This is a genomic window from Roseococcus thiosulfatophilus (assembly GCF_017311575.1).
GTDB lineage: Bacteria > Pseudomonadota > Alphaproteobacteria > Acetobacterales > Acetobacteraceae > Roseococcus > Roseococcus thiosulfatophilus.
Map to the genome: position 1 here is coordinate 55,141 of NZ_JAFFQY010000008.1, position 45,505 is coordinate 100,645.

Genomic DNA, 45,505 nt, shown 5'->3' on the forward strand with positions numbered 1-45,505 from the left:
ACTGAAGCGCGACGTGATGGCGCTGATGACGGTCAGCCAGCCCTGGTGGCCGGCCGACTACGGCCATTACGGCCCCTTCTTCATCCGCATGGCCTGGCACGCCGCCGGCACCTACCGCACCGGCGATGGCCGGGGCGGCGCGGGCAATGGCGCGCACCGCTTCGCGCCCGAGAATTCCTGGCCCGACAACGCCAACCTCGACAAGGCGCGGCGCCTGCTGTGGCCCGTGAAGCAGAAGTACGGCAACAAGATTTCCTGGGCCGACCTCTTCGTCTTCACCGGCAATTGCGCGATCGAGTCCATGGGCCTGAAGCCCTTCGGCTTCGCCGGTGGCCGCGTGGACATCTGGGAGCCCGAGGAGGACATCTACTGGGGCACCGAGGACACTTGGCTGGGCGACAAGCGCTACTCCGGCGACCGTGAGCTGGAGAACCCGCTCGCCGCCGTGCAGATGGGCCTGATCTACGTGAACCCGGAAGGCCCGAACGGCCAGCCCGACCCCCTCGCCTCCGGCCGCGACATCCGCGAGACCTTCGCGCGCATGGCCATGAACGACGAGGAGACGGTGGCCCTGGTGGCCGGCGGCCACACCTTCGGCAAGTGCCACGGCGCGGGCGACGCCGCGCTGGTGGGCCGCGAGCCCGAGGCCGCGCCGATCGAGCTGCAGGGCCTGGGCTGGCTCAGCAGCCATGGCAGCGGCATGGGCGTGGACACCATCACCAGCGGCATCGAGGGCGCCTGGACCCCTGAGCCGACGAAGTGGGACAATGGCTACTTCGACATGCTGCTGGGCTTCGAGTGGGAGCTGCACAAGTCGCCCGCCGGCGCCTGGCAGTGGCACCCGACCGACAAGGCCGCCTGGACGCTGGTGCGCGACGCGCATGACCCCACGAAGCGCCACCCGCCCATGATGACCACGGCCGACATGGCCATGAAGATGGACCCCGAGTACCGCAAGATCTCGGAGCGCTTCCACAAGAACCCCGACCAGTTCGCCGATGCCTTCGCCCGCGCGTGGTTCAAGCTGACCCACCGCGACATGGGGCCGAAGGTGCGTTACCTCGGCTCCATGGTGCCCGCCGAGGACCTGATCTGGCAGGACCCCGTGCCGGCCGTGGACCACGCGCTGGTGGACGCGGCCGACATCGCGGCACTCAAGGCGGAAATCCTGGCCTCGGGCCTGACCACGCAGCAGCTGGTGGCCACCGCCTGGGCCTCGGCCTCGACCTTCCGTGGCTCGGACAAGCGGGGCGGCGCCAATGGCGCGCGCATCCGCCTCGCGCCCCAGAAGGACTGGGAGGCCAACAACCCCGCGCAGCTTTCGATGGTGCTGGGCAAGCTGGAGGCCATCCAGGCCGGCTTCAACGCCAAGGCCGCCGGCGGCAAGAAGGTCTCGCTCGCGGATCTGATCGTGCTGGGCGGCTGCGCGGCGGTGGAGCAGGCGGCGAAGGCCGCGGGGGTCGCAGTGGAGGTGCCCTTCGCCCCCGGCCGCACCGACGCCACGCAGGAGCAGACCGACGTGGACAGCTTCGCGCCGCTGGAGCCGGAGGCCGATGGCTTCCGCAACTACCAGAAGCGCGACTTCACCGTCGCCCCCGAGGAGATGCTGGTGGACAAGGCCCAGCTTCTCACCCTGACCGCGCCCGAGATGACGGTGCTGGTGGGCGGGCTGCGCGCGCTGGACGCCAATGCGGGCGGTTCGCGCCACGGCGTCTTCACCCAGCGGCCGGGCGTGCTGACGAACGACTTCTTCGTCAACCTGCTCGACATGAACACCGCCTGGGCGCCCTCGGCCGACAATCCCGGCACCTATGTGGGCCGTGACCGCGCGAGCGGTGCCACGAAGTGGACGGGCACGCGGGTGGACCTGGTCTTCGGCTCCAACTCGCAGCTGCGTGCCCTGGCCGAGGTCTATGGCCAGTCCGACGCGCAGGCGAAGTTCGTGAAGGACTTCGTGGCGGCCTGGACCAAGGTGATGAACCTGGACCGCTTCGACCTGGCCTGAGGCCAGGACCTCGGCCGGGCCCGCATGGGCCCGGCCTCCCGCGCGGGCGCTGACACGGCTTCGTCACTTTGCGCCCGCGCCCGCCCGACGCAAATTGGGCGGATGGAGATCAACGACTATCCCCTTCGCCTTGCCCTCGCCCTGCTGCTGGGTGCCGCCATCGGTGCCGAGCGCCAGTGGCGGCAGCGCATGGCGGGGCTTCGCACCAATGCGCTGGTGGCGCTCGGCGCCTGCTGCTTCACCGTCTTCGGCCTGGTGACGCCCGGCGATGCCAGCCCGACGCGCGTCGCCGCGCAGGTGGTGACGGGAATCGGCTTCCTGGGCGCGGGCGTCATCATGCGCGAGGGGCTGAACATCCGCGGCCTGAACACGGCCGCCACCCTCTGGTGCGCGGCGGCGGTGGGCGTGTTCTGCGGGGCGGGCGCCTATCTGCTGGCCCTGGCCGCGACCGGCCTCATCATCGGCGCCAATCTCGGATTGCGCCCCCTGGTGCGGCTGATCGACCGGCAACCGGATGCGGGGTCGGAGGTGGAGCACGCCTATCGCATCAGCGTCACCTGCAAGGCGTCCAAGGAGGCGCATATCCGCGCTTTGCTGGTCCAGGCCATCGCGGGTGGCGAGGTGCGGCTGCGCCGACTGGACAGCGAGGACCTGGCCGACCCCGCCAGCACGGCCGAACGCGTGGTGATCACCGCCGAGCTCGCCTCCAGCGGGCGGGCCGAGGCGCTGCTCGAGGCGATCGTGGGACGGCTCAGCCTGGAAGGCTCGGTCACCCGCGCGGGCTGGGCGGAGGCGGGCGGAGGCACGCAGGCCCATTAGGGCGGGTTTCGGCACGCCTGGTGATTGCGCCTCGACGCACCCCGCGCGGCCCGCCCCCGCAACGCTGACGCTTCCCGCGCGTTTCCTGTCCTTCACGCGGGAGGGACATCCATGGCCATGCCACACAGCGACCGGTTCTTCGTGTCACGGGGGTGGCGCGTCGTGCACCTGTTGCTGTTGCTGCTGGTGGGGCTGCTGGGCCTGGCCCAGGCGGGGCTGGGCGGCTGGCTGGTCGCGGTCGGCGGCACGCCCCTGCATCTCTCCTGTGGGCTGCTGCTGGTGGGCGCCGCCGTGGTGGGATGGCTGCGGCCGGGCCGCTTCGAGGCCTTGGCCATGCTGCTGGCCTTCGGCGTGGCACTCGCCTGGGCACTGGTCGAGATCGCGGGCAAGGGCTGGATGCCGGCCTGGGGCTTCGACCTGGCGGGCCGCGTGGGCATCGTCTTCGCCCTGCTGGCCCTGGCCTTCGCCGCCTCCATCCTGGCGCGCATCCCGCGCTCGGGCCTGGCCGTGGGCGGGGCGGCAGGCGTGGGCATCCTGGCCAGCGCGGGCCTCGTCGCCTTCTTCTGGGAACGGCCAATGGAGCCCGCCACCGGCGCGGCATTGGCCTCGCAAACGGTCCCGGCCGGCGGCAACGACGCATCCGAATGGCGTGCCCATGCGGGTTCGCATCTGGGCCAGGGTTACTCCCCCGCCGCGCAGGTGACGCCCGCCAACGTCTCGCGCCTGCGCGAGGTCTGGCGCCACCGCACGCGCGACCTGCCGCCCAATGACCGCGTCTACTACTCCTCGCAGAACACCCCGCTGAAGGTCGGCGACGGCCTCTATGTGTGCAGCGCCAGCGGGCAGGTCTTCGCCCTCGACCCCGCCACGGGGGAGGAGCGGTGGCACTTCGACCCGCGGACCTCGCCCGCCGTCATGGAAAGCCTGTTCAGCGTGGCCTGCCGCGCGGTGGGCCATCACGGGACGCCGGGTGCGGAGGCCTGTGGCGAGCGCATCTTCTCCACCACCGCCGATGGCCGCATGTTCGCCCTCGATGCGCGCACCGGCACACCCTGTGCCGATTTCGGCCAGAACGGCGTCGTGGACCTGACGGCGGGCATGGGCATCCGGGAGCCGGGCTTCGCCTCCAACACCTCCGGCCCCGCCGTGGTGGGCGATGTCATCATCATCGGCCAGCAGGTCAGCGACAACCAGCGCCGCGACGCGCCCTCCGGCGTGGTGCGCGCCTATGACGCACGCAGCGGCGCGCTGCTCTGGGCCTGGGACGCGCACCGGCCGGACGCGCAGGCGCCGCTGGCGCCCGGTGAAATCTTCCCCCGCGGCACGCCCAATGTCTGGACGCTGATCACGGCCGATGAACAGCTGGGCCTGGTCTTCCTCGGCACCGGCAATTCCGGCGCCGACCATTGGGGCGGCAACCGCACCGCCGAGGAGGACCGCTTCACCTCCGCCGTCGTCGCCGTGGAACTGGCCACCGGCGCGACGCGCTGGTCCTTCGCCACCGTGGACCATGACCTCTGGGACTATGACATCGGCGCCCAGCCCGTGGTGATGGACCTCGAGATCGAGGGTGCCATGCGCCGCGTGGTGGTGCAGGGCACCAAGACCGGCTCGCTCTTCGTCTTCGACGCCGCGACCGGGGAGGCGCTGCGGCCCATCGAGCGCCGCCCCTCCCCCCAAGGCCCGCTGCTGACCGGTGAGCGCATCTCGCCCGACCAGCCGCATTCGGTGTTCTACCCCAACTTCGCCGGCCACCCCGGCCCGGTGCCGGAAGTGATCGACGCGCGCCACACCTTCGGCGTGACACCGCTCGATGCCGCCTGGTGCCGCATCCAGTTCCACCAGATGCGCTATGAGGGGATCTTCACGCCGCCCACCGCCGAGGGGCGCGGCATGCTGCTCTTCCCCGGCACCATCGGCGGCATCAACTGGGGCGGGCTGGGCGTGGACCAGGGCCGGGGCATCGTCATCACCAACCACAGCCGCCTGCCCAACCAGGTGCTGATGATCCCGCAGGCCCAGGTGACGGACCTGCCCGTGGGCGATGGCGGCGCGCGGCCGGACCAGGAGACGGCGCCCCAGGCCGGCACCCCCTATGGCGTGCGCCGGCCCATGTGGCTCTCGCCGCTCGATGTGCCCTGCATCGCGCCGCCCTGGGGCTACCTGGCGGCGACGGACATGGAAAGCGGGCGCCTGCTGTGGTCGCAGCCGCTGGGCACGGGCTTCGACACCGGCCCGCTGCTGATGCCCACCTTCCTGCGCATCCCGACCGGCACGCCCAATATCGGCGGGCCACTGGTGACGGCCACGGGCCTCACCTTCATCGCCGCCGCGCAGGATGACTGGCTGCGCGCCTTCGAGACCGAGACGGGCCGCCTGCTGTGGTCCGGCCGCCTGCCCGCGGGCGGCCAGGCCAGCCCCATGACCTACATGCATCAGGGGCGGCAATACGTGGCCATCGGCGCGGCGGGCCACCAGCGGCTGGAAACCCGCACGGGCGACTATCTGGTGGTCTTTGCCCTGGAGGAGTGATGCGAAAGGCTCGCCCGCACCATGCGGGCGAACCCCATCCTCGCGTGCCGGCGATAAAGGGCGGATCGGCCCCGATCCGCGCCAGTGAAAGGAGGGGGCCTCAGCCCCCCTGCTTCAGCAGCCAGACGGAGAACAGCCCATCCGCATCGCCCCAATGCCGCTCCGCGCTCCAGCCGGCTTCGGCGCAGAGGGCGGTGAAGCGTTCGGGGCGGTATTTGTGGCTGTTCTCGGTGTGGATGGTCTCGCCGGCGGCGAAGCGCAGCCGCCGCCCCGCCATCCGCACCAGCTGCGGCCGGAGCGAGACGAGGTGCATCTCGATCCGCTCCTTCTCCGCGTTCCAGCGCGCCTCGTGCCGGAAGGCTTTGAGGTCGAACTCCGCCCCCAGCTCCCGGTTCAGCCGCGCCAGAAGGTTCATGTTGAAGGCGGCCGTGACGCCCGCCGCGTCGTCATAGGCGGCTTCCAGCACGGCTTGGTCCTTCACCCGGTCGGCGCCGATCAGCAGCCTGGAACCTGGGCCCAGGATGCGCCCCGCCATCCGCAGAAAATCCCGCGCCGCCTCGGGCGTGAAATTGCCGATGGTGGAGCCCGGGAAGAAGCCCAGCAGCGGCGTGCCGCGCGGCAGGCGCGGCAAGGGGAAGGGCCGGGTGAAATCCGCGACGACGGGCAGCACCGTCAGGCCCGGATGCGCGGCCGCCACGCGCGCCGCGCCTTCCTCCAGCCATTCGGGCGCGATGTCCACGGGCACATAGGCGGCGGGGCGGTCCATCGCGTCCAGCAATAGCCCCACCTTCTCCGCGCTGCCCGAGCCGAACTCGACCACCGCGGCGCCGGGCCCCGCGAGCGCGGCCGCCTCCGACGCGCAGCCGCGCAGGATCGCGGTCTCGGTGCGCGTGGGGTAGTATTCGGGCAGGCGGATGATCTCCTCGAAGAGCCGCGCGCCCTCGGCGTCATAGAGCCATTTGCAGGGCAGCGTCTTGCGCTCGGCGGTCAGGCCCGCCACGGCATCGGCCAGCAGGGCGGCGCGTTGCGCGCGGGCCTCGGCCTCCGGGTCGTACCGGTTCTCGGCGCGGCTCATGGCACGTCCTTCGCGAGGCGCAGCCCCGTGAACTGCCATCGCGCCCCGGGCGGGAAGAAGTTGCGGTAAGTGGGCCGCGAATGGCCGGGCGGGGTGGCGCGGGAGCCGCCGCGCAGCACCATCTGGCCGATCATGAACTTGCCATTGTATTCGCCGACGGCGCCGGCCCAGGGGCGAAAGCCGGGATAGGGGCGATAGGCGCTGCCGGTCCATTGCCAGACATGGCCCTCGGCCGCGAGGAAGCCCGGAAGGGCGCTGGACGCCTCCCATTCCTGCTCAGTCGGCAGGCGGCAGCCGGCCCAGCGGGCATAGGCGTCCGCCTCATACCAGCTGATGTGACGGACGGGCGCGTCGGGATGGAGCGCGCCAAGCCCCGCCGGCGTGAAGCCCAGCCAGGTGCCATCGCGCTGCAGCCAGTGTTCCGGCGCCTGCCAGCCCTGGGCCTCGCATTCGGCCCAGCCCTCGGACATCCAGAGCGAGGCGGTGCGATAGCCGCCATCCTCCACGAACTCCAGCCATTCGGCATTGGAGACGGGCCGGTCCGCGATGGCGAAGGGCTCGAGAAAGACGCGGTGGCGCGGCCCTTCATTGTCGAACGCGAAGCCCTCGCCGTCATGGCCCACGGCCACCACGCCCGAGGGCCCATCCAGCCAGCGCAGCATGGCGGGCGGCGGCGTCGCCTCGCGCCAGGCGGGGTCCATGGCGGGGTGCAGCGGGTTCTGCGCCAGCAGGTGCAGCGCATCGGTCAGCAGCAATTCCTGATGCTGTTCCTCATGCCGCAGGCCGAGCTCCACCAGCGTCGCCACCTCCGGCGAGAGCGGCCCGGCCAGCAGCCCCGTCATCGCCTGGTCGACATGGGCGCGATAGGCGGTGACGCGCGCGGTGGCCGGGCGCGTCAGCATGCCCCGGCGCGGCCGCGCATGGCGCGGGCCTGCGGCCAGGTAGTAGGAATTGAACAGGAAGGCGAAATCCGGGTCGAAGCCCTGATAACCCTCCACATGCGGCTTCAGCACGAAGGTCTCGAAGAACCAGGTGGTGTGCGCGCGGTGCCACTTCGCCGGCGAGGCGTCAGGCATGGATTGCACGCATTGGTCCTCGGGCGAGAGGGGTTCCGCCAGGCGCTCCGTGGCCGCCCGCAGGGAAGCGTATCGGTCGGCCAAGGAGGCTTCCGCCTCCAGCCTGGCGTGCTGGTCCATCTCTCTCTCCCCTCCGCGCATGGCCGCCGGCCCGGAGCGCGGAGGGTCCGGCCCGGCCGATGGCTTGAGGGGGTGAACGCGCGGCGGGGCCTGAGGTTGCGCGTCAGTCCGCCTGGAATCCCGCGGCGGTGTGGGAACCGTCACAGAAGGGCTTGTTGCGCGACTGCCCGCAGCGGCAGAACAGCGCCGCCTCCGCCTTCAGCAGCGTGCGCCCCGTGCCGCTCAGGATTTCCATGGGCCCCGCGAGCGACAAGGGCCCGTCGCGCTGCGGCGCCACCGCCAGCACACCGCCGCGCACGGCCAGGGCGGGGCTGTCGATTGTCTCCGGCTCGCCCGTCGCGTGGAAGCCCGCGTCATGGTGGGACCCGTCGCAATACGGCTTGTTGCGCGAGGCGCCGCAGCGGCAGAGCGTGGCGCGAAACCCGATCGCCTCGCCGCGCAGCCAGATGTCGGCACGAATGGCCAGCGGCCCGTCCTCGCGCAGCTGCACCAGGTTCACGGGCGGCGGCGCCTCCCCTGGCCCGCCATCATGGCGGCGATAGCGGATGGCGCCGGAGGGACAGGCCTGCGCGACCGCCACCAGGCCCTCGGTGCTGGTGGCCTCGTCGGGCGCGATCCAGGCGCCGACCACATTGGCCTTGAACACGCCGGGCTGCTGCAGCACGCAGAAGCGCGCATGGATGCAGCGCTTCGCCTCGAACAGGATGGTGATGTCGCGGCCCTGGGCGGTCTCGATCTCCGGCACCTCCGCGGCGGGGGCCTCGCCCGCGAGGCGCCGCGCGATGCCGGCCAGCACCTCGCCCGCCGCGAAGTTGGGCAGCAGAAGGGCGGTGCGCGCCGCAACCTCGCGGAAGCGTTCCGCCAGCAGCGCCTGGGCGGAGGCCCCCGGCGGCAGCGGCGCCACGTCGCGCAGCATGGCGAAGCTCATCCCCGCGCGCCGCGCATCGCCGCCCGCGCAGGCGGGCAGGGTGGTGAGGTGCTCGGCCACCGGCACCAAGGCACGCATCGCGTCCACGGAGGCATCGAGGCAGGCGCGCTTGCGCGCGGCGTCCGTCTCGGCGAAGCCCTGCACCAGGGCGCGCAGCATGGCGGCGTAGATGGCGTTGGCCGCGTCCATCACCGGCGCGGTGGCGGGATGGTCAATGTAGGTCTTGCCCGCGGGGTCGGGCGGGCGGCGCATGACCGGGTTGGCGACCACCGCGCGCGCCGGCGCGAAGCCCGGCTCGGCCCCGAGGCGGGCCGCATAGGCGTCCCGCACCGCGAGGAAGCGGCGGTAGTGCGACGCCTCCACATCCGTGGGCGAGCCCTCGCCCTGCTCCACGATGGTGTCGAGCCCGGCCAGCGCGCTGGCGAGCCCCGTCACCGCCCGCAGCCCCGGCAGCGCCGCCAGCTCCGGCCCCACCTGCAGCGCGGGGTCGCCGGGAAAGAGCGTGGCCTCGCCCAGCTGCGCCGCGAGCCGCTCCAGCCCCGCGCGGATGCTGCGGTAGAGGTGGCCCACCGTCAGGTAGTCCTGCGCGCTGGGCATCAGCCGCTCGCCAGGGGTTTCGCGCCGATACCCCGGGCTGGGGGCGGCGAAGCCCGCGCCATCCTCCAGCGCCACGCCCTCGGGCCGTTCGAGGTAGATGAAGTGGTCCAGGGTCGCGCGGTCGAAGGGGGTGAGGTTCACCACCACGCCGGAAGGGTGATAGCCCGGCGCCACCGGGAAATTGGGCCGCCCGAAGCGCGGCGCGCCGCCGATGGCCGATGTCAGGTTCGCCACCAGCGCGAGATGCGTCATCTCGTCCACCGCCACGGCCAGGATGGCGCGGCGCCAGCCGGCCACCAGCGCGGCATCGGCGGGCGAGAGGCCATCCGCCTCGGTTTTCAGGCTGAAGGCGGCGTAGAGGTAGCAGCACATCAGGTTGTGCTCGATCTCCGCGGCCTCGGCGAGGAGGTAGAGCAGCTCCTCGCGCGAGGTGACGCGGATGGCGGGTTCGGGCGGCGCGTTCATGCGGGGCCACCAGCTGCGAGGTTGCTCACCGCGCCGCGATCTCGCGCGCCAGCGCGGCCGCGTCCAGCTCGATCAAATTGGGCGGGGGCGCCACGCGCGGGAAGCCTGGGAAGCGCGCGTCCATCGCCGTGCGGATGCGCCCCGCCGCCTCCGTCGAGAGCGGTGTGGCGGTGGCGAGTTCCGCGCGCACCAGGCGCTCCATGGTGCGGAGATAGTCCAGCTGCTCGCGGATCAGCACGCCGGCCGGGGCGGCCGCGCCATGTCCGGGCAGCGCCGTGCCCACGCCCTCATAACGGGGCAGCGCGGCCTCCAGCTGCGCGATCCATTCGAGGGTGTGGCCATCCAGCAGCCAGGGCGTGGCGCGGTTGCCGGCCAGGTCGGCCGTCACCAGCAGGTCATTGGCCTCGGAGAACAGCAGCGTCATGCCGCTCGCCTCGCCGCGGCCCAGCTGGTCCACGCGCCATTCGGCGCCGGCGAGCGTGATACGCTCATCCGGGCGCAGCACGCGCGTGGCCACCGGCAGGGTGTCGGGCACGCGGCCGGGGAAGAAGCCCTGCATCATGCCGATCAGTTCGCGGCCGCTGCGGGCCGCATAGTCGCGCGTGACCTCGCTGGCGAGGATGGGCGCGTCAGGGAAGGCGCGGTGCACCACCTCGAGGCCCGTCACATGATCCGCGTGTTCGTGCGAGAGGAAGATGGCCTCCACCGGCAGCCCGGTGCCGCGCGCATGGGCGACCACCTGCGCGGCCTCCACCGAGGTGCGCTGACAATCCACGATGACGACCGAACGCGGGCCGATCAGCAGGAAGGAGTTCACGGACCCCTGGCCCGGTCGGTCGTATTTCGCGACCTCCAGCCCCGCCCCGGGCGTGTAGGCCCCGGCCGGCGAAAGGGCGAGGACGGAGAGCGCGCCGACGGCGCGGCCGAGCGTGCGGCGGGGGAGCATGGGGTGACATCCTTGCGTGACGTGGACACTGTCAACTCCGCAGGTTGTCGGCGCCAACTGAAATGCGGTGCGTCATCAGATTATCACATCGAATTGTGTTGACGCCGTCAACTTCAGTGCGCGATGAGGTTGACGCCGTCAACACGAAAGGCCCCGCCATGCGCCCCCTGCCCTTCCTTCTGCTCCTCCTCGCGACGCCCGCCGCCTCGGCGGGGCTGGATGTCACGGTCACCGGCGCGCGCGGCGCCACGGGCGAGGTGGGCTGCGCCCTCTACGCCAGCGAAGCGGGCTTCCCGACCGACGCCGCGCCCGCCACCCAGCTTTGGCAGCCTGCCCGCCCGGAGGGCGTCACCTGCCGCTTCGAGGGCCTGCGCCCGGGGCGCTACGCCGTGGCCGTCTCGCACGATCTGAACGGCAACCGCCGCACCGACACGAATTTCCTCGGCATCCCCACCGAGGATTGGGGCGTGTCCAACAATATCCGCCCCACTCTGCGCGCGCCGCGCTTCAGCGAGGCCGCCGTGGAGGTGCCCGAGGGCCCCGCCACGCGCATCGAGATCAGGCTCGGCCGATGAGCAGGCATCTCGATCGCTACGGCCCCTGGGCGCTGGTCACCGGCGCCTCGGACGGCATTGGCCAGGCCACGGCGCAACGCCTGGCCGCGCTGGGCTTTTCCCTGTTGCTGGTGGCGCGGCGGGCGGACCGGCTGGCCATGCTCGCCGCCGAATTGCGCGCGGCGCATGGCGTCACGGTGCAATGCCTGGCGCTGGACCTCGGCACCGAGGAGGGCCTCGCCACGCTGCGCCATGAGAGTGCCGCGCATGACGTGGGCCTGCTGGTGGCGGCGGCGGGCTTCGGCACCTCCGGCCCCTTCCTGGCCGCGCCGCTGCGCGAGGAGTTGGCCATGCTGGACGTGAACTGCCGCGCGGTGCTGGCGCTCACGCATGAATTCGGCAACCGCTTCGCCGCGCGCGGCCATGGCGGCATCGTGCTGTTCAGCTCGCTCGTCGCCTTCCAGGGCGTGCCGCACGCGGCCGCCTATGCGGCGACCAAAGCCTTCGTGCAGTCCTTGTCCGAGGGCATCGCGCCCGAACTCCGCGCGCGCGGCGTGGACGTGCTGGCCGTGGCGCCCGGCCCCGTCCGCAGCGGCTTCGCCGCACGCGCCGGCATGCGGATGGGCGCCACCGACAGCCCCGCCACGGTGGCCGATGGGCTGGTCGCGGCACTCGGCCGCCGCGCGCTGGTGCGGCCGGGAATGCTCTCCAAGGCGCTGGAATTCGCGCTCACCCCGTTGCCGCGCCGTGGCCGCGTCTGGATGATGGGCCGCGTCATGTCCGGGATGGCGCGCCATGTGGCTTGAGCCCCGCTTGGTCCCTGGCGCCAATTTGGCTAGTCTCGCCATGACCTTCGCCACAAGGCCCCGCATGCCACGCAAGCCCGAACCCCCGCGCGACCTGCGCGAGGCCTGCATCGCCGAGGCTCTCGCCGTCATCGAGCGCGACGGGATCGAGGCGTTGAGCCTGCGTGAAGTGGCCCGCCGCCTCGGCGTCTCGCACCAGGCGCCCTACAAGCACTACCCCAGCCGGGACCACCTGCTGGCCGAGGTGGTGCGCCGCGCCTTCGCGGCCTTCGCCGCCCATCTGGACGCGCGCCCGCGCGCCGCGGACCCCTTCGACGATTTGCACGCCATGGGCCGCGCCTATCTCGACTACGCGCTGCGCCACCCACTGCAATACCGGCTGATGTTCGGCACGCCCCTGCCCGACGCGGAGGCGCATCCCGACATGATGGGCGATGGCCGCCACGCCTTCGGCCTGCTGAAATCCGCCATCGCCGCGCTGGACGAGGCGCGGCCCGAAGCCGCCCGCCCCGCCGACCCGCGCCAGGATGCGCTGCTGGTCTGGTCCATGCTGCATGGCTTGGCCAGCATCGGCCAATGCTGCGCGCTGCAATCGCTGCGCCTGCCGCGCGCGGTCATGACCCCCATGCACGCCCATGCCATGGCGCGCATGGAGGAAGGGCTGCGCGCCGCCCTTCCGCAACCCCGCCGCGGCCGACGGACATGATGGCGCGCGAGGCGGGCGCGGCGCTGCCGCTGGCCTGGCTCGCGGTCCTGGGTTTCCTGCTGGTGTTCCTGGTGACGGCAGGGCTGGACCGCGTGGATTCACGACAGTTGGGCGGCGTGGGCGTCTGGGTGAAGCCCATGAAGTTCCAGCTCTCGGTGGCGCTGCACCTGGCCACGCTCGCCTGGGTGGCGGGGCGGCTGGGCGAGGAATGGCGCATGGGCTGGGTGGTGCAGTCGGTGCTGCTGCTGGCCGTGCTGATGGCGGTGCTGGAGGTGGCCTACATCACCTTCCAGGGCGCCATGCAGCAGGGCTCGCACTTCAACCTCTCCACGCGGTTCCACGCCACCATGTATTCGCTGATGGCGGCGGGCGCGGTGGTGCTGACCTCGGCCGCCGCGGTGCTGGGCGTGGTGGCGCTGCTGGACGGGCAGGCGCGGCTCGGCCCCGGGCTGCGGCAGGCGGTGGCGCTGGGGCTGGTGGGCGGCACAGCGCTGACACTCATCATCGCCTTCGACATGGGCGGGCGCATGGCGCACCACATCGGCACGCCCGCGAACCCGGAGGCGCGCTGGCCGCTGGTCGGCTGGTCGCGCGAGGTGGGGGACCTGCGCGCGCCGCATTTCTTCGCCACCCACATGATGCAGGCGGTGCCGGCGCTGGGCTGGGCGGCGGACCGCGCCCTGCCGCCCACCTGGGCGGTGGTGGCGGCCTGGGCGGCGGCGCTGCTCTGGGCGGGGTTGACGTGGCTCTTCTATCGCGGCGCGCTGGCAGGGCGGCCTTTTCCCTAAGGCGCCTTTGAGCGGCTGATTCACGCCCTTGGCTTCGCCAAGGACGATCAGACGCTATCCCTTATTCCGCTTCGCCGCCTTGCCGGTGCGGTGCCCCGCCTGTTCCAGCGCGACCAGCCGCCCCGGCAGGGCTTCGCGCACGGCCGGCCGGGCGTCACGGTCCTTCTTCCAGCGTTTCTTCTCAGGCTTCGCCATGCCGCAGCCCAGGCACCAGCCGGTGGCCTCGTCGAAGCGGCAGACGTCAATGCAGGGGCTTGCCATGACATGCAGGTGGGGAGGCGCGGGCCAAGCGGTCACGGAAGCTTCACGCCCCAGCCATCCCCCTGGAGCAAGGCTGGCCACGCCCGCGCTCCGGGGTGGTTTACTGCCTCCCTTTCCGCACCACATGCATTCCAGCGCCATCCCCCTCGGAGAGGAGACACGCCCATGACCCCACCGCCCCGCCGAACCCTGCTGCTGGCGGCAGGCGCGGCCCTGGCCGTCCCCGCCTTGGCCGCCCCCGCCCTTCTCCGGCCCGCCCTCGCCCAAGGCCTGGCGCCCACCCCCAGCATGCGGGGCGGCGCCAACAACTACCTGCCCGGCGCGGCCATCGTCCCGCGGATCGGCCAGGGCGGCTTCTGGCTGACCGGCACGGTGCGCCGCGCGGGCGATGGTGCGCCCGTCCCCCGCGCGCGCATCCAGATCTGGGCCCACACGACCGAGGGGCATGAGCGCGACCCGCACAGCCATGGCGCCACCCTGACCGATGCCGAGGGCGCGTTCCGCATGGAGATGCCGCAGATCGTGCCCGCCTTCGGCCAGGCGCATGGCCATTTGGCGTATGATTCCGCGCATGACGAGAATGGCTACGAGACGGTCTTCCTCCGCCCGCTGCTGCGCAGCGCGCGTGACACCAGCCTGACCGCGCATTTCGTCCTGCGCCGGGCGTGACGGCCGCGCGCGCGGCCCTTGTCTGGGCCGGGCTCGCGCTCGCACTCGGGGTGCCGCTGGCGGTGGCCGCGACCAGCCCGCTGCTGGCCTGGCGGGAGCCCATCTACATCGCCGCCGGCCTCGCGGGCGTGGTGGGCCTCGGGCTGCTGCTGGTGCAGCCCCTGCTGGCGGCCGGCCTGCTGCCGGGGTTGCGGATGCGCCCCTCGCGCCGGCTGCACGCCGTGGTCGGCGCGGCCCTGGTGGTGGCGGTGGTGGCGCATGTCGCGGGGCTGTGGGTGACGAGCCCGCCCGATGTGGTGGACGCCCTGCTCTTCCGCTCCCCCACGCCCTTCTCGGCATGGGGGGTGGTGGCGATGTGGGCGGTGTTCGGCGCCGCGCTGCTGGCGCTGCTGCGCCCAAGGCTGCGGCTGCTGCTCTTCCGCCTCTGCCATGTCACGCTGGCCGTGGTGGTGGTGGTGGGCACCGTGGTCCATGCCTGGCTGGTGGACGGGACGATGGGCACGGTCTCCAAGGCCGTGCTCTGCCTCCTGGTGCTGGCCGCGGCGGCCTGGGCGGTGCGCGAGGCGCGGCTGCCGGCCGCCCTGCGCCGACTGCTGCGGCGGGAATGAGGTCGGGTGCGCCACATCCAGCCACGATAGGCCCCTGAACGACACGGCCGGACCTCGCGTCGCAAGAGCACCGCTGGTTCATCATGCCGCCGCCGTTGCTGGACGGTGGATCCGCGCGCTGGGCGGTGCCGCCCAGTGCGAGGCGACGGTATCCCCCCTTCCGCTTCGCCGCCGTCCCCATGCGGTGACCCGCCTGCTCCAGCACGACCGATGCCGGGCCCGCGCGACGATCCTGGAAAAACGCAGCCCTCCTGCCCTCTCATGTCCATTGGCCGCCGCCTCGCGGCTCATGGGGGTGACGGACCACGCCGTCACTTGAGGAAAGGAACCCGCCATGCAGTTCGTGCTGATGTTCAACCAGCCCACCGAGGTGCTGGAACGCCAGGAGGACCCCGTCCTCGGCCCGCCCGCCCTGGAGCCCTGGAAGGCCTATATGGACGCCATGGTCGGCGCGGGGATCATGCGCGGCGGCAACCGCCTCGCGCCCCCCTGGACCGCCACCACCCTGCGCCAGCGCGGCGGCGCCCGCCAGGTGCAGGACGGCCCCTTCGCCGACAGCAAGGAACAGCTGGCGGGCTTCGTCGTGATCGAGGTGCCCTCGCTCGACGAGGCGCTGGCCTGGGCCGAGCGCAGCCCCAGCACCGCCACCGGCAGCACGGAGGTGCGCCCCATCGCCCCCGCGCCCGAATGACCAGGGACCAGGCCGCGCGCGACGCGGCCGAGGCCGCCGCCCGTGCCTCCTACGGGCGGCTGCTGGCCTGGCTCGCGCTGCGCTGGCGCGACCTGGCCGCGGCCGAGGACGCCCTGGCCGAGGCCTTCCTCGCCGCGCTGCACACCTGGCCGCGCGATGGCGTGCCCCGATCCCCGGAGGCCTGGCTGATGACCGCCGCGAAGCGCAACATGCTCAAGCGCGCCCGCCACCGCCGCATGGCCCGGGACCCGGCGCGGCAGATGCTGCTCGCCACCCCGGAGGAGGCGCCCGAGCCCTTCGACCTGCCGGATGAACGGCTGCGGCTGATGCTGGTCTGCGCCCACCCCGCCATCGAGCCCATGCTGCGCCCCGCGCTCATGCTCCAGGCCGTGCTGGGGGTGGAGGCGGCGCGCATCGCCGGCGTCTTCCTGGTGGCGCCGGAGGCGATGGCCAAGCGCCTCGGCCGCGCCAAGGCCAAGATCAAGGCCGCCGGCATCCGCTTCGAAACGCCCGAGGCGCGGGACCTGCCCGCGCGGCTCGACGCGGTGCTGGAGGCGATCTACGCCGCCTATGCGCTGGACGGCATCCATGAGGCGCATCCCGGCGCCGCCGACCTCGCCGCCGAGGCCGCCTTCCTGGCCGAACTCGTCGCCTCCCTCAGCCCCGGCCACCCGGAGGCGCTGGGCCTGCACGCGCTGCTGCTCTACTGCGAGGCGCGGCGCCCGGCGCGGCTCGATGCGGCGGGGCGCTTCGTGCCGCTCGACCGGCAGGACCCCGCGCGCTGGGACGCGGCGCGCCTGGCCCGCGCCGATGCGCTGCTGGCCCGCGCGGCCCTGGCCCAGTCGCCCGGCCGCTTCCAGCTGGAGGCCGCCATCCAGTCCGCCCATTGCCACCGGCGGCATGGCGGCCCGACGCCCTGGGGCGACATCCTGGCGCTGTATGAGGGGCTGCTGGCCCTCGCTCCCAGCACGGGCGCGCGGCTGGCCCATGCGGTGGCCCTGGCGCGCGCCAGCGGGGATGCGGCGGCGGGGCTCGCGCGGCTGGACGCGCTGGACCCGCGCCCGCCGGACACGCACCAGAGCTGGTGGGCGGTGCGCGCGCATCTGCTGGAAGCGGCGGGCCACGCGGCCGAGGCGGCGGAGGCCTACTGGGCGGCGCGGCGCCTCACCACCAGCCCCGCCGTGCTGGGCTATCTCGACGCCTGCCTGGAACGCCTGGCGGCGCGCGGGCATTGACGGCCCGCCCGGGCTTCAGGCCGGCGTGGTGCTGCGGCTCCAGACATATTGGCGCAGCAGCAGGACGATCTGCTCGAACAGGTCAATGGACCGCCACAGGGCCAGCCGTTCCTCCGGGCTGGACGGCGCCGCGCCGCCGGAGACGCGTTCGCGCACCGCCAGCAGCGCCACGCTGCGGTCGGCCACGAGCTTGACCAGGAATTCCGGGTCGCTCTCCGCATCGCCAAGCTCCGCGGCCACGATCTCCAGCAGCGCGTGCAGCCCCTCGACCAGGCTGCGCGTCACGCCGTCCGTGGCACCGCCCTCGGCGCAGGTCGCGGCGGCGGCCACGAAATGCGCGACATTGGCCTGCAACTCGGCCAGCACCTGGTTGGCATCGGCCAGGCGCAGCAGCCGGTCGCTCTCGGCACCCGGCCCGGCCTGGGCCGCCGCGTCCAGGGTGAAGTCACGAATGGTGGCATGGAGCGCCCGGCCGGAACGTTGCAGCACCGCGAGGCTGGGGGGCTTCGGCCCCGCCTCGCCCGGACGCACCCCGTGGAGGAAGAGGGGGAGGCGCTGCATCAGCCGGTCCTGCTCCAGCTCCACCTGGCGGATGGCTTCGGCCGCACCCGTCGGGCGCGGGTTGTAGAGATGGGCGGGCCGCTCCAGCACCTCCTCGGCCGAGGGCGGGCTGAGGCGGGCCACCAGCCGGTAGATCGGCCCGTTGAGCGGGCTCGCCACCAGCGCCGCCACCAGCTGGAACAGCCAATGCACCAGCGTGACCTGCAGCGCGACATCGGTGGTGATGGCACCCGTCAGCGCCACGATGGTGGGCACGCCCGCGAAATGCTCGAGCGACAGCAGCGGCAGCAGCACCAGGCAGCCGATCACCTTCAGGATGACCTGGTAGACCGAGAGTTGCCGCTCCGTGCCCTTCAACGTGCTGGCCTGGATCCAGCTCATCAGCCCCGAGCCGAGATTGGCCCCCACGACGATCAGCATGGTCTGGTCGAGGCCGAGCAGCCCGCCGCTGACCAGCGCGATGGCGATGACGGAGACGGTCATCCCCTGCATCACGGTGGCCAGCACGGTGCCCACGATGAAGCCCCAGAAGTAGAACTGGCTGGCGAAGGCCATGGCCTCGCGCACCGCGGCGGAATCCCCGAGCGGCCGCGCGCCCATGACGGTGAGCTGCACGCCCAGCATCAGCAGGCCCAGGCCCATTGCCGCGTTCACCAGGAAGCCGTGGCGGGGGGATTTGTGCGTCTCGAACAGGTAGGCCGCGCCCACCAGGCTCAGCAGCGCATAGGTCAGGGCGCTGCTGTCGAGCGAGATCAGCAGCAGGCGCAGCGTGGTCCCGGCATAGGCCCAGGTCACGATGGGCATGCCCGCCTGCACGGTGATGGCCCCCGCGGAAACCAGCCCCACCACGATGAAGGTGACGGCATTGGTGCTCTGCACCAGGGCGCCGGACCCCACCCCCACCATCGCCGCCTGGACGGGGTGGCGCGTGACCGCGCGCACCAGGCGCCGCAGCCGCGGCCCGGCCAGTTCCTTCATGTTGACGGTGAGGAAATGCGTGCCGACGAAGATCAGGCCAAGGCCCGCGAACAAGGCGAAGATCACTGTGGCTGGGCCCTGTATCCGATGAATTGCGCCGGCATGGAGCATGCGGGCGCCTCATTATGGACGCGCGGGGCGCCAGGGAACAGGGTCGGGCTCACTCGCCGGCCGACCGCATCATCGTCCCGAAACAGAGACTTGAGCGGCGCGGCCCCGCCCCGCTAGCGTTGCGGCAATTCACCCCTGGAGACTCCAAGAATGCTTCGTCGCGACATCCTGGCGGGCGGCGCCGCCCTGGCGGGTGCGGCCGCCCTGCCGCGCTTCGCCATCGCCCAGCCCGCCCGCAACCGCGTGCTGCGCTATGTGCCCCACGCCAACCCCGGCAACATAGACCCCTTCACCAACACCGCCTTCGTGGCGCGCGACCACGCCATGCTGGTCTATGACCAGCTCTACGGCATGGACGAGCAGTTCCGCCCGCAGCCGCAGATGGTCCAGGGCCATGTGGTCGAGAATGACGGGCTGCTCTGGCGCTTCACCCTGCGCGAGGGGCTGAAGTTCCATGACGGCTCCGCGGTGCGCGGCCGCGACTGCATCGCCTCCATCCGCCGCTGGGGCCGCCGCGACGCCTTCGGCCAGGTGCTCATGTCGCGCGTGGCCGAGATGACGGAGGAGAGCGACCGCGTCTTCTCCATCCGCCTCGAACGGCCCTTCCCCAAGATGCTCGAAGCCTTCTCCAAGGTGACGACGAGCTGCCTCTTCGTCCTGCCCGAGCGGCTGGCCAACGTGGACCCCTTCACCAACATCACCGAGGCCGTGGGCAGCGGCCCCTACCGCTTCGTGCAGAATGAGTGGGTGCCTGGCTCCTCGCTCGCCTACACGCGCAACCCGGACTATGTGCCTGTGCCGAACGGCACGCCCTCCATGACGGCTGGCCCCAAGGTGGCGCATTTCGACCGGGTGGAATGGCGCATCATCCCCGACCACTCCACCGCCGCCGCCGCCCTGCAATCGGGCGAGATCGACTGGTGGGAGCAGCCGACCGCCGACCTTTTCCCGCTGTTCCTGCGCGGCGCCAATGCCCGCAACATCGGCGTGGACATCATCAACAACACGGGGCTGATCGGCATCTTCCGCCCCAACCACGCGGCCGAGCCCTTCAACAACCCCGCCGTGCGCCGCGCGGTGCTGACCGCGGTGAACCAGATGGACTTCATGACGGCGGTCATCGGCCAGACGGGCATCGAGGGCCGACCCGATTTGCGGCGCGAGGGCATCGGCTATTTCGCGCCGGAATCCCCCTCCGCCTCCGCGGTCGGCCTGGACCGCCTGCGCAAGAGCGTGGAGGCCGCGCGCGCCGAGCTGCAGGCGGCGGGTGCCATGGGTGCGCGGCTGGTGCTGCTGAACGCGACGGACCTCGCCTCCATCAACGCCGCGACGCTGGTGGGCGCGGACCTGTTCCGCCGGATGGGCTTCAACGTGGACCTGGTCAGCACGGACTGGGGCACGCTGGTGGCCCGCCGCGCCAGCCGCAACCCGCTGGACCAGGGGGGCTGGAGCGGTTTCTTCACCTTCTGGTCCGGCGTGGACCATTGGAACCCCGCGAGCCACGCCTCCATCCGCGGGCATGGCGCCAATGCCTGGCCGGGCTGGCCGGAAATCCCGGCCATCGAGGCGCAGCGCGACGCCTGGTTCGACGCGCCGAACGATGCGGCGGCCCTGGCCGCGACGACCGAGATGCAGCGCATCGCCTTCCAGGAAGTGCCCTATGTCCCGACGGGCATGTACTACCAGCCCACCGCCTTCCGCCGGAGCCTGACGGGGATGCTGAAGGGCCAGCCGCCGCTGTTCTGGAACATCCGGCGCGCCTGAGGCGCGCTGGGGAAGACGCCTTAGGCGCGCGATGACAGGCGCCTAAGGCGCGCGGGGCCGCGCCGGCTCAGCGCCGGGCGCGGCGGCCCGCCTTGCGCTTGGCGGCCGCTTTGGGCCGCTTCGGCGGGGCTTTGACCCGCTTCGCGGCCGAAGCTTTCGGTCTCTCTGCGGCGGGCGCCTTGAGCCGCTCCGCGGCGGGGGCCTTGCCCCGCTGCGGCGGCAGGGCGGGCGGAACCGGCGGCGGCGCGGGCATCCCCTCCGGCCCGGCATAGCGCTGGAGCGTCGCGCCGGCCGCCAGGTGCGGATAGGCCTGCGCGCCCTTCGGCCAGGTCCGCGCGAAGGACGTGACCTCGGCCTGGTCCTGGCGGCGGATGGTCTGGACCAGCAGCGATGCCGCCTGCGCGGGCTGCAACCGCTGCTGGCGCAGCAGATGCAGGTGCCATTCGCGCGCGCGCAGCGGGCACCAGTCCACCAGGGCCTCCTGCAAGGCCAGGCGCACCTCGCCGGGCAGCGCCTCATAGGCCCGGTAGGGGTCGCCCTTCAGCTTGCTGTAGGGCTTGGTGGCCATGCTGTTGTCCATGGCCGGCTTCTAGAGCAGCATCCGGCCCGGGTGGAAGCGCCGAAGGCGTGGATCAGCCGCGCGCCGCGCGGCACCCCTGCGGCGCGGCTCAGCCGGTCTCCGCCCAGCGGCGCTCGAAGGCGTGCACCTCGGGGAAGCCCATGATCTCAGTCAACTTCTTGAAGTCGAACACCGGCACGGGGGCGTCGAGGCTGCTGCCCGTCGTGGTCAGGTGGCGGTACATCCCGTCCAGCACCGCGGCGGTGGCGAGGAAGCCCGCGGCCGGATAGATCGCGACCTGGAAGCCCAGCTCCGCCAGGCGCGCGCGCGGCAGCACCGGCGTCTTGCCGCCCTCCACGATGTTGGCGAGCAGCGGCTGGTGGAAGGCGCGGCCGATGGCCTCCATCTCCGCCTCGCTCTCGGGGCTTTCGACGAAGAGGATGTCGGCGCCGGCCTTCGCGAAGGCCTCCGCGCGGCGCAGCGCCTCATCGAGGCCCAGCGAGGTGCGCGCATCGGTGCGCGCGATGATGAGGAAATCGGCGGAGGAACGGCTGTCCGCCGCCACCTCGATCTTGCGGACCATGTCCGCCAGCGGGATCACGCGGCGGCCGGGCGTGTGGCCGCATTTCTTCGGGAATTCCTGGTCCTCGAGCTGGATGGCGGCGATGCCGGCCGCCTCATAGCCGCGCACCGTGTGGCGCACGTTCAGCAGCCCGCCATAGCCGGTGTCCGCATCGGCGATGACCGGCGCCTTCGAGAAGGCGGCGATCTTCTGCGCGCGGTCCAGCATCTCGGTGTAGGTCGCGAGCCCCGCATCGGGCAGGCCCAGCGCCGAGGCCACCACGCCGAAGCCCGTCATGTAGGTGGCTGCCGCGCCGTGCTGGTTCAGCATGTGCGTCGAGATCAGGTCGAAGACACCGGGAGCGATGAGGCACTTGCCCCGGGCGAGAAGGGGCTTCAACGGCGTTCGGGGCATGTGTTCCTCCTGTGCGGTGCAGCCATGGAGACAGAGACCCGTCCGGCTTGGAAGAGGCCCCCAGGGCGCGGCTCAGCGGCAGCTGCGCCAGCGCCCCATGTCGAGGTGGAAATGGTCGGCGTGCGCGGCGTTGTAGTCCGGGCCGAGCACGGCGCGGAACCAGCGGCAGGCGCCGTCGCGCACATCGCGCAGGAAGGCGGCCTCCGGCCCCGCGCCGCCCCAGTCGCGCAGCAGCCGCACCTCTCGCCCATCGCGCAGGGTGAAGCCCGCGATGTCAATCGCGTTGGCCGTCGCGTGCTGGCTGCGCCGGCCGGCCCGGGCATGGTTCACGTTGCGGCAATTGTAGGTGCCGAGGTGACGCACGCCGCTGACCTCGGTGCCCAGATGCGCGCGGGCGGCGGGTTGCAGGCTGTTCCGCTCGAACAACACCCAGGCGGCGGCCATGCGGCAGGTGACCACGGGGCTGGCCGGCTGGAGGCGCGCCTCGCCGGGCAGCAGCATGGCGTTCTCGATCGCGCAGCCGGTGTCGGAGGGGCGGTCGGGCACGCGCCGCGGCGTCATGCCCGAGGCGGCGAAGGCGGCGAAGCAGGCCTCCGGCTCCCACGCCAGGCGCCGCAGCTTCAAATCGGTCATCCAGCCCGGCGCGGCGCTCAGGTCGAGCGGCTCGCGCGGGTCCCATTCGGGTGGAAGATGCCGGAGGCCCATGATGACGGCCCCGGCGAGGGCGGCGAGAAGAAGAAGGGCAATCAACAGGCGCATTCACCGGCATGTGGGAACGCGCGGGGCGCCCGCACACCCCTGGCGCCTCAGCCCCGCCCCTGCTCCCGCAGCCGGTCGCCCAGCAAGGTGCAGGCCAGCACGACCGAGAGAATGGCCACCCCCGGCCCGGCCACCAGCCACCAGCGGTGCAGGGTTGTCGCCCCCTCGGCGACCATCAGCCCCCATTCCGGCGCGGGTGGCGGCGCGCCCAGGCCCACGAAGCTCAGCCCTGCCCCCAGCAGGATCACCTGCCCGAGATCGAGCGGCAGCGCGACCAGGATGGGCGTCGTGCACAGCGGCACCACATGCCGGCGCAGGATGGCGGCGGGCGTGGAGCCCACCGTGACCGCCGCCTGGACATGCTCCATGCGCATCACGCCCCGCACCTGCGCCCGCATGAGCCGCAGGTAGATGGGCCACCACACCGCCAGCATCGCCAGCCCCGCATTGAGCAGCCCCGGCCCCAGCGTGGCCGCCACCGCCAGCGCCAGCAGCACGGGCGGGAAGGCGAGCGCGATATCGGCGGCGCGCGACAGCAGCCAGTCCGCCGCCCCACCCAGGAAGCCCGCGATGGCGCCCAGCAGCACGCCGAGCGCCGCCGCCCCCACCACCACGCAGAAGGCCAGCGGCAGCGACAGCCGCGCCCCGTGCAGCGTGCGTGACAACACGCAGCGGCCCAGCGCATCCGTGCCCAGCGGGAAGGCGCCGCCGGGGGGCTGGAAGCGGCGGCCCACGCTCTCGGTCGGGTCGGGCAGGCCCCACCAGGGCACGGTGATGGCCGTGACCACCCAGAAGCCCAGCACCAGCAGGGCGAGGAGGGCGGCGGGTGAGGCCAGGGCGCGGCGCCACACCCCTCAGCGGTCCCGCAGGCGCGGGTCGAGCCAGGCCTGGCCCGCATCGGCCACCACGCCGCTGAGCGCCAGCGCCACGCCGCCCAGCATGGTCACCGCCATGATCGCGGGGTAGTCGAGGGTGCGGGCGGATTCCAGCGCATAGGCGCCGACGCCGGGCCAGGCGAAGACCGTCTCGGTCAGCACCGCCCCGGCCACCAGCGTGGCGAAGGAAAGGCTGACCAGCGTCAGCGCCGGCACCATCGCGTTGGGCAGAGCGTGGTCCAGCAGCAGCCGCCCCTCGCTCAACCCGCGGGAGCGCGCGGCGACGATGTGGAAGCGCGCCAGCTCCTCGATCAGCGTCGCGCGCAGCAGCCGCGCGACCAGCGCCGCGATGCCCCAGCCCAGCGCGGCGGCCGGCAGCACCAGGCGCCGCGCGGCATCCCGCCACACCGCCCAGTCCATCGCCCAGGCCGCGTCCACCAGCAGCATCCCCGTCCACACGGGCGGCGGCGTCAGCCGCGCGTCGAGCCGCCCCGGCCCCGGCAGCCAGTCGAGCGAGGTGGCGAACAGCCACAGCAGCAGCAGCCCCGCGAGAAACACCGGAATGGACACGCCGGCCGAGGCGAAGCCGCGCACCGCCTGGTCCAGCAGCCCATGCGGCCAGCGTGCGCTCAGCAGGGCCAGCGCAGCGCCCACCAGCGTGCCCAGCAGCGTGGCCGCCAGCACCAGTTCGAGCGTGGCCGGCAGCCGCTCCGCCAGATCCATGCCCACCGGCCGGCGGGTGCGAAAGGAGGTCCCGAAATCGCCCTGCACCGCATTGGCCACATGGCGCAGGAACTGCACCGCCACCGGCCGGTCCAGCCCCCATTGCGCGCGGGCGGCCGCGACCACGGCGGGGTCCTCCATGGCGCGCTCGCCCACGATGGCGATCACGGGGTCCACGCCGGTGGCGCGGGACAGGCCGAAGCTGACCGCCGCGATGCCCAGCAGCAGGACGGGCAGCAGCAGCAGGCGCTGGATCAGGACCACGTCAGCGGGGGCGGATCTCGGCCAGCGGCAGGTTGCAGCAGGTGCTGTAGCGCACGCCCTGCAAGCCCGGACGATGCGCGATGACCAGGTCCGGCGAGAGCAGCGGCAGGATGATGCGGTCGCCCATCATGGAACGCGCGACGGCCTGGAAGGCGGCCTCGCGCTCCGCTTCCGGCGCGGCGAGGGCGCGGGTCAGCAGCCCGCGCAACTCGCCATTGGCGATGGAGGGCAGGTTGCCGCCGCCGGCGCGCGTGAACCAGGGCGTGCCCTCCATGATGCCGAAGAAGTTCACATACTGCGCCGAGCCGAAATAGTCGGGCGCGTAGTAGCCGATGGTCATGGGCAATTGCGCCGCGCGCATCTGCTGCACCCAGACCGGGAAGGTGGCGGGCTGCAGCCGCAGCCGGATGCCCACCCGGCCCAGATCCTGCTGGAGCCGCTGCGCGACCAGCGACATGTCCGCGCCATAACTGTTGATGGCGGGGAAGGTGAAGTCCACGTCGAAGCCGCGCCCATGCCCGGCGGCGGCGAGCATCTGCCGCGCCCGCGCCAGGTCGGTGCCCGGCACCTCCAGCCCCGCGCTGCCCGGGAAGCCGTTCGGGATGGGGCTGGCCTGCGGCTTGCCCGCGCCGCCCAGCACGAACTCGATCATCGCCGCGCGGTCCACGGCGAGCGAGATCGCCTCGCGCACTTCCGGCGTGAAGCGCCCCTGCGCCGCCGGCGCGCCGGGCGCGATGGCAAGGTAGATGAAGTTGGGCGAGGGCAGCACCTGCACCGTTGCCCGGTCGCGCGGCAGGGCGCGCGCCGTCTCGGTGTCGAGCTGGAGCGCGATATCGGCCCCGCCCGAGGCGAGCAGCTGCCCCTGCACCGCTGCGCCCGCGGCCTGCCGGATCACGACCTCGGCGAAGGCGGGCGCGTCGCGCCAGTAATTCGCGTTGCGTGCGAGGCGCAGCTCGTCATTCGGGCGGTAGCGGGCCAGGGTGAAGGGGCCGCTGCCGGCGGAGTTCTCGCCGAACCAGCGGTCGCCGCCATCCTGCGCCACCTCGCCCTCGGCGCGGATGCCGGCGGCCTCCGCCGCCACGCGGTCCACCACGGCCATGTAGGGGGCGGCCGCGATGCCGATGAACTCGGAATTCGCCGCCTTCAGGTGGACGGTGACGGTGTGCGCATCGGGCGTCTCGATGCGCTCGATGTCACCCGCCAGGAAGCTGCTGCTGGCGCGCGTGGCGGCCAGCCGCCGGAAGGACCATGCGACATCCGCCGCCTCCACCGCGCGGCCCGAGGCGAAGCGCGCGCGCGGGTCGAGGTGGAAGGTCCAGCGCGTGAGGTCCGCGGACGCCTCCCAGCGCGTGGCCAAGCGCGGCACCGGCGTGCGGTTGTCCGGCCCGATGGTGACCAGCGTGTCGTAGAGCGCGTCGAAGACGATCTGGCAGGTGTCGCAGAAGCCGCGATGCGGATCGAGCGAGTTCACGTCCATGTTGCGCGCCACCACCAGGGTGGCGGGCGCCTGCTGCGCCAGCGCCGGGCCGCCGAGGCCGAGCGCCACAAGCGTCGCCAAGGCCGCGCGGCGCGCGAGACCCGTCATGCTTCCCATCGCATTGCTCCTGGATATTGGTGGTTCATGCCGCGAGCCGCCGCACGGCGCGGAAACCCGCATCGGCCGCGTCCAGCACCCGGTCCATGTCGGAATCGGTGTGGGCGGCGCAGAGGAACATGTTGTGACGGGGGTGCAGGTAGGCGCCCGCCTCCAGCGCGGCGCGGCAGAAGGCGGCGCCCTGGCGGAACTCCGCATCGCCGTCGAAGAGGAAGAGCGGCATCTGCACCGGACCCGACTGGCGCAGCCCCACGCGGTGCTGCGCGGCCAGCGCGGCGAGGCCGTCGCGCAGCCTCTGGCCCAGTTGTTCCATATGCGCCACCGCGTCCAGTTCATCGAGGCGTTGCAGCGTTGCCAGCGCCGCCGCCATAGGCACGGCAGCGCACCAGAAGCTGCCGGTGACGAAGACGCGGGAGGCCGCCTCGCGCAGCGCGTCGGTGCCGGTCACGGCGGCCAGCGCATGGCCGTTCGCGATGGCCTTGCTCCAGGCCGAGAGGTCGGGCCGCACGCCCAGACCCTCCCAGCTGCCGCCGCAGTGCAGCCGGAAGCCGGCGCGCACATCGTCCAGGATCAGCGCCGCGCCCCGACGGTCGCAGAGGCGGCGCATGGCCTGGGCGAATGCGGGCGTGGGCATCTCCTGGTCCACGACGTTGTCGTGGCGGAAGGCGGTGACGATGACGGCGGCGAGGTCATCGCCCGCCGCGTCGGCCGCCGCCCCCAGGCTCGCCACGTCATTGTAGCGGAAACGCAGCTGGTGGGCGCGGTCGGTCTCGGTGGTGCCGGCGGGGACGGGCGTGCACCAGGGCGCCGCGCCGTGATAGCTGCCCTGGGCCACCAGGATCACCCGCCGCCCGGTGGCCGCGCGCGCGATGGTGACGCAGGCGGTGGTCGCGTCCGTGCCGTTCTTCTGGAACATGGCCCAGTCCGCGTGCGGGATGCGGTCCACCAGGCGTTCTGCCAGCTCCACCATCACCGGCGCCGGGCCGTTCAGGCAATCGCCCAGCGCGGCCTGGCGGGCGGCGGCGGCGTCCACCACGGGGTCGTGGTGGCCCAGCACGATGGGCCCCCAGCTGCACATCAGGTCCACATATTCGCGGCCATCCGCGTCCCAGATATGGCCGCCCTCGGCGCGGGCGAAGAATTGCGGGTAGCCCTGCGGCAGGCGCTGCGCGTGTAGATGGCCCCACATGCCGCCCGGCACCACGCGCAGCGCCCGCTCGCGCAGGGTGGCGTCGGAGGCGGGGGCGCGGGGCATGGAAGGCCTTCCTCTTATGGAGGATATATCAAAACACCGCGAAAACTCACGCGCAACGGGATTCGGTGGCCTCCAACTCCTCCAGTCGCCACAACAGGCCGCGCCCGCCCTCGACCAGGTCGGCGTGCATGGCGGCCCGCGTGTGCTCGGCATCGCGCGCGCGCAGCCCGTCCAGGATATCCAAGTGGCGGTGCCGGCCGAGGTAGCTCGGCTTCGCATCCGGGTAGAGCAGGTTCAGCAGCGGGCCGTTCCGCAGCCAGATCCCCTCCAGGATGCCCAGCAAATTGGGCATCCCCGCCAGCCGCCAGAGCCCGTGGTGGAAGCGGAAATTGGCCTCGATGGCCGCCTGCCATTCGCCCGATGCCTCGGCCGCCTCCAGCGCCGCGTGGTCCTGGGCCAAGGCCGCCACGGCAGGGGGCGTGGCGCGGCGGGCGGCTTCCTCGGCGGCCAGGCCTTCCAGCAGCAGGCGGATGCGCCGCAGCTCCAGGTAGTCCGACAGGCTGAGGCGCACGACGCGGATGGCCGAGGCAGGGCGCAGCTCCAGCCCACCCTCGCGGACCAGCTGCATCACCGCCTCGCGCACCGGCGTTTCGCTGACGCCCATGGCGGACGCCAGCTCCCGGATCTTGAGGCGCTGGCCAGGCCGCAGCCTTCCGTGCAGCAGCCCCGCGCGCAGCTCCGCATGGACGCGGCTCGTCAGATTGTCGCGGGGGTCGGGGGCCATCCTGTTCACGCCGGCAGCAGGGTCGTGCAGGGGCCCGCCTGCGGGTGGCGGCGCATGGGCCGCATCCGGCAGGCCGCCCAGTCCGCGTGCTGGTCCGCGTAGTGCGGGCTGGCCGGATGGCCGGAGGCGCCGAGGAACACCACCCAGCGGCTGTTCTCCCAATCGCCCACATCGAAGGCGTAGCGCGCCAGCGCCCCATAGGCGGCCGCCGGGCCGGCGGGCGCGATGAGGCCATTGGCCTGCACCGTGTCGCCATCGCCGGCGAGCGGTTGCGCCGGCGGGTCCAGCACCGGCGCGGCCCAGGGAAAGAGCGGGGAGAGCGGGTGGGTGAAGCGCGGGCGGTGCGCCTCGCCCCAGTTTGCGGCGGGCGGGGCGGCCGCCACCTGTTCCAGCGCCTCGGCCAGCGCCGCCTCCCAGGAGAGGCCGCCCAGCAGCCGCGCATCATCCTCGCGCAGCAGGCGCGGCAGGCACCACCAGAGCTGGGTCAGCGGCGCGACGCCCGGGGCGGGGCTGAGCCATTCATGCCCGGCCAGGGCGCCCAGGCCGCTGGCCTCGGCGAGGCGCCGCGTCAGCGCCAGGCGCAGCGCGATATAGGCGCTGGCGGCTTCCGAACCGGCCTCCATGCGGCCATCCCAAGCCAGCAGCACCTCGCGCAGCCGGGCGGCGGCGGGCGATGGCGTTGGCAGCCGCGCCAGCCTCTCCTGGAACACTTGGGCGATGACGGAAAGCGTGTCGGCATGGATGCCGGCCGCGCCCTCCACGCTGCGCCGCCCGGGCTCTTGCAGCAATGCCTGGATGCGGGCGGCGCGATAGGGCGGGTGGCAGTCGGTGCAGAGATAGTCCGGGTGGTCATCGGGCACGACGCGGTTGTTCGCGGTGACGAGCAGGCCCGGCGCGGGGTCTAGCACCTGGGGCATCTCCTCATGCGCGATCCAGCCCTGCCATTCATGCGCGCCGGTCCAGCCGGGCACGGGCAGCCAGCCATTCTCGCGGCCGCGGCGCGGCACGCGGGCGCGCAGCAGGAAGCCGGTGCCGCCTGCCGCATCGGCGGCCACCAGGTTGTGGTCGATCAACCCCCAGCCGCGCGTGGCCTCGAACAGGGCCGCGACGCTCCGCGCCGTCAGCAGGCGCGGCAGGCAGTCGAAGCTGCGGTCCGTCTCGGCGAACTGCACGGATTTCAGCGCGAGCGCGGTGCCGCGCGCCGGGTCGCCGCAGATCACGGGGCCGTGATGGGTCTCGACAACCTCGACCTTGCGCGGGGCCTCGCCGCGCACCGCCACCGTCTCGACGCGGCGGTGCACCGGCAGCCATTCGCCGCGGAATTCGGTGCGCGCGCCCTCGGCGTCGAAGCGTTCCAGGTAGAGGTCATGGATGTCCGCGAAGGTGTGCGTCACGCACCAGGCCACCTGCCCATTATGCGCGAAATGCGGGAAGCCCGGCACGCCCGGCACCGTCAGGCCGATCACGTCGAATTCCGGGCAGGCGAGCCCCGTCTGCACATACATGTTGGGCAGTTCGAAGACGCGGTGCGGATCGCCCGCCAGGACAGGGCGGCCGGTGTCCGTCAGCCGGCCCGACACCACCCAGTTGTTGCTGCCGCCGCCCGTCGCGTCGGCCTCGGCGGCCTCCAGCAGCGAAGCCACGGCGGGGGCGAGGTCCGACAAGGCGGCACGCCAGCGCTCGCCCTCCGCGCCCGGGGGCAGGATGAAGGCGTCCGCGCCGCCGTCGTCATAGCGCAGGCTGGTGGTGGCCTCGCCCGCCAGCGGCAGGGCGGAGGCGCGCCAGAGCTTGAACCAGACCGAACCCATCAGCAGGCCCAGGCGGCGCATCACGGCGATGCAATGCCAGCCCTCCCAGGGCTCGGGCGTGGCGCCCAACAGGGTATATTCCAGCGGCAGGGGCGCGCCGCTGGCGAGAAAGGCGTTCACCCCCGCGGCATAGGCGGCGATCATGTCCTGCGCGGGCGCGTCCAGTGCCGCCGCATCGCGCCGGCTCGCGGCCTCGAGGCCCAGGCGCCGCGCCAGCGCATCGGCGGCGAAGGCGGCGGGCCCCAGCCATTTCGCGCTGCGCCCCAGCGCGCGGCGGCGGTTCAATTCCAGCTGGAACAGCCGGTCCTGGGCATGGGCGAAGCCTTGGGCGAAGAAGGCGTCCCGCGCCGTCCTGGCCCGCACATGCGGCACGCCGTCGGCGTCGCGCCGTATGGTGACGGGCCCGTGCAGGCCGGCGACCGTGATGCTGCCCTCCAGCGGTGGCAGCGCGGCCCGCGCCGCCGCCCGCAATTCTTCCGCGTCCATGCAGTCCCCCTTCGTTTCGCTTGACCCCGCTTCCGGCGGCCACCTAGCCTAACGACGATATATCATCAGGAGGGACAGGACATGGCCACTCTCTCACGGCGCGGCGTGCTGGGGGCGGGGCTCGCCCTGCCCGCATTGGCGGGCACGGCCCGCGCCAGCACGGTGGCGAACATCGTCCTGGAGAGCGAGGTGGTCATCCTCGACCCGCACGCGACCACCGCCGCCATCACCCGCAGCTTCGCCACCCATGTCTTCGACACGCTCTTCGCCATGGACGGAGAGGGCGTCATCCGCCCGCAGATGGTCGAGGCCTGGGAGACCAGCGGCGACGGCCTGATCTGGAATTTCCGCCTGCGCCCCGGCCTGATGTGGCACGACAACACGCCCGTCACCGCCGCCGATTGCGTGGCGAGCCTGGAACGCTGGGCGCCGCGCGACGCGCTGGGCCGCATGCTCTGGGCCGCCAAGGCGGAGCTGGCGGCCACCGATGCGCGCAGCTTCCGCCTGACCCTGAACCGCCCCTTCCCGCTGGTCCTCGATGTGCTGGGCAAGCCCAACGCGCCCCTGCCCGTGATGATGCCCGCGCGCCTGGCCGCCGTGCCGGTGGAACAGCGCCTGCGCGAACCCGTGGGCAGCGGCCCCTTCCGCTTCCGCGCCGCGGATTGGCGCCCGGGCGACCTCATGGTGCTGGAGCGTTTCGACGGCTACGTCCCGCGCGAGGAGCCGCAGGACTTCCTGGCCGGCAGCAAGCGCGCCCATATAGACCGGCTGAACCTGCGCGTGATGCCCGACCAGGCGACCGGCGCCTCCGCCCTTATCCAGGGCGAGATCGACTACATGCAATACCTGCCCTTCGACCTGCTGCCGCGCATCGAGCGCGCGCGCGGTGTCCGCACCCAGGGCTTCGGCGGCATCCATCAGTTCCAGGGCAATTTCCGCATCAACCACGCGGCCGAGCCCTTCGACGACCCGGCCATCCGCCAGGTGCTGTGGCGCTGCGTGGACCAGACGGCGATCCTGACCGCCATCGGCGTGCCGGAACGCTACCGCTCGCCGCCCTGCAATGCGGCCTTCCTCTGCGACGGCCCGATGGAAAGCCGGCTGGGCGCGGAGCGCATGGGCTTCGACGTGGCGGAGGCGCGGCGGATGCTGGCGGCGACGAACTACCGCGGCCAGCCGCTGACCTTCCTCACGGTCGCGGGCGGCATCAGCCAGACGGCGGCGCAGGTGACCATCCAGGCCATGCAGCAGGCCGGCTTCCGCGTCGAGGAACAGGTGATGGACTGGGGCACGCTGCTGGCGCGCCGCGGCCGGCGCGAGGGCTGGCACATGTTCTCGGTCTACGCGAACGGCACGGACATGTTCTCGCCGCTCACGCATTTCTACATCTCGAACACCTGCGCGGACTTCCCGGGCTGGGATTGCGACCGCGAGATCGAGGCGGCGCTGCGGGAATTCGCCGCGACCGCCGACCCGGCCGGGCGGCGCGCCATCGCGGCGCGCATCCAGGCCCGGGTGGTGGAGCATGTGCCCTCGCTGATGTGGGGGCAGTTCACCATCCCGGCCGGCTACCGTGACCGGCTGCGCGACCTGCCGCGCGCGGCCTACCCGATGTTCTGGGGCGCGCGCATCTGACGGCGAAGCGAAGCGCGGCAGCATGGAGACCGGCGCCATCGCGTGAAGCGGCATGTGGGACTGGAAAAGCCGACTGGAGCGGGCGAATGGATTCGAGCCCTCGACCCGACCCTGGCAGAGCCTTTGAGGCCTTTTCGCCAGCGCTTCTCTTCGCGCGCCATCGCACGCTGACGCGCTGCTGCAGCGGTCTTTTCTGACCCGCGCGCAGGCGTGGCTCTATCCCTGAACCGACCCGTGGTTCGCTTTCAACTGCTTCCCCAGTGCCTGCCCGACCATCGCGCGCGTAAACGGGATGTTGTCCGATGCGGCTCATCCTCAACGGCCGCCTTCAGGGCCCAGCGCAGGATCTGACAGCCCGCGTTTCTCGCCGCCACGGCGGTACGCTCCATGTTCACGCAATCTTCGGGAGGGAGAAGGGGAGCGACACAGGCTGGCCGAAGCGCGGTTCGACCGCGGTCTCGTGCGGGCGTGTCGATCAGCAATGAAGCGAAGGCAGATGCAATACCTGGAAGCCCCTCCCTTGAGACCGCAGCCGGCGTCCATGCTCGCGCGCAGCCCGGCCAGTTCATGACCATGCAGGACCTTCCCGCATCGCGCCGCCGTGCCCTGCTGTCCGGCGTGCTCGGCACCGCCCTCGTCACCGGGCTTTCGCGCCCCTATCCAATTCGCACGGCCCAGGGCCAGACAGTGGAGGCGGCCATGCCCGCGATCAGCTATCCGCACACGCGGCGCACCGACGTGGTGGAGGAGCGTTTCGGCCGCCGGATCGCCGACCCCTACCGCTGGCTCGAGAACGACGCGCGCAGCGACGGGGAGGTCGCCGCCTGGATGGCCGCCCAGGACCGCACCAGCCGCGCCTATCTGGCAACGCTGCCCGCCCGCGCGTCGTTCCACGAGCGACTGACCAGCCTGTACGATCACGAGCGGCTCACCGCGCCGCAGCAGCGCGGCGGACGCTACTTCTTCACGCGCCATGCGGGACTCATCAACCAAGCCATGCTCATCATGCGTGAGGGGCTGGAGGGGCCTGATCATGTGCTGATCGACCCCAATGCGTGGTCGAGCGACGGCACGACCGCGCTCGCGGAATGGTCCGCCTCCGAGGACGGCAGGCTGGTCGCTTTCGGCGTGCAGGAGGCCGGCAGCGACTGGCGGAAGATCCGCGTGCTCGATGTCGCGACCGGTACGTTGCTGGAGGATGAGATCGCCCACGCGCGGTTCACGACCATCGCCTGGGCGAAGGATGGCTCCGGCTTCTTCTACTCAGGTTTCCCCGCTCCCGCTGACGAGACGCCCTCCGCGGCGCCGGTAAGCGGTCATGCCGTGCATTTCCACGCGCTCGGAACAGCGCAGGCGAACGACCGCGTCGTCCATGCGACGCCCGACCAGCCGCACCTGGTGCACGTCGTGACATGGACCGAGGATGGCCGCCACGCGGCGATCTTCTCGTCCCCCGGGTCGGGCGGCAGCACACCCACGATCGTTGATCTCACGCGCCCCGGCTGGCCGTCGCGCACGCTCGTGTCGAACTTCGATCACTTCTGGGCCGTGATCGGGTGCCTCGGCACGACTGTCATCCTGGTCACGCAGCAAGGGGCCCCGCGCAGCAGGATCGTCACGCTTGACCTGGCTGCCGCCGCTGCTGACTTCGTGGAGCTCGTCCCCGAGCAGGACGGCACGCTGAGCGACGCGGTCCTGCTCGGCGGTCGGCTCGTGGTCTCCTACATGGTGGATGCAAAGACCGAAGTGAGACGGTATCGGCTCGACGGCACGCCCGACGGTGCGGTGGCGCTGCCCGGCATCGGCACCGCCGGCGGCTTCCGCGGCCACCTCGCCGACAACGAGGCCTTCTTCACCTTCACCAGCTTCAATTCACCGACCACGATCCACCGCTACGACGTTTCCGCCAACGCCAGCACGATATGGGCGCAGCCTGACGTGACGGTTGACGCGCGCATCGTCGTGGATCAGCGCTTCTACGCCTCGAAGGACGGCACGCGGGTGCCGATGTTCCTCCTCCGCCGCGCCGACATCACAGGCCCGGCACCGACCATGCTGCATGTCTATGGCGGCTATGGGCTCAGCGTCGTCCCGATGTACTCGCCCGCGCTCCTGGCATGGGTCGAGCGCGGCGGTATCGTCGCCGTCGCCAACATCCGCGGCGGCGGGGAATACGGCAGGGCGTGGCACGATGCCGGCCGACTGCTCGCCAAGCAGAACAGCTTCGACGATGTCATCGCGGCGGGGGAATTCCTGAAGGCCGAAGGCATCGCCGCGCCGGAGGGTCTCGCGATCCAGGGCTCGTCCAATGCCGGAATGATCGTCGGTGCCGTGGTCAACCAGCGGCCCGACCTCTTCGCCGCGGCGCTGCCCGGCGTGGGCGTGATGGACATGCTGCGCTTCGACCGGTTCACCGGCGGTCGGCTCTGGGTCAATGAGTTTGGCGATCCCGCCGAGGAAGTGCACTTCCGCAACCTGCTGGGCTACTCGCCCTACCACAACATCCGGTCCGGCGCGGCCTACCCCGCGATCCTCGTCACGACCGCCGACGCGGATGACCGCGTCGTGCCCGCCCACAGCTTCAAATACGTCGCCGCCCTGCAGGCGGCCGATATTGGCGACCGACCTCGCCTGCTGCGTGTGGATACACGCGCCGGCCACGGCACCAGCAAGCCGATCCCTCAGTTGATCGAGGAACTCACCGACATGCTGGCCTTCGCCGCGCGATGGACGGGGCTGGCGTGACGATGGTGATCAAGGCCGATCCTGTTCAAGCAAGCTGCTGAGGGCCCACATCGCTCTCACCTCTGGTTTCCGTCGGAGAACTCGAGGCGGCGGCCGACGCCGATGGTGCGCGGCTGCGGCGCTGGATCGCGGAGACGGCGCGGGCCGTCGCGGCCCACGCGCGCCCGTTGCCCTCTCCGGCGTAGGCCTCGCCGGTCGGCTTGCGGGATCGATGCAGGTGCTCCGCGCCACCGCCTTGCGGACGCGTCGCACGGCCTTCCCGATCGGGATGGAGCCGCATTGCTGGCGCCTCCGGCCGACTGGTGGCGCGTGTCACTGACCATGGCCGATGGCGGGATGGCGGCGTGGGCGGCGAAGGGCGCGCAACCCTGAACTGCGCTGCGAAATGGTGCCGGCGAGGGATTCGGCCCTTCATCGGTTTGGCGGAATCGGGCATGAGGCAGCATGAGAATCATGCTTGTCGAGGACGAACCCGACCTTGCCGAGATGCTGTGCAGGTTTCTGCAGCGCGAGCGTTTCGTGGTGGACCATCTCGACTGTCTCGCCGCGGCGGGTGACGCCTGCGCCATGGTCCATTACGACCTGGCGCTGCTGGACAGGACGTTGCCCGACGGCGACGGGCTCGGGCTGATCGGGGCGCTTCGGCAGCGCACACCGGGCATCCATGTCATCATGCTCAGCGCGCGCGGAGAGGTGCAGGATCGCGTGACGGGGCTGGAACGCGGGGCGGACGACTACCTCGTAAAGCCCTTTGCGTTCGATGAGATGCTGGCCAGAATCCGAGCGGTCAGGCGGCGCCCATCCCATCTGCAGGATGAGAGGATCATCGCGGGCGCCGTGATCTTCGACCCTGCGAATGACGCGGTCGAGGTCAACGGTCTGTCCGTGACCTTGCCGCGGCGCGAACTGCGTGTCCTTGGGGCCTTGCTCAAGCGGCGCGGGCGTACGGTGATGCGCGAATCCCTCGAACATGCGGTCTTCGGGTTTGACGACGAGGTTCAGTCCAACACCCTGGATTCGCATATCTCGCGCTTGCGCCGGAGATTGCGGGAGTGGGATGCCCAGGTGGAGATCCACGCGATCCGGGGCGTCGGCTATCTGTTGCGCGAAGTGTCGTGACGCGGGGTCGCTCTCTCAAGCGGCCGCTGATCGTCTATCCGCTGGTTGTCCAGCTTGTGGCGCTGTTGATCTCCGTGTCCGTCCTGATCGCGGTTGCGCTTCGGATCGACAGCGGCGGCCCCTACACCGACGAGAGAATCGTCGCTGTCATCGCCGGCGCAATGGACCGCAACGCTCAGGGCGACCTTTTCATCCGGCAAACCGACAGCCTGTCCGGGCTGCAGGCGACCGAACCAGGGCTGTGGTTCATGGTCGAAGACGACGCTGGGCACAGCGTGACCTTTGGCATGGTGCCTGGCTTCTACGCGTCGTTTCAGGGGCGGCTCAGCGAGCTTTCCTACGCCCAGCTGCGCGATCGCACGCCACCCTATGATCTGGCGGCGGTGGTGCGGCGAGAGATGACGGACATCGGTCCGCTGACGATCCTTGCGCACGGCGCCCTGTCGCAGTTGAACTTCCTGATTCTCCTCGCGTCTCCCGTCATCGTCGTCCCCATCATCCTGCTGCTGTTCGTGACCTCGCTGGTCATGACACCTTGGATTGTCCGGCGCGCATTGGCTGGCATGTCCCGGATCGCGCGCGAGGCCGAGGAGATCGATCCTGAACGGCGCGGCCGCCGCCTGAGCGAGGCGCATGTCCCTCGCGAAATCGCGCCTCTGGTTCGTGCGATGAACGAGGCGCTGCGGCGTCTGGACGAGGGCCACGAACGCCAGCAGCGGTTCATCGCCTCGGCATCGCATGAGATGCGGACGCCCATCGCCGTGCTGCAAGGCAAGGTGGACGGCTCTCAGGATCCGGCCGTGCGCGCGCTTGGCGACGACATACAGCGCCTTACGATCCTGACCGAACAGCTGCTGGACCTCCAGCGCCTGTCACAGGGGCGCAGGACCGCCCAGGTTGACCTGGTCGCGCTTGCCCGTGGGGTCGTCGCGGACCTCGCGCCCCTTGCCATCGCCGGCGGCCGGTCAATGGAGGTTGAGGTGGTGCAAAGCGGAACCTGCCTGGGAGATGCCGCCGCGCTGGAGCGTGTCTTGATGAACCTGCTGCGCAACGCGATGGATCACGGTGGGCAGCATGCGGTTCTGCGCGTCATCGGCCGAACGCTGGAAGTCGAGGATGATGGGCCCGGCATTCCACCCGAGGAGCGCGAGCGTGTCTTCGAACCGTTCTACAGGCTGCGACCGCAATCCAAGGGCAGCGGCCTGGGTCTCAATCTCGTCGCCGAGGTCGTTGCCCAGCACGACGGCCGGGTGACGATCCGTTCGGCACCGGCTGGCGGGACCATCGTGCAGGTCCATCTGGGCGGTGCCCCATCCGCCGCATCCACCACGGCCGCCCTCGATGGGCAGCGCCGGACCTGACAGTCGGTGTTTCCCGCCGATGCGGCGGGACGCTCCATGTTCACGCAATCTTCGTGAGTGAGAAGGCGGGCGATACGGGCTGACCAAGGCGCGGTTCGCCCGCGGCGGTCATACGCCCGTGTCGAGACTCAACGAAACGAAGGCAGATGTCATGCTTGGAAATCCATCCCTCCAGTCCCGTCGTAGTTTGAAGGCCCTTGGCTTCGCGCTGCTCACAACTGGCCTCCTGGCCGGATGCGTGTCCGATGGCGGCTCTCTCCGAAATGCCTACAGGGCGAACCTCGCCAGTGAAACGGCGCTCAACGCCCAGATCATGAGTGACCGCGCGCGCGCGCAGCGCTGCGACCGCGATCCAAGCCGCCGCGAGTGCGGACGCCGCTGAAGCGACGGCGTGGCAGAACCATCGCGCGCGCCTGTGCACCAGGTCAGGCGGCGGCGACCAGCGCCTTGATCCGCTCTTCGTCACCAGGAACGGCCGGCGTGAAGACCAGCATGGTCAGCTCCGGCCGCCCATCCACCGCGAAGGCCGAGCATTCCAGCGTGATCTCGCCCAGCACCGGGTGGTTCAGCCGCTTCAGCGCCGCGTCGAAGCCGCGAACCTCGCCCTCCTCCCAGATCCGCGCGAAGTCGGGGCTGGCGCGGCGCATCTCCTCCACTATGGGCTGCGCCGCGGCAGCGGCCCCGGCACGCGCGATCCCGGCACGGAACACGGCCACCACGAAACGCGCCACGCCCTCCCAGTCCAGGTTGGCGCGACGCGAACGCGGGTCGAGGAAGATGAGGCGCAGGACGTTGCGCCTCTCCGGCGGCAGGGCGCCGTAATCGGTCAGCACCGCCGCGGCCGCGGCGTTCCAGGCCATGACATCCCACCCCGCCGTGATGACGAGGGCGGGGCACCCCGCCATGCCGTCCAGCACGCGCCGCAACCGCGGTGCGACGCCCTCTTGCGGCTGGTGGCGCGCCTCCGGTGGCCGGCCGAGCCCGAGCAGGAACAGGTGCTCGCGCTCCACATCACTCAGCAGCAGCGCGCGCGACACCCGCTCCAGCGCCTCGGCCGAGGGCGCGCCGCCACGCCCCTGTTCCAGCCAGGTGTACCAGGTGGCGCTGATGCCGGCGCGCGCGGCCACCTCCTCGCGCCGCAGGCCGGGCGTGCGGCGGCGCGCGCCCGCATAGCCGAGGGAAGCGGCATCCACGCGCTCACGCCGTTCGCGCAGATAGGTGGCGAGGTCGGAGGCGGCCATCGGGATCCTGTTGGTCCTCATACCGGTATGCACTCACGGCTTTTATAGCAGCGCCGCCCCGCGCATGTCGCTCGCCATCGGATCGGGAGACAGGACATGCGGGTTTTCGTGACAGGGGCGACGGGCTGGGTCGGGCGCGCGGTCGTCGCGGAGTTGATCGGCCATGGGCATGGGGTCATCGGCCTGGTGCGGTCGCCCGAAAAGGCGCAGGCGCTGCTCGCCATGGGAGCGGAGGCGCAGAGCGGGTCGCTCGATGACCTGGATGGTTTGCGGGCGGCGGCGGCGCGCGCCGATGCCGTGGTGCATCTGGGCTTCAACCACGATTTCTCGCGCTATGCCGAGAACGCGGCGCAGGACGCGCGCGCCATCACCGCGCTGGGCGAGGCGCTGCGGGGCACGTCCAAGCCGCTGCTTGTCACCGCCACGCTGTCCGCGTTGCGCGTGCCGGGGCGCGAGGCGACCGAGGCGGATGTGCCGGTGTCGGACCCCGCCTATCTGCGCCGCTCCGAACAGGCGGCGCGGGCGTTGTCCGGCGTGCGCACGACCAGCATCCGGCTGCCGCACTCGGTCCATGGCGTGGGCGAGCATCACGGCTTCGTTCCCATGCTCATCGACCTCGCGCGCCGGACCGGGGTGTCCGCCTTCCTGGGCGATGGCGCCAATCGCTGGCCGGCCGTGCATGTAACGGATGCGGCCCGCCTTTACCGGTTGGCACTGGAGCATGGCGCGGCGCAGCCTGCCTATCATGCGGTGGGGGAAGAAGGCGTACCCTTCCGCGACATCGCCGCGGCCATCGGCCGGAAGCTCAACCTTCCGGTCGCGCCGCGCGAGGCCGCGCATTTCGGCTGGCTCGCCGGCTTCGTGGGTGGGGACATGGTCGCGTCCAGCGCCGCGACCCGGCAGGCATTGGGCTGGCACCCAAGCGGCCCGTCCCTCCTCTCCGATGTTGTGCAGCCGGACTACCATTCCGGGGCGTGACGGCCCGCCGCGGGTGTCTCGCTCGGCGGCTCGGGCGCGTCAGTCCATTTGCACCCGTGGCTGGGCCTTGCCTATCTCAGCGCGCGGAAGCTTGCGCGGACTTCCTCCGCGAACAGCTCAGGCTGTTCCCAGGCCGGGAAGTGCCCCGCCAAGCGCGGCGACCCAGAGGCGCATGTCCAGCTGGTGCTGTCCGAACCGGTGGATCCCGATGCGCCGCGCTTGGGGCCTGCCAGCGCGCGGCGCCGGTGCTTCGCGGACCTGATTGGCCGCCAGACCGACATCCTGCTCGCCGGCTTTGGCCGATGGCAGATGCCCCAGCATCTCGTGCGGTCGACCCGGCAGGGACTGACGCCGACAGGCGCGCGGGCTGTCGGTCCCTTTCGACCGGCAAGCCCACTCAGGGTTGCCTGCAAAGGAAAAGATAAAATTTAAGGTCCAGAAAAAGTGCAATAACTTTCTACAAAAACTCAACCACTTTAACTATTCATATGCCCGTACAATATCATCGCAATTGTGTTGGCAGTGAAAGGCCGTGCCAGAGGCCAACTCTATATTCGTAGTCCGATCAACGTTTTGCAGATGCGCTGTCCAGTTCTCGGCTGGGAGACGCAGGGCGGGCAACGCCGGGCAGTCCCATGGGCCTTCCATGCTGCGGCCGTGGAACTGTCCCCAAGGTCAAGATGAAGGTTTCGCGCATGGGCATACACACCGCAAGCTTGGAAGCGCAGCGCCGACTGAAGGGCCAGATGACCCTCTGCAGCTGGGACGCCGGATGGCGCTCCACCCTCCTGCGCGCCTACGATGAGCCCGTCGAGGTGCAGGAGCTGGACACGGCGCCGACGGTGGATCAGCTCCTCGTCCTCGTCACGGATGGCACCTCCGACATTGAAGCCCGCTACCGCGGGGCGTGGCACCGCACCCGCTACCGAGCGGGCGACCTCGGCATGACTGCGCCAGGTGAGGAGGTGCGGCTGCGCTGGCGCGGTGACGAGGCGCACCGCACGCTGCAACTGCATCTGGCTGCGGACATGATCGCGGCCGTCGCCAGCGAGTTGGCCGGCGGCACGGCGCATCGCCTGCAGCTGCCCAACCAGCTCAGCTGCGACGACCCTGTCATCCCGGACGTCATGCAGGCCATGGAGCGCGCGGTCGAGGCGAAGCTGCCCGATCTCTATGCCGACAGCGCCGCGCATTTTCTGGTGATGCACGTGCTGATGCACCATGTGCGGCTGCCGGCCCTCCACGGCGCGGGATACGAGGACCGGCGCCTCGCCGCCGTGGACGCCTATCTGCGTGACAATCTGGGCACACAGGTCTCACTGGATGACCTGGCCGGCGTCGCCGCCATGAGCAAATTTCACCTCCTGCGGGTGTTCAAGCGCAGGTTCGGCGAGCCGCCCTTCCGCCGCCTCACCCGCCTGCGCGTTGAGGAAGCGAAGCGCCGTCTCACGCGTGGATCGGATTCGATCACCGAGATCGCCTTCGCCTGCGGCTACGAAAACCCGTCTCACTTCGCCGCGGCATTCCGGCGCGTCGTGGGCGTGTCACCCACGAGGTACCTCCGCGACACCCGCTGAAAGGGCAATTCAGCGGCCGAACTCCGCAATGCCGCGAGCGACACGTCGGGCGCTCCCGCGGCATTCCACCCAAGCCATCCCCCCCCAGGATCGGCCGCGGCAGGCGTGAAGGCGGCGGTGGTCTCGTCCCGGGCGACCTCCCGCCTGCCGCGCACTGCCTCCGCGATTGTGTTCCGAAGCCGGATGGCCTGGAGGTCCTATGGACACCGAAAAACACGACACGACTGCGCCATCGAGCAACCGGCGCCGATTCCTGGTCGGCTCCGCGCTGAGCGGAACCGTCCCCTTCCTCCCCCACGAAGCCGAGGCGCGGGCGCCGCTGGCCGCGCGCCCCCCGGGCGACGCCGCGCCGGGCTTCGCCCTTCACGTCAACGCACACGTGTACCAGGTGGCACTCGACCCCCGCACCACGCTGCTGGACGCGCTGCGCGAGCACCTGGACCTCACCGGCGTGAAGAAGGGTTGCGACCACGGCCAGTGCGGCGCCTGCACCGTGCTGGTCGAAGGGCGGCGCGAACTTTCCTGCCTCAGCCTCGCGGCCTCGATGCAGGGGCGGGAAGTGACGACGATCGAAGGGCTCGCGACACCGGACGGCAGGCTGCACCCGATGCAGCAGGCCTTCATGAATCACGATGCCTTCCAGTGCGGCTATTGCACGCCGGGCCAGATCCTTTCAGCCATCGGCTGCATCCGCGAAGGTCATGCCGGCACTCCGGTGGACATCCGCGAATACATGAGCGGCAATCTCTGCCGCTGCGCCGCCTATCCCAACATCGTCGCCGCCATTGAGCAGGCGCGCGACCAAGGGGAGGGATGAGCCATGCGGTCCTTCCAGTATTCGCGCCCCTCTTCACTCACGGCCGCGGCGGGGGAGATGGGCGGGCTCCTCGCGCAGGATCCGGACGCCCCCGCGGCCTACCTCGCGGGCGGTACCACGCTGCTCGACCTGATGAAGCTCGACGTGGCGCGGCCGGAGCGTGTCATTGACCTGAGCGCCCTGCGCGGCGAACTCGGGCATGTCCATCCCGGCGCCACGGAGCTTCGGCTCGGCGCCTTCGCGCGCATGGCGGAGGTGGCGGCCCATCCCGGCGTCATCGCCGATTACCCGGTGATCGCACAAAGCCTCGCCCTCGCCGCCAGCGCGCAACTGCGCAACATGGCGAGCTTGGGCGGCAACGTGCTGCAGCGGACGCGGTGCAGCTACTTCCGCGACCCATCCTGGGCGGCATGCAACAAGCGCACGCCTGGGAGCGGCTGCGCGGCGCTGGGGGGCGTGAACCGGGCGCATGCGGTGCTCGGCACCAGTGAGCACTGCATCGCCACCTATCCAGGTGACTTCGCGCAGGCGCTCCTCGCGCTGGATGCCACGCTCGTCCTCGCCGGCCCGCAGGGCAGCCGAACCCTGCCGTTCGGGTCCCTGCACCAGCTGCCGGCGGCCACGCCGCATCGCGAGACCACCCTGCTGCCAGGGGAGCTGATCACGGAGTTCGTGATCCCGGCGCGCGCATGGACGCGGCGTTCGCTCTACCTCAAGGTGCGGGATCGGGAATCCTATGAGTTCGCGGTGGCGTCCGCGGCGGTGGCGCTCGACCTTGACGGCGACGTGGTGCGTGAGGCGCGCATTGCCCTGGGCGGCGTCGCCACGATCCCCTGGCGCGCCCATGGGGCGGAGGATGCGCTGCGCGGCCTGACCCTGACCGAAACCTTGGCCTGGACAGCGGCAGAGAACGCCTTCGCCGCGGCTCGCCCCCAGACCCACAACGCCTTCAAGATCGATCTTGGCCAGGCGGCGCTCATGCGCGCGCTGCTGCAAGCCGCGTCGTTGGAGATCCGCCCATGACCGGGCCGCTGTTTCCGCAAGGCGGACCAAACATGGGGCAGCCTGCCCCGCGGTACGAAGGACGCGCCAAGGTGACGGGGGAGGCGCGCTACCCGAGCGACGTCCGCCTTCCGCGCACCGCCCATGCCTGCCTGCATCTCAGCCGAATCGGCCGCGGTACGATTCGCGGCTTCGATCTCACGGCGGCCCGCGCCGTCCATGGCGTCATCGACATCCTGACGCATGAGACGGTCGGCGACGCGATTCGCCAGACGCCGGCGATCTATCAGGGCGGATACACATCAGACTCGCTTCTTCCTCTGGGTTCGGCCGAGATCGCCCATTGGGGCCAGCCGATCGCCATGGTCGTCGCCGAAACCTACGAGGCCGCGCGTGAGGCCGCGCAGCGCATCGTCGTGACCACCGCGCCGCACCCGTCGCCCGCCGTGGACATCAATGCACCCGGCGCCGAGACACGGGCGCTGGAGCCGATGATGGTCCAGGCCGGCGATTTCGACGCGGCCTATGCGGCGGGGCCGATCCGGATTGACGCGCGCTACACCACGCCCGCGCAGCACCAGAACCCGATGGAACTGTTCGCCACCCAATGCGTGTGGGAGGGCGACCGGCTGACCGTGCATGAGCCGAGCCAGTATGTGAACAGCGTGAAGTTCGGGCTTGCCGAGCAGCTCGGCGTCCCGGCTGACAACATCCGCGTCATCAGCACGCATGTCGGCGGCGCCTTCGGGGCGAAGGGGTTCCTCACCCAGCGCACGGCGCTCGTGGCCATCGCGGCGCGGCGCCTCGGCCGCCCGGTCAAGCTCGTGGCCACGCGGGAACAGGGCTTCACGGTCTCGGGTTATCGCGCGGAGACGCGGCAGCATGTGCAACTGGCCGCCACCCGCGACGGCCGCCTGACGGCGTTGCGGCACGAGGGATGGGAGCTGACCTCCCGCGCCGACACGGTCGCGATGGGAGGTGCCTCCATGACGACGCGCCTCTATGCCTGCCCCAACATCCTGGGCCGGGTGAACACCGTGGCGGCCGACCGCTCCACGCCGGGCTTCATGCGCGCGCCGGGCGAGGTGCCCTACGGCTTCGCGCTGGAGACGGCGCTCGATGAGCTCGCCGACAGGCTCGGCATGGACCCGGTGGAGCTGCGGCGGGTGAACGACACGCAGACGGAGCCGGTGGGGGGGCTTCCCTACACCAGTCGCTCACTCATGCGCTGCTTCGACGTGGCGGCGGCCACCTTCGGTTGGAGTGGCCGCTCGCCGCGGCCAGGCTCGATGCGTGAGGGTGACTGGCTCATCGGCTGGGGCTGCGCCAGCGCCTATTATCCCGCGCAGGCCGGCAACAGCGCGGCGCGCGTGCGCCTCACCGCCGATGGAACGGCCCATGTCGCCAGCGCTGGCCACGAGCTGGGCCAGGGCATGACCACGATGATGGCGCAGGTGGCGGCCGAGGAGCTCGGCGTGCCGCTGGAGCGGGTGACGGTCTCGCTGGGCGATTCCGACCTTCCGCCCGCCGTCGTGAATGGCGGCTCGGCCGGGACCGCCAGCGTCGCCTCGGCCATCATGATCGCCTGCGACGCCATTCGCGCGCGGCTGGGCGTCCCCCGGGACGCGCCGTATGCCGCCCTCCGGGCCGCCGTGGCGGCGTCGGGACTGGCTTTCGTCGAGGAGCTCGGCGAAGCCCGCGCGCATGGCCGTTCCCCCGAAAGCCTGCCCGACATGTATCGCGGCCGGGCCTTGCCCCTGGGCGGGGTCGAACTGCCCGACCGCGTGCAATTCGCGATGGGAGCGCAGTTCGTCGAGCTCCGCATCCACCGGTGGACGCGCGAAATCCGCGTGCGGCGGGCGGTGGGCGCCTTCGCCGCGGGGCGCATCATCAACCCACGCACCTCCCATTCGCAGCTGTTGGGCGGCATGATCTGGGGCATCGGCTCGGCGCTGCACGAGCACACGGACATTGACCAACGGAACGCCGCCTACACCAACGCGAACCTGGCCGACTATCTTGTGCCGGTGCATGCGGACATCTCCGAGATCCAAGCCATTCTGGTTTCGGAGGAAGATCGCCTGGTCAATCAGGCGGGTGTGAAGGGGGTCGGCGAGATCGGCGTTGTCGGCGTCGCCGCCGCGATCTCCAACGCCGTTTTTCACGCGACGGGGCGGAGGTTGCGCGACCTGCCGATCAAGCTCGAGCACCTGCTGTGAGGGCCGCGTGCAGGTGTTCGAGCCGCAGGGGGAGTGACTGATCACATCGCCCACGTTGACGGCTTCGACAAGGGCGGCAACCGCGGCTGCACCCGATGCGGCGCTGGCCTCGCACGCGACCGGACGGCGGCCCCTCGCCACAAGATCGACGGAGGTTGACATGCCAAGGCCCAGCTATCCCGACACGCCCCGTCTGGACGTGGCCCAAGAGCATTTCGGCATTGCTGTCCCTGATCCCTTTCGCTGGCTGGCGAGCGGTGGCCGCCACTTCTTCACGCGCAACAGCGGCCTGGACAATCAGCCGGCGCTGGTCATGCGCGACGGGGCCGCGGAGCAGGTGGTGCTGGCCGGTCACGGCGCGGGCGAGCCCGTGCGCCAGGTGATCGAGGATGTCACGGACCTCTGGGCCTTCGCGGCGCATTGGACGGGCCTGCGGCCATGACGGCGCGCGATGAGGCGCTGGCCAGCCGCCGGGCGGGCCGCAACAAGTTGG

At 71.5% G+C, this 45,505-nt stretch carries 38 protein-coding genes (1 of these 38 cut by a window edge); 22 read left to right on the plus strand and 16 right to left on the minus strand.

All coding sequences use genetic code 11. The annotated features are described in order from the left end of the window. The 3 genes from katG to JTN19_RS05010 form a co-directional block, all read left to right on the plus strand. On the plus strand, positions 1 to 2,005 hold the 3' portion of the coding sequence (katG, locus tag JTN19_RS05000; RefSeq protein WP_206930809.1) for a catalase/peroxidase HPI. It extends 200 nt beyond the left edge of the window; the window shows 2,005 of its 2,205 coding nt (coding positions 201–2,205); its start codon lies off the left edge, out of view; its stop codon occupies positions 2,003 to 2,005. A 102-nt stretch (positions 2,006 to 2,107) separates the two neighbouring features. After that, entirely contained in the window at positions 2,108 to 2,824 is a 717-nt protein-coding gene (locus tag JTN19_RS05005; RefSeq protein WP_206930810.1) for an MgtC/SapB family protein, read from the plus strand. A gap of 111 nt (positions 2,825 to 2,935) precedes the next feature. Further along, entirely contained in the window at positions 2,936 to 5,356 is a 2,421-nt protein-coding gene (locus JTN19_RS05010) for a pyrroloquinoline quinone-dependent dehydrogenase (protein ID WP_206930811.1), read from the plus strand. Between the two features lie 100 nt (positions 5,357 to 5,456). Here the strand turns inward: JTN19_RS05010 and egtD are convergent, their stop codons facing one another. From egtD to JTN19_RS05030, 4 genes are all read right to left on the minus strand, one after another. Then, positions 5,457 to 6,431 carry an L-histidine N(alpha)-methyltransferase gene (gene egtD, locus JTN19_RS05015; RefSeq protein WP_206930812.1) on the minus strand — a complete coding sequence of 325 codons (975 nt, stop codon included), beginning with the start codon at positions 6,429 to 6,431 and terminating at the stop codon, positions 5,457 to 5,459. Further along, on the minus strand, positions 6,428 to 7,627 hold the full coding sequence (egtB, locus tag JTN19_RS05020) for an ergothioneine biosynthesis protein EgtB (RefSeq protein ID WP_206930813.1): 1,200 nt from the start codon (positions 7,625 to 7,627) through the stop codon (positions 6,428 to 6,430). The genes egtD and egtB overlap by 4 nt, the downstream gene beginning before the upstream one ends. A gap of 103 nt (positions 7,628 to 7,730) precedes the next feature. Further along, on the minus strand, positions 7,731 to 9,617 hold the full coding sequence (locus JTN19_RS05025) for a ferritin-like domain-containing protein (RefSeq protein ID WP_206930814.1): 1,887 nt from the start codon (positions 9,615 to 9,617) through the stop codon (positions 7,731 to 7,733). 25 nt (positions 9,618 to 9,642) lie between these two features. Then, complete coding sequence (locus tag JTN19_RS05030; protein ID WP_206930815.1) at positions 9,643 to 10,563, minus strand: MBL fold metallo-hydrolase; 921 nt, start codon at positions 10,561 to 10,563, stop codon at positions 9,643 to 9,645. 158 nt (positions 10,564 to 10,721) lie between these two features. Between JTN19_RS05030 and JTN19_RS05035 the strand changes: the two genes are divergently transcribed. From JTN19_RS05035 to JTN19_RS05050, 4 genes are all read left to right on the plus strand, one after another. Then, positions 10,722 to 11,138, plus strand: coding sequence for a DUF2141 domain-containing protein (locus JTN19_RS05035; RefSeq protein ID WP_206930816.1), 417 nt, complete (start codon positions 10,722 to 10,724; stop codon positions 11,136 to 11,138). Further along, positions 11,135 to 11,923, plus strand: coding sequence for an SDR family NAD(P)-dependent oxidoreductase (locus tag JTN19_RS05040; RefSeq protein ID WP_206930817.1), 789 nt, complete (start codon positions 11,135 to 11,137; stop codon positions 11,921 to 11,923). The genes JTN19_RS05035 and JTN19_RS05040 overlap by 4 nt, the downstream gene beginning before the upstream one ends. Positions 11,924 to 11,987: 64 nt before the next feature. Next, positions 11,988 to 12,629 (plus strand): TetR/AcrR family transcriptional regulator, encoded by a 642-nt coding sequence (locus JTN19_RS05045; protein WP_206930818.1) that lies wholly within the window; start codon positions 11,988 to 11,990, stop codon positions 12,627 to 12,629. Continuing rightward, the gene (locus JTN19_RS05050) at positions 12,626 to 13,417 is read left to right on the plus strand and encodes a hypothetical protein (RefSeq protein ID WP_206930819.1); all 792 of its coding nucleotides are present in this window, start codon (positions 12,626 to 12,628) and stop codon (positions 13,415 to 13,417) included. Before JTN19_RS05045 ends, JTN19_RS05050 begins: the two co-directional genes overlap by 4 nt. Before the next feature lie 54 nt (positions 13,418 to 13,471). Here the strand turns inward: JTN19_RS05050 and JTN19_RS05055 are convergent, their stop codons facing one another. Beyond that, positions 13,472 to 13,678 (minus strand): DUF1289 domain-containing protein, encoded by a 207-nt coding sequence (locus JTN19_RS05055; RefSeq protein WP_206930820.1) that lies wholly within the window; start codon positions 13,676 to 13,678, stop codon positions 13,472 to 13,474. Positions 13,679 to 13,843: 165 nt separating this feature from the next. Between JTN19_RS05055 and JTN19_RS05060 the strand changes: the two genes are divergently transcribed. From JTN19_RS05060 to JTN19_RS05075, 4 genes are all read left to right on the plus strand, one after another. Continuing rightward, complete coding sequence (locus tag JTN19_RS05060; RefSeq protein WP_206930821.1) at positions 13,844 to 14,347, plus strand: hypothetical protein; 504 nt, start codon at positions 13,844 to 13,846, stop codon at positions 14,345 to 14,347. Continuing rightward, entirely contained in the window at positions 14,344 to 14,955 is a 612-nt protein-coding gene (locus JTN19_RS05065; RefSeq protein ID WP_206930822.1) for a ferric reductase-like transmembrane domain-containing protein, read from the plus strand. The genes JTN19_RS05060 and JTN19_RS05065 overlap by 4 nt, the downstream gene beginning before the upstream one ends. A 334-nt stretch (positions 14,956 to 15,289) precedes the next feature. Further along, positions 15,290 to 15,646 carry a YciI family protein gene (locus JTN19_RS05070; protein ID WP_206930823.1) on the plus strand — a complete coding sequence of 119 codons (357 nt, stop codon included), beginning with the start codon at positions 15,290 to 15,292 and terminating at the stop codon, positions 15,644 to 15,646. Further along, on the plus strand, positions 15,643 to 16,881 hold the full coding sequence (locus tag JTN19_RS05075) for an RNA polymerase sigma factor (protein WP_206930824.1): 1,239 nt from the start codon (positions 15,643 to 15,645) through the stop codon (positions 16,879 to 16,881). The genes JTN19_RS05070 and JTN19_RS05075 overlap by 4 nt, the downstream gene beginning before the upstream one ends. Before the next feature lie 15 nt (positions 16,882 to 16,896). On the opposite strand, the gene JTN19_RS05080 is transcribed toward JTN19_RS05075, so the two are convergent. Next, entirely contained in the window at positions 16,897 to 18,486 is a 1,590-nt protein-coding gene (locus JTN19_RS05080) for a Na/Pi symporter (protein WP_206930825.1), read from the minus strand. A 195-nt stretch (positions 18,487 to 18,681) separates the two neighbouring features. Between JTN19_RS05080 and JTN19_RS05085 the strand changes: the two genes are divergently transcribed. Beyond that, positions 18,682 to 20,295, plus strand: coding sequence for an ABC transporter substrate-binding protein (locus JTN19_RS05085; RefSeq protein WP_206930826.1), 1,614 nt, complete (start codon positions 18,682 to 18,684; stop codon positions 20,293 to 20,295). A gap of 67 nt (positions 20,296 to 20,362) precedes the next feature. On the opposite strand, the gene JTN19_RS05090 is transcribed toward JTN19_RS05085, so the two are convergent. The 9 genes from JTN19_RS05090 to JTN19_RS05130 all read right to left on the minus strand — a co-directional run bounded on the left by JTN19_RS05090 (position 20,363) and on the right by JTN19_RS05130 (position 30,318). Continuing rightward, positions 20,363 to 20,875, minus strand: coding sequence for a DUF6525 family protein (locus JTN19_RS05090; RefSeq protein WP_206930827.1), 513 nt, complete (start codon positions 20,873 to 20,875; stop codon positions 20,363 to 20,365). A gap of 88 nt (positions 20,876 to 20,963) precedes the next feature. Beyond that, entirely contained in the window at positions 20,964 to 21,830 is an 867-nt protein-coding gene (locus JTN19_RS05095; RefSeq protein ID WP_206930828.1) for an isocitrate lyase/PEP mutase family protein, read from the minus strand. Positions 21,831 to 21,902: 72 nt separating this feature from the next. Beyond that, the gene (locus tag JTN19_RS05100; RefSeq protein ID WP_206930829.1) at positions 21,903 to 22,589 is read right to left on the minus strand and encodes an extensin-like domain-containing protein; all 687 of its coding nucleotides are present in this window, start codon (positions 22,587 to 22,589) and stop codon (positions 21,903 to 21,905) included. A gap of 47 nt (positions 22,590 to 22,636) precedes the next feature. Beyond that, positions 22,637 to 23,440 (minus strand): ABC transporter permease subunit, encoded by an 804-nt coding sequence (locus JTN19_RS05105; RefSeq protein ID WP_206930830.1) that lies wholly within the window; start codon positions 23,438 to 23,440, stop codon positions 22,637 to 22,639. 3 nt (positions 23,441 to 23,443) lie between these two features. After that, on the minus strand, positions 23,444 to 24,451 hold the full coding sequence (locus JTN19_RS05110) for an ABC transporter permease subunit (protein ID WP_206930831.1): 1,008 nt from the start codon (positions 24,449 to 24,451) through the stop codon (positions 23,444 to 23,446). Position 24,452: 1 nt separating this feature from the next. Beyond that, positions 24,453 to 26,036 (minus strand): ABC transporter substrate-binding protein, encoded by a 1,584-nt coding sequence (locus JTN19_RS05115; RefSeq protein ID WP_206930832.1) that lies wholly within the window; start codon positions 26,034 to 26,036, stop codon positions 24,453 to 24,455. Positions 26,037 to 26,070: 34 nt separating this feature from the next. Further along, complete coding sequence (locus JTN19_RS05120; RefSeq protein ID WP_206930833.1) at positions 26,071 to 27,300, minus strand: aminotransferase class III-fold pyridoxal phosphate-dependent enzyme; 1,230 nt, start codon at positions 27,298 to 27,300, stop codon at positions 26,071 to 26,073. A gap of 46 nt (positions 27,301 to 27,346) precedes the next feature. Then, positions 27,347 to 28,024 carry a GntR family transcriptional regulator gene (locus JTN19_RS05125; RefSeq protein ID WP_206930834.1) on the minus strand — a complete coding sequence of 226 codons (678 nt, stop codon included), beginning with the start codon at positions 28,022 to 28,024 and terminating at the stop codon, positions 27,347 to 27,349. 5 nt (positions 28,025 to 28,029) lie between these two features. Next, on the minus strand, positions 28,030 to 30,318 hold the full coding sequence (locus JTN19_RS05130) for a penicillin acylase family protein (RefSeq protein WP_206930835.1): 2,289 nt from the start codon (positions 30,316 to 30,318) through the stop codon (positions 28,030 to 28,032). An 81-nt stretch (positions 30,319 to 30,399) separates the two neighbouring features. Here JTN19_RS05130 and JTN19_RS05135 point away from each other — a divergent pair, with 81 nt between their 5' ends. From JTN19_RS05135 to JTN19_RS20490, 4 genes are all read left to right on the plus strand, one after another. After that, complete coding sequence (locus JTN19_RS05135; RefSeq protein ID WP_206930836.1) at positions 30,400 to 31,953, plus strand: ABC transporter substrate-binding protein; 1,554 nt, start codon at positions 30,400 to 30,402, stop codon at positions 31,951 to 31,953. Between the two features lie 567 nt (positions 31,954 to 32,520). Further along, entirely contained in the window at positions 32,521 to 34,698 is a 2,178-nt protein-coding gene (locus tag JTN19_RS05140) for a prolyl oligopeptidase family serine peptidase (RefSeq protein ID WP_206930837.1), read from the plus strand. Positions 34,699 to 35,151: 453 nt separating this feature from the next. Beyond that, positions 35,152 to 35,817: a response regulator transcription factor gene (locus JTN19_RS05145; RefSeq protein ID WP_242530875.1), complete on the plus strand. Its 666-nt coding sequence runs from the start codon at positions 35,152 to 35,154 to the stop codon at positions 35,815 to 35,817. Continuing rightward, entirely contained in the window at positions 35,814 to 37,178 is a 1,365-nt protein-coding gene (locus JTN19_RS20490) for an ATP-binding protein (protein ID WP_206930839.1), read from the plus strand. Before JTN19_RS05145 ends, JTN19_RS20490 begins: the two co-directional genes overlap by 4 nt. Positions 37,179 to 37,603: 425 nt before the next feature. On the opposite strand, the gene JTN19_RS05155 is transcribed toward JTN19_RS20490, so the two are convergent. Further along, entirely contained in the window at positions 37,604 to 38,440 is an 837-nt protein-coding gene (locus JTN19_RS05155) for a helix-turn-helix transcriptional regulator (protein ID WP_206930840.1), read from the minus strand. A 75-nt stretch (positions 38,441 to 38,515) separates the two neighbouring features. On the opposite strand from JTN19_RS05155, the gene JTN19_RS05160 reads away from it, so the two are divergent. From JTN19_RS05160 to JTN19_RS05185, 6 genes are all read left to right on the plus strand, one after another. Then, entirely contained in the window at positions 38,516 to 39,397 is an 882-nt protein-coding gene (locus tag JTN19_RS05160; RefSeq protein ID WP_206930841.1) for an SDR family oxidoreductase, read from the plus strand. A 716-nt stretch (positions 39,398 to 40,113) separates the two neighbouring features. After that, positions 40,114 to 40,974 (plus strand): AraC family transcriptional regulator, encoded by an 861-nt coding sequence (locus JTN19_RS05165; protein ID WP_206930842.1) that lies wholly within the window; start codon positions 40,114 to 40,116, stop codon positions 40,972 to 40,974. A gap of 199 nt (positions 40,975 to 41,173) precedes the next feature. Beyond that, the gene (locus JTN19_RS05170) at positions 41,174 to 41,791 is read left to right on the plus strand and encodes a (2Fe-2S)-binding protein (protein WP_206930843.1); all 618 of its coding nucleotides are present in this window, start codon (positions 41,174 to 41,176) and stop codon (positions 41,789 to 41,791) included. 3 nt (positions 41,792 to 41,794) lie between these two features. Continuing rightward, a complete protein-coding gene (locus JTN19_RS05175; protein ID WP_206930844.1) occupies positions 41,795 to 42,814 on the plus strand; it encodes an FAD binding domain-containing protein in 1,020 nt (339 codons plus the stop codon). Positions 42,815 to 42,846: 32 nt separating this feature from the next. After that, positions 42,847 to 45,012, plus strand: a complete 2,166-nt coding sequence (locus tag JTN19_RS05180; RefSeq protein WP_242530876.1) for a xanthine dehydrogenase family protein molybdopterin-binding subunit — start codon at positions 42,847 to 42,849, stop codon at positions 45,010 to 45,012. A gap of 160 nt (positions 45,013 to 45,172) precedes the next feature. Further along, positions 45,173 to 45,454: a hypothetical protein gene (locus tag JTN19_RS05185; RefSeq protein WP_206930846.1), complete on the plus strand. Its 282-nt coding sequence runs from the start codon at positions 45,173 to 45,175 to the stop codon at positions 45,452 to 45,454. The last annotated feature ends 51 nt before the right edge of the window (positions 45,455 to 45,505 follow it).

Bases quoted from the DNA above. Each gene is read 5' to 3' on its own strand.
- JTN19_RS05005 (WP_206930810.1), top strand. From the start codon at position 2,108: ATGGAGATCAACGACTATCCCCTTCGCCTTGCCCTCGCCCTGCTGCTG.
- JTN19_RS05010 (WP_206930811.1), top strand. From the start codon at position 2,936: ATGGCCATGCCACACAGCGACCGGTTCTTCGTGTCACGGGGGTGGCGC.
- egtD (WP_206930812.1), bottom strand. From the start codon at position 6,431: ATGAGCCGCGCCGAGAACCGGTACGACCCGGAGGCCGAGGCCCGCGCG.
- egtB (WP_206930813.1), bottom strand. From the start codon at position 7,627: ATGGACCAGCACGCCAGGCTGGAGGCGGAAGCCTCCTTGGCCGACCGA.
- JTN19_RS05025 (WP_206930814.1), bottom strand. From the start codon at position 9,617: ATGAACGCGCCGCCCGAACCCGCCATCCGCGTCACCTCGCGCGAGGAG.
- JTN19_RS05030 (WP_206930815.1), bottom strand. From the start codon at position 10,563: ATGCTCCCCCGCCGCACGCTCGGCCGCGCCGTCGGCGCGCTCTCCGTC.
- JTN19_RS05035 (WP_206930816.1), top strand. From the start codon at position 10,722: ATGCGCCCCCTGCCCTTCCTTCTGCTCCTCCTCGCGACGCCCGCCGCC.
- JTN19_RS05040 (WP_206930817.1), top strand. From the start codon at position 11,135: ATGAGCAGGCATCTCGATCGCTACGGCCCCTGGGCGCTGGTCACCGGC.
- JTN19_RS05045 (WP_206930818.1), top strand. From the start codon at position 11,988: ATGCCACGCAAGCCCGAACCCCCGCGCGACCTGCGCGAGGCCTGCATC.
- JTN19_RS05050 (WP_206930819.1), top strand. From the start codon at position 12,626: ATGATGGCGCGCGAGGCGGGCGCGGCGCTGCCGCTGGCCTGGCTCGCG.
- JTN19_RS05055 (WP_206930820.1), bottom strand. From the start codon at position 13,678: ATGGCAAGCCCCTGCATTGACGTCTGCCGCTTCGACGAGGCCACCGGC.
- JTN19_RS05060 (WP_206930821.1), top strand. From the start codon at position 13,844: ATGACCCCACCGCCCCGCCGAACCCTGCTGCTGGCGGCAGGCGCGGCC.
- JTN19_RS05070 (WP_206930823.1), top strand. From the start codon at position 15,290: ATGCAGTTCGTGCTGATGTTCAACCAGCCCACCGAGGTGCTGGAACGC.
- JTN19_RS05075 (WP_206930824.1), top strand. From the start codon at position 15,643: ATGACCAGGGACCAGGCCGCGCGCGACGCGGCCGAGGCCGCCGCCCGT.
- JTN19_RS05085 (WP_206930826.1), top strand. From the start codon at position 18,682: ATGCTTCGTCGCGACATCCTGGCGGGCGGCGCCGCCCTGGCGGGTGCG.
- JTN19_RS05090 (WP_206930827.1), bottom strand. From the start codon at position 20,875: ATGGACAACAGCATGGCCACCAAGCCCTACAGCAAGCTGAAGGGCGAC.
- JTN19_RS05095 (WP_206930828.1), bottom strand. From the start codon at position 21,830: ATGCCCCGAACGCCGTTGAAGCCCCTTCTCGCCCGGGGCAAGTGCCTC.
- JTN19_RS05100 (WP_206930829.1), bottom strand. From the start codon at position 22,589: ATGCGCCTGTTGATTGCCCTTCTTCTTCTCGCCGCCCTCGCCGGGGCC.
- JTN19_RS05115 (WP_206930832.1), bottom strand. From the start codon at position 26,036: ATGACGGGTCTCGCGCGCCGCGCGGCCTTGGCGACGCTTGTGGCGCTC.
- JTN19_RS05120 (WP_206930833.1), bottom strand. From the start codon at position 27,300: ATGCCCCGCGCCCCCGCCTCCGACGCCACCCTGCGCGAGCGGGCGCTG.
- JTN19_RS05125 (WP_206930834.1), bottom strand. From the start codon at position 28,024: ATGGCCCCCGACCCCCGCGACAATCTGACGAGCCGCGTCCATGCGGAG.
- JTN19_RS05130 (WP_206930835.1), bottom strand. From the start codon at position 30,318: ATGGACGCGGAAGAATTGCGGGCGGCGGCGCGGGCCGCGCTGCCACCG.
- JTN19_RS05135 (WP_206930836.1), top strand. From the start codon at position 30,400: ATGGCCACTCTCTCACGGCGCGGCGTGCTGGGGGCGGGGCTCGCCCTG.
- JTN19_RS05140 (WP_206930837.1), top strand. From the start codon at position 32,521: ATGACCATGCAGGACCTTCCCGCATCGCGCCGCCGTGCCCTGCTGTCC.
- JTN19_RS05145 (WP_242530875.1), top strand. From the start codon at position 35,152: ATGCTTGTCGAGGACGAACCCGACCTTGCCGAGATGCTGTGCAGGTTT.
- JTN19_RS05155 (WP_206930840.1), bottom strand. From the start codon at position 38,440: ATGAGGACCAACAGGATCCCGATGGCCGCCTCCGACCTCGCCACCTAT.
- JTN19_RS05160 (WP_206930841.1), top strand. From the start codon at position 38,516: ATGCGGGTTTTCGTGACAGGGGCGACGGGCTGGGTCGGGCGCGCGGTC.
- JTN19_RS05170 (WP_206930843.1), top strand. From the start codon at position 41,174: ATGGACACCGAAAAACACGACACGACTGCGCCATCGAGCAACCGGCGC.
- JTN19_RS05175 (WP_206930844.1), top strand. From the start codon at position 41,795: ATGCGGTCCTTCCAGTATTCGCGCCCCTCTTCACTCACGGCCGCGGCG.
- JTN19_RS05180 (WP_242530876.1), top strand. From the start codon at position 42,847: ATGGGGCAGCCTGCCCCGCGGTACGAAGGACGCGCCAAGGTGACGGGG.
- JTN19_RS05185 (WP_206930846.1), top strand. From the start codon at position 45,173: ATGCCAAGGCCCAGCTATCCCGACACGCCCCGTCTGGACGTGGCCCAA.